33 protein-coding genes are annotated in these 47,933 nt (G+C 64.9%); 13 read left to right on the top strand and 20 right to left on the bottom strand.

Annotated features, from left to right (window positions below; all coding sequences use genetic code 11):
- Positions 1 to 210: 210 nt before the first annotated feature.
- From CBQ26_RS15170 to CBQ26_RS22895, 4 genes are all read left to right on the top strand, one after another.
- Positions 211 to 2,331 carry a WD40 repeat domain-containing protein gene (locus CBQ26_RS15170; protein ID WP_088249484.1) on the top strand — a complete coding sequence of 707 codons (2,121 nt, stop codon included), beginning with the start codon at positions 211 to 213 and terminating at the stop codon, positions 2,329 to 2,331.
- 56 nt (positions 2,332 to 2,387) lie between these two features.
- Positions 2,388 to 5,909: an alpha/beta fold hydrolase gene (locus CBQ26_RS15165; RefSeq protein WP_088249483.1), complete on the top strand. Its 3,522-nt coding sequence runs from the start codon at positions 2,388 to 2,390 to the stop codon at positions 5,907 to 5,909.
- A 203-nt stretch (positions 5,910 to 6,112) separates the two neighbouring features.
- Complete coding sequence (locus CBQ26_RS15160; RefSeq protein WP_088249482.1) at positions 6,113 to 7,297, top strand: hypothetical protein; 1,185 nt, start codon at positions 6,113 to 6,115, stop codon at positions 7,295 to 7,297.
- Complete coding sequence (locus tag CBQ26_RS22895; RefSeq protein ID WP_088249481.1) at positions 7,294 to 7,527, top strand: M15 family metallopeptidase; 234 nt, start codon at positions 7,294 to 7,296, stop codon at positions 7,525 to 7,527. The genes CBQ26_RS15160 and CBQ26_RS22895 overlap by 4 nt, the downstream gene beginning before the upstream one ends.
- A gap of 93 nt (positions 7,528 to 7,620) precedes the next feature.
- Here CBQ26_RS22895 and CBQ26_RS15150 read toward each other — a convergent pair whose 3' ends face one another.
- The gene (locus CBQ26_RS15150) at positions 7,621 to 8,337 is read right to left on the bottom strand and encodes a hypothetical protein (protein ID WP_143342167.1); all 717 of its coding nucleotides are present in this window, start codon (positions 8,335 to 8,337) and stop codon (positions 7,621 to 7,623) included.
- A gap of 487 nt (positions 8,338 to 8,824) precedes the next feature.
- Between CBQ26_RS15150 and CBQ26_RS15145 the strand changes: the two genes are divergently transcribed.
- Positions 8,825 to 10,378 carry a hypothetical protein gene (locus CBQ26_RS15145; protein WP_143342166.1) on the top strand — a complete coding sequence of 518 codons (1,554 nt, stop codon included), beginning with the start codon at positions 8,825 to 8,827 and terminating at the stop codon, positions 10,376 to 10,378.
- Between the two features lie 311 nt (positions 10,379 to 10,689).
- On the opposite strand, the gene CBQ26_RS15140 is transcribed toward CBQ26_RS15145, so the two are convergent.
- The 10 genes from CBQ26_RS15140 to CBQ26_RS15095 all read right to left on the bottom strand — a co-directional run bounded on the left by CBQ26_RS15140 (position 10,690) and on the right by CBQ26_RS15095 (position 25,459).
- Complete coding sequence (locus CBQ26_RS15140; protein WP_088249478.1) at positions 10,690 to 10,998, bottom strand: hypothetical protein; 309 nt, start codon at positions 10,996 to 10,998, stop codon at positions 10,690 to 10,692.
- Positions 10,998 to 14,213 carry an eCIS core domain-containing protein gene (locus CBQ26_RS15135; protein WP_088249477.1) on the bottom strand — a complete coding sequence of 1,072 codons (3,216 nt, stop codon included), beginning with the start codon at positions 14,211 to 14,213 and terminating at the stop codon, positions 10,998 to 11,000. The genes CBQ26_RS15140 and CBQ26_RS15135 overlap by 1 nt, the downstream gene beginning before the upstream one ends.
- Before the next feature lie 54 nt (positions 14,214 to 14,267).
- Complete coding sequence (locus CBQ26_RS15130; RefSeq protein ID WP_088249476.1) at positions 14,268 to 14,429, bottom strand: type I restriction enzyme endonuclease domain-containing protein; 162 nt, start codon at positions 14,427 to 14,429, stop codon at positions 14,268 to 14,270.
- A 73-nt stretch (positions 14,430 to 14,502) separates the two neighbouring features.
- A complete protein-coding gene (locus tag CBQ26_RS15125; RefSeq protein WP_088249475.1) occupies positions 14,503 to 16,545 on the bottom strand; it encodes a 3'-5' exonuclease in 2,043 nt (680 codons plus the stop codon).
- 10 nt (positions 16,546 to 16,555) lie between these two features.
- Positions 16,556 to 19,378 carry a UvrD-helicase domain-containing protein gene (locus tag CBQ26_RS15120; protein ID WP_088249474.1) on the bottom strand — a complete coding sequence of 941 codons (2,823 nt, stop codon included), beginning with the start codon at positions 19,376 to 19,378 and terminating at the stop codon, positions 16,556 to 16,558.
- On the bottom strand, positions 19,375 to 21,966 hold the full coding sequence (locus tag CBQ26_RS22890) for a PD-(D/E)XK nuclease family protein (RefSeq protein ID WP_143342165.1): 2,592 nt from the start codon (positions 21,964 to 21,966) through the stop codon (positions 19,375 to 19,377). The genes CBQ26_RS15120 and CBQ26_RS22890 overlap by 4 nt, the downstream gene beginning before the upstream one ends.
- Before the next feature lie 25 nt (positions 21,967 to 21,991).
- A complete protein-coding gene (locus CBQ26_RS15110; protein ID WP_342351783.1) occupies positions 21,992 to 22,567 on the bottom strand; it encodes a Rad52/Rad22 family DNA repair protein in 576 nt (191 codons plus the stop codon).
- Positions 22,568 to 22,644: 77 nt separating this feature from the next.
- Positions 22,645 to 23,076, bottom strand: a complete 432-nt coding sequence (locus CBQ26_RS15105) for a type II toxin-antitoxin system VapC family toxin (protein WP_088249471.1) — start codon at positions 23,074 to 23,076, stop codon at positions 22,645 to 22,647.
- The gene (locus CBQ26_RS15100; protein ID WP_088249470.1) at positions 23,077 to 23,307 is read right to left on the bottom strand and encodes a type II toxin-antitoxin system Phd/YefM family antitoxin; all 231 of its coding nucleotides are present in this window, start codon (positions 23,305 to 23,307) and stop codon (positions 23,077 to 23,079) included. It lies immediately after the preceding gene.
- Between the two features lie 715 nt (positions 23,308 to 24,022).
- Positions 24,023 to 25,459, bottom strand: coding sequence for a replication initiator protein A (locus CBQ26_RS15095; protein ID WP_088249469.1), 1,437 nt, complete (start codon positions 25,457 to 25,459; stop codon positions 24,023 to 24,025).
- 207 nt (positions 25,460 to 25,666) lie between these two features.
- On the opposite strand from CBQ26_RS15095, the gene CBQ26_RS15090 reads away from it, so the two are divergent.
- Together CBQ26_RS15090 and CBQ26_RS15085 are read left to right on the top strand one after the other, a co-directional pair.
- Positions 25,667 to 26,434 (top strand): ParA family protein, encoded by a 768-nt coding sequence (locus tag CBQ26_RS15090; RefSeq protein ID WP_088249468.1) that lies wholly within the window; start codon positions 25,667 to 25,669, stop codon positions 26,432 to 26,434.
- Positions 26,431 to 27,330 carry a ParB/RepB/Spo0J family partition protein gene (locus CBQ26_RS15085; protein ID WP_088249467.1) on the top strand — a complete coding sequence of 300 codons (900 nt, stop codon included), beginning with the start codon at positions 26,431 to 26,433 and terminating at the stop codon, positions 27,328 to 27,330. The genes CBQ26_RS15090 and CBQ26_RS15085 overlap by 4 nt, the downstream gene beginning before the upstream one ends.
- Before the next feature lie 159 nt (positions 27,331 to 27,489).
- Here CBQ26_RS15085 and CBQ26_RS15080 read toward each other — a convergent pair whose 3' ends face one another.
- Complete coding sequence (locus CBQ26_RS15080; protein ID WP_172418121.1) at positions 27,490 to 28,419, bottom strand: transposase; 930 nt, start codon at positions 28,417 to 28,419, stop codon at positions 27,490 to 27,492.
- Between the two features lie 151 nt (positions 28,420 to 28,570).
- Between CBQ26_RS15080 and CBQ26_RS23180 the strand changes: the two genes are divergently transcribed.
- Entirely contained in the window at positions 28,571 to 28,861 is a 291-nt protein-coding gene (locus CBQ26_RS23180) for an integrase core domain-containing protein (RefSeq protein WP_088249465.1), read from the top strand.
- Positions 28,862 to 29,387: 526 nt separating this feature from the next.
- Here CBQ26_RS23180 and CBQ26_RS21475 read toward each other — a convergent pair.
- Complete coding sequence (locus CBQ26_RS21475) at positions 29,388 to 30,563, bottom strand: hypothetical protein (protein WP_143342163.1); 1,176 nt, start codon at positions 30,561 to 30,563, stop codon at positions 29,388 to 29,390.
- 13 nt (positions 30,564 to 30,576) lie between these two features.
- Entirely contained in the window at positions 30,577 to 32,403 is a 1,827-nt protein-coding gene (locus CBQ26_RS15070) for a DNA cytosine methyltransferase (RefSeq protein ID WP_088249464.1), read from the bottom strand.
- Between the two features lie 214 nt (positions 32,404 to 32,617).
- Between CBQ26_RS15070 and CBQ26_RS22240 the strand changes: the two genes are divergently transcribed.
- Together CBQ26_RS22240 and CBQ26_RS22585 are read left to right on the top strand one after the other, a co-directional pair.
- Positions 32,618 to 32,749 carry a transposase gene (locus CBQ26_RS22240; protein ID WP_244898056.1) on the top strand — a complete coding sequence of 44 codons (132 nt, stop codon included), beginning with the start codon at positions 32,618 to 32,620 and terminating at the stop codon, positions 32,747 to 32,749.
- Between the two features lie 268 nt (positions 32,750 to 33,017).
- Positions 33,018 to 33,548: a hypothetical protein gene (locus tag CBQ26_RS22585; RefSeq protein WP_244898055.1), complete on the top strand. Its 531-nt coding sequence runs from the start codon at positions 33,018 to 33,020 to the stop codon at positions 33,546 to 33,548.
- A gap of 629 nt (positions 33,549 to 34,177) precedes the next feature.
- Here CBQ26_RS22585 and CBQ26_RS15055 read toward each other — a convergent pair.
- The 5 genes from CBQ26_RS15055 to CBQ26_RS15035 form a co-directional block, all read right to left on the bottom strand.
- Complete coding sequence (locus CBQ26_RS15055) at positions 34,178 to 36,139, bottom strand: hypothetical protein (protein WP_088249463.1); 1,962 nt, start codon at positions 36,137 to 36,139, stop codon at positions 34,178 to 34,180.
- Positions 36,136 to 37,188: a hypothetical protein gene (locus CBQ26_RS15050; RefSeq protein WP_088249462.1), complete on the bottom strand. Its 1,053-nt coding sequence runs from the start codon at positions 37,186 to 37,188 to the stop codon at positions 36,136 to 36,138. The genes CBQ26_RS15055 and CBQ26_RS15050 overlap by 4 nt, the downstream gene beginning before the upstream one ends.
- Before the next feature lie 270 nt (positions 37,189 to 37,458).
- Positions 37,459 to 39,033, bottom strand: coding sequence for a transposase (locus CBQ26_RS15045; protein WP_088249461.1), 1,575 nt, complete (start codon positions 39,031 to 39,033; stop codon positions 37,459 to 37,461).
- A gap of 60 nt (positions 39,034 to 39,093) precedes the next feature.
- A complete protein-coding gene (locus CBQ26_RS15040; RefSeq protein WP_088249460.1) occupies positions 39,094 to 39,528 on the bottom strand; it encodes a hypothetical protein in 435 nt (144 codons plus the stop codon).
- Complete coding sequence (locus CBQ26_RS15035; RefSeq protein WP_088249459.1) at positions 39,528 to 40,844, bottom strand: zinc ribbon domain-containing protein; 1,317 nt, start codon at positions 40,842 to 40,844, stop codon at positions 39,528 to 39,530. The genes CBQ26_RS15040 and CBQ26_RS15035 overlap by 1 nt, the downstream gene beginning before the upstream one ends.
- Before the next feature lie 326 nt (positions 40,845 to 41,170).
- On the opposite strand from CBQ26_RS15035, the gene CBQ26_RS15030 reads away from it, so the two are divergent.
- Positions 41,171 to 42,019: a tyrosine-type recombinase/integrase gene (locus CBQ26_RS15030; protein WP_088249458.1), complete on the top strand. Its 849-nt coding sequence runs from the start codon at positions 41,171 to 41,173 to the stop codon at positions 42,017 to 42,019.
- A 408-nt stretch (positions 42,020 to 42,427) separates the two neighbouring features.
- Here the strand turns inward: CBQ26_RS15030 and CBQ26_RS21470 are convergent, their stop codons facing one another.
- Entirely contained in the window at positions 42,428 to 42,961 is a 534-nt protein-coding gene (locus CBQ26_RS21470) for a HEAT repeat domain-containing protein (RefSeq protein WP_143342162.1), read from the bottom strand.
- Positions 42,962 to 43,818: 857 nt separating this feature from the next.
- On the opposite strand from CBQ26_RS21470, the gene CBQ26_RS22005 reads away from it, so the two are divergent.
- Both CBQ26_RS22005 and CBQ26_RS21465 read left to right on the top strand, forming a co-directional pair.
- Positions 43,819 to 44,499, top strand: coding sequence for a hypothetical protein (locus CBQ26_RS22005; RefSeq protein WP_172418119.1), 681 nt, complete (start codon positions 43,819 to 43,821; stop codon positions 44,497 to 44,499).
- A 40-nt stretch (positions 44,500 to 44,539) separates the two neighbouring features.
- A partial coding sequence (locus CBQ26_RS21465; RefSeq protein WP_172418118.1) for an nSTAND1 domain-containing NTPase occupies positions 44,540 to 47,933 on the top strand: 3,394 nt, incomplete at its 3' end.

Below are 47,933 nucleotides of genomic sequence, written 5' to 3'. Positions count from 1 at the left end.
AACATCGGTGGGCGTCGTGGCCAACTGGGACTGCTGCTGCTGAGCTCCGCGAACAAGCTCTACGATACGCTCGAGACGCAGAGTGCTCTATTTAACGCAATGCAACCTCTATATGGCTCTCCCCCGCTGGAGCAGCTAATTTATAAAGAAGACATTATTTCAGCTTCTTTTAGCCTGAACTCAAAGTATATTCTCACATTTAGTGATCGTATGGCCCGCATTGCTACCCTGCGGCGCTTTCCCAGCCTCGAGCCGATCGGACAGCCCATCCAAGATGTCCGCGAATACGAGTTCAGCCCGGACTCCCTACACCTGGCCACTCGCTCCTCCGCTGGCGAATTTACGTTGCGGCGCCTTTCCAGCCTCGAGCCGATCGGACAGCCCATCCAGGGGGTCAGCGGGTTCGAGTTCAGCCCGGACTCCCCACACCTGGCCACTTGGTCCTCCACTGGCGAATTTACGTTGCGGCGCCTTTCCACCCTCGAGCCGATCGGAAAGCCCATCCAGGGGGTCGGCGGGTTCGAGTTCAGCCCGGACTCCCTACACCTGGCCACTTGGTCCTCCACTGGCGAATTTACGTTGCGGCGCCTTCCCAGCCTCGAGCCGATCGGACAGCCCATCCAAGGGATCAACCCAGACTCCCTACACCTAGCCACTCGGTCCGTCATTGACGTATTTACGTTGCAACGCCTTCCCAGCCTCGAGACGATCGGACGGCCCATCCAGGGGGTCGGCGGGTTCGAGTTCAGCCCGGACTCCCTACACCTGGCCACTCGCTCCTCCGCTGGCGAATTTACGTTGCGGCGTCTTCCCAGCCTCGAACCGATCGGACAGCTCATCCAGGGGGTCGACAGGTTCGGGTTCAGCCCGGACTCCCTACACCTGGCCACTCGGTCCGTCATTGACGAATTCACGTTGCGGCGCCTTCCCAGCCTCGAGCCGATCGGACAGCCCATCCAAGATGTCCGCGAATACGAGTTCAGCCCGGACTCCCTACACCTGGCCACTCGCTCCTCCGCTGGCGAATTTACGTTGCGGCGCCTTCCCAGCCTCGAGCCGATCGGAAAGCCCATCCAGGGGGTCGACAGGTTCGGGTTCAGCCCGGACTCCCTACACCTGGCCACTTGGTCCTCCACTGGCGAATTTACGTTGCGGCGCCTTTCCACCCTCGAGCCGATCGGACAGCCCATCCAGGGGGTCGGCGGGTTCGAGTTCAGCCCAGACTCCCCACACCTGACCACTTGGTCCTCCACTGGCGAATTTACGTTGCAACGCCTTCCCAGCCTCGAGACGATCGGACGGCCCATCCAGGGGGTCGGCGGGTTCGAGTTCAGCCCGGACTCCCTACACCTGGCCACTTGGTCCTCCACTGGCGAATTTACGTTGCGGCGTCTTCCCAGCCTCGAGCCGATCGGACAGCCCATCCAGGGGGTCGGCGGGTTCGAGTTCAGCCCGGACTCTCTACACCTGGCCACTCGGTCCTTCGCTGACGAATTTACGTTGCGGCGTCTTCCCAACCTCGAGACGATCGGACAGCCCATCCAGGGGGTCAGCGGGTTCGAGTTCAGCCCGGACTCTCTACACCTGGCCACTCGGTCCTTCGCTGACGAATTTACGTTGCGGCGTCTTCCCAGCCTCGAGCCGATCGGACAGCCCATCCAGGGGGTCAGCGGATTCGAGTTCAGCCCGGACTCCCCACACCTGGCCACTTGGTCCTTCGCTGGCGAATTTACGTTGCGGCGTCTTCCCAGCCTCGAGCCGATCGGACAGCCCATCCAGGGGGTCAGCGGGTTCGAGTTCAGCCCGGACTCTCTACACCTGGCCACTCAGTCCTTCGCTGGCGAATTTACGTTGCGGCGTCTTCCCAGCCTCGAGCCGATCGGACAGCCCATCCAAGATGTCCGCGCATACGAGTTCAGCCCGGACTCCCTACACCTGGCCACTCAGTCCTTCGCTGGCGAATTTACGTTGCGGCGTCTTCCCAGCCTCGAGCCGATCGGACAGCCCATCCAGGGGGTCAGCGGGTTCGAGTTCAGCCCGGACTCCCCACACCTGGCCACTCGGTCCTCCGCTGGCGAATTTACGTTGCGGCGTCTTCCCACCCTCGAGCCAATCGGACAGCCCATCAAAAAACTCAGTGCGTTCGTGTTTAGCCCAGACTCAACACGGCTAGCTATCACTACAGACGGTTCCCAATTGTCTGTTTGGGACACATCCGTTGAGGCTTGGCGCGCCCGCGCCAACCTGATTGCCAACCGTTCGTTCACAAGCCAGGAGTGCGAAGAGTTCTCCCTGCGGCAATATCCACAAGCTGCACAGTGTCCCCCGTAGCCCGGTAATTTCCTCCCTCCGGCCGCTCTGCTCGCACCAATTTCGGAGGTCATCCAATGACGACTGCCAAGGTTTACGCCCTGCTCGTTGGTATCGACGCATACGCCTACCCCACAGTTCCCCCTCTCAGGGGCTGCAGGAACGATATCCAGGCCATACACGAGTACCTGCAGGAGCGTGCGCAGGACTCCTCAGCATTTGATCTCCACGCCCTTGTTCTAGAAGATGGTCAGGCCACTTACCAAGCTACCGTCGACGGTTTTCGTGAGCACCTCGGCCAGGCCGGCTCTGACGATGCCGTTCTCTTCTACTACAGCGGCCATGGGGCCCAGCGGCCTACCGCCCCCGAGCACCTCGCCCTCGAGCCCGACGGCCGCGACGAGACCCTGGTCCTGTATGACAGCCGCGACCCCGGCAAGCGTGACCTCGCTGACAAGGAACTCGCGGAACTCATCAGACAGGTCGCCGACAAGGCTGGCCATGTCTGCGTCGTGCTGGACTGCTGCCATTCCGGCAGCGGCACGCGCAATCTCTACGAGGACGGGCTCACCGTCCGGCAGGCCCCCTTCGACGACCGCCCCCCACTGGCGCCGACCTTTCCCCAGCAGCACGCAGCGGACAGCCGACAGCCGGTCACCTCACGGGCTTCCGGCAGTGGTTGGGCTGAACTCCAGTACGGGAAGCACGTGCTTCTCGCCGCGTGCCTCTCGAGTGAGACGGCCAAGGAGGTTGACGTCGACGGGAAGCACCGGGGGGCGTTCTCGGCAGCCCTGCTGGGTGCCCTGGAGAGCGTCGGGCAGTTCGCGACGTACCGCGACCTGATCAAGCGGGCCAGCACGAACGTTCTCAGCCTGGTGAAACGGCAGACGCCACAGCTCGAGGTGGTCGGCGGAGCCAGCTTTGAGGAGGGTTTCCTCGGCGGGAAGCTACCGGCAAAGGGCTCGTATTTCACGTTGTTCCATCACCCTGACCACGGCTGGGTGATCGACGGCGGCGCGGTACACCACGTGCGGATGAACTCCGACGTCGATACGACGACCCTGGCCGTGTTCGCACTGGACCGCGAACCCGGTACATGGACCGATCTTTCAGCGTCGCTCGGCACCGCCACGGTCACACGGGTGATGCCGCACCTCTCGGCCGTCTCGGTCGCGTTTCCGCCAGAAACAGCTCCAGACCCGGCGCTCACGTACAGGGCGGTCGTCACGAGCCAGCCGGTTTCCGCGCTCGGCGTGTGGATCAGAGATTCCGATGGGGGAGCGGGCGCGGAATTCCTGCGAGCGGCAATCGAGAACGCCCGTGGGGCGGGGGAAGCGTCCCTCTTCGTCCGGGAGGTGAAGAGCGAGGCGGAGGCGAGCTTCCGTGTGAGCGCGGAGAACGGGACCTTCACTCTGGCGCGGTTGAGTGCGGAGCCGCACGTGAACAGACTGGTTTCTGAGATCGAGGGGCTCACAGAGGCGAGTGCGCGGGAGGTTGTGGCGCGGCTGGAGCACATGGCGCGCTGGCAGCTCACCATGAACCTCGAGAACCCCACCAGTCGGCTCGCTGGAAGTGTGACGATGGAAGCCTTCCTTGTCACTGGCCCGCCACTCACGCCGAATCCCACCGACGTGCGTCCCGATCCTGTAGCGCCTGTAAACGAGTTGCACCTCAGATACCGGGATGACGATCCCGGTAAGGCACCGGAATTCAAGATCCGCCTCAAGAACAAGAGTGGTGAAAAGCTCTACTGTGCCTTGTTGTACCTCGACGAAAGTTACGAGATAACCAACGAGCTTCTCCAGGGCAAGTGGCTCGATAAAGGCGAGGAGGTGTGGGCACTTGACGACCAGCCGATCCAGAGTTTAGTGCAGGATGACTGGTACACCCAGGGCATCACCGAGGTGCACGACCGGGTGAAGTTGATCGTGTCCACCGACGAGTTCGATTCCACGCTGATGACGCAGCCAGAACTTGACGTGCGGGCAGCGCGGCTCCACAAGGGGAGAGACGAAGACCCGCGTCGTCAAGGATCGTGGGACAGAAGCCTTGCGTGGTTGATGCGCAGTGCAGGTTCTCGAAAATTAGGCCGCAGCCACTTCGCCGACTGGCTCGTCGCCGACCTCAGGATCACGGTCGTGCGGCCACTCGCGGGTCAACCCTTACCGCAGGCCGGCGCTTCGGTTGCCCTGACCCCGAATGTCACGCTCGACGGGCACCCTTCCCTACGAGGTCAGGCCAGCCTGACCTCCATCCCTCAGGCCGCCCGTGACCTGAACAGCCCCGCACTCCCGCCGGCGCTGGCGCTCGTCCAGGAGCCGGACATCTGGCAGCCCTGGTCGTTCTCGACTTCCAGGAACGGCGAGGCCGCTCTCGCTGCTCTCGAGCTGCACAGCATAGAAAACCCGGAAGCCGTCACCCGGGAGCAGCCTCTCACCCTCCGCGTCACAGGTATGAGCCTTGAGAAGGGGCAGCACGTGTTGGCGACCGGCTGGGACAGCGAGACGCAGATGTACCTTCCCCTGGGGGTCGGCAGGAACGAGGCGGCCGAGAAAGGTGGTGGCGTGACGGTCAACCTGGAGCGGTTGCCTTCCCCGATCAACGAGCGCAGTCTGGTGAGCGCCGTCCGTATCCTGTTCACCAAATTCGTCGCCACGAAATTCGGCCTCGAGTACCCCTACCCCCTGCTCCGTGCCGTGAAGCTGCAGGACGGTCGCTTGTCCTTCAGTGAGCCGCACGGGGTCACCGACCTCGTCACGAAGGCGGACCGCATCCTACTGTTCGTGCACGGGATCATCGGGGACAGCGAAAGCCTGGCTCGTTCCCTGACGTCACCGCTGCTGAATCTTGCCCGGCCCTACGATCTCGTGCTGGCCTTCGACTACGAGAGCCTGAATGACGGGATCGCCAAGAACGCGGCGGATCTGAAAGCTGCCATGGAGAAAGTTGGGCTCACGGCGGGTCACGGGAAGACGCTGCACGTGGTGGCGCACTCAATGGGCGGATTGGTGACGCGCTATTTCATCGAGCAACTCGGTGGTCAGCAGGTGGTCGGGAAGCTCGTGATGCTCGGGACGCCCAACGGAGGCTCGCCCTGGACCAGCGTGCAGGCCTGGGCTTCGACCGCGGTCGCGGCCGGCCTGAACTTGCTCGGCACGACCGCCTGGCCGGTTACGGCCATCACAGGTCTCCTGGGATTGATCGAGAAGGTGGATCAGAATCTGGACGAGATGCAGCCGGGTTCAGGAATCCTGACCTCTCTGTCGGCGACGGCGGATCCAGGAGTTCCTTACGTCCTGATCGTCGGGGACGCGCTGTTGGATGCACAGAAGCGACCACTTCTGGAGAAACTGGCGCGGAAACTGGGGACGGAGACGATCTTCGTGGGTCAGCAGAATGACATCGCCGTGAGCGTGGCGAGCGCCATGAACCTGCCCGCTGAGCGGCACCCTGCGCCGGTCAAGGTCGAACCGATCAACTGCGATCACATGAGCTATTTCCGCACGACCGTCGGACTTGAAGCGCTCAGGAACGCCCTGGAACCGCCAGTGCCGCAGCCTGCCCAGGCGGAGGCTGGGTACCCGAGCAATAGCTATTGATACCGGCGTAAGTTGACATTGCTCATCACTCCTCCTTCCTGAAAGGACGCTGGTCAGGACGACCTGCATGTCAGCACAGGTGATGCGGATTTACGCCGTTAAAGATCAGGAGGTCGACCCGTCACAGGCCTTTCACTTGTTCCCCGTTCTTCAGCCGGCTGGGCAGTTCTCGGCTGAAACGGTGCACGTTCAGGAGCAGCGTCATGCAAAAAGTGGCCCAGGTGTCCAGCGTGCTGTTCTTGGTTCTCCTGCTAATCGCGGTCGTGCTTCTCTTCTCTCCAGAGCAGAGAAGTAAGAACGAGGAGTGGATCGCTACGCTCCTCAGTCCGCAAGTCTTTGCCGCCCTGATTGCCGCTACGATCGGTTCGACCTTCACAGCTTGGCATGCCCGGAGCTTGGAAGTCGTCAAACAGGCATACAGCAGAGACAATCAGGCCAACCAACAAATCATCAGTGAAAACCTGAAGAGATTTGAATTCAAGATGCAGCAGGAATTCGCTCAATTCCGGGCATCCTCAGAGAATGAAGCGAAATACGAGATGCTCCGCCGTTCCGTCCTGGACACGGCCCAAGCTCTTGTACCAAGAATCGTGGAAATTCTTCAGGGATTGAATCCGGACGGCCATGTGGCGCCCTGGTCACCAGAAAAGATGACCGTTGACGACCCGGAATCGAACAAGCGGGACACCACCATGTTCCGGATGTTCCGGTTTTTCGGGGCCTACCGGCGCTATCGGCGAATCACCGATTGGGAACACCCCATCGCCCACGACCCATTGATCTTCTTTTTCGAGGAGAAAATCGAGCCGGTGTTTGCCAGCGGTGGGTATTCGCCGAGCACCAGGGAGGGCACGGTTATCTGGCGCGAAACCATCACGCAGCTTGGCCTGTTAATGATCGATTCAACCCTGGATAAATCCCGCCCGGACCTACTTGACTGGCTATCATTCTGCCAGCTGCTGAAGGATCAAGATCCGCGCGGCGAGTTCCTGCGCGCCCAATGCCGGCGGGTGAGTCGCTTCCTGGCCGCGCCATACGAACGCCAGAATCACTCTGCCGTCCGGCTGGCCCTCCTCGGGGTGTACCTGTACGACCTATGCGCCACGTGCGAGCCAGCGCGCAAAGCCCGTCTGAAGGGTCGGCGCGAGCAGTGTCTGGCACACATCCTCGACCACACGGCCCCCGATGACTCGCTCTTTCTCTATGACAATGGGAAGAACCATGGGAATAAAGGTCCGACCGACCTTCAACGGCTGCGCCAGACATATGAATCCAAAAAAATGATCAGCGACGAGGCGCCTCCCGTCCGGTTTTTCACGAAGGACGGCCAACTGACGCGAGATAACTTTGAGCGTTCCTCACCCAACGGACACCCAATGGGAAAATGACAACCCACCGCAGATCCGACCGCTGGTCCTTGAAGACCGGTGTGCGCCCGGCCACCACGCATCCCCTTCATCCAGCGTGCCGCCGGTTCATAAACGCGTTCCCACTGAAGTTGGTGCAGGTGTTCGAACGGCACGGCTGGATCTGGGGCGGCCGCTGGTACCACCACGACACCATGCACTTCAAATACCGCCCCGAACTCACCGGCGCGGACGCCTGCCAGAACAGGTAGGGCAGGTGAAGGGGGCGGAAGCGCTTGTCATATACAACTGAATGAACGCCTTCGAATTGCAAAACGAGCACCTGTTTTCAACAGCCGGCTGAACTACGGCGTCCAGTACCCTCTGAGCGACGAGTTCCGGACCGTCAGACTGGTCCGGTCATAATCACGGGCACTCGACGCGTCCACACTCACTGCCAGCGTGTTCCACCCCCGCTGAAGGCGAAGATCGAGGTCGTACTCGCTGGAACTGGTGTACCAGAACTCTGGCTCTTCCCTCGAACTCTCGCACGCGGCCCGGTACTTCAGCGCCACCGGCCGGTCGGCATAGATCAGGACAGACGTGACGCTCTCACTGTACTCAGCGATCGAACTGCTGCCTGAAGTGCGTTCCTCCAGCCAGTGGACGAGTCCCACCGACTGGACCACACCCCCCTCACGGTACGTCGCAACGAGATCCGCCTGCGCCACGCGGGCACGCGGGTCGCTCAGGCTGTACGTGGCCGTGCCACATCCGGCTGCGAACAAGGGAAGGTCAGGTACAGTCGTGAGCAGGGGGTCATCCAGACGGTCCGGCAGCGCGAGCCGGACCGACGAGTTCCTGACCGTCACCGCCGCGCCGACCGGCGTCCCGGACCCCTGATCGTCTTCGTCCCAACCCACGCGCGCCCGGACCGTCGTCCCCGCCACCTTCCACGGCGTCCGCTCCTCCCCCTCCCACGCGGCCTCGTCCAGCCTGAACGTCAGGACGAACGGCGAGGCGGTCGGCGGCCCCCCGCCTCCCGCCTCTGCCAGTCCCAGCACAGAGGCGGCCACCATCACAAGCCACCTCCTCCCCCGCCAGGTTCCCCGTGTGCCTGCTGTTGCCCACCCCGTGGCTCTGTGCATCGCTTCCCTCCCGTGCGCGCCGCCTGCGAACCGTCCTGCCGGCCAGAACAGTGAGGCTGAGGCTCCTTCACCGTACGCCCTCACGGGGAACCGGCGTCACGCTGGGACGGGGCGTCACACTGATGGTCGCATCGTTCGCTTTGTCGCCTCCCTGGCCTTCGGGATCCGTGGCACGCCAGGACACAATTCACGCTATGCTGCATGCACCCCGGAGGTCACCGAAGCATCTGACCAATGGGAACACCCCCCGCGCGGCCGGCAAGCCGTTGTTCGCAGAGGGTGTACGCAAGTCACAACTCGAAGTGTTGTGCGGATTGGGAGATCCGCAGGCATCGGCCTGTGCTCAGGATACGCGTCTGAGCACGCCCGGTCAACGGACCGGGCAGGGACGTCATACCCCAGGATGCGTTGGAGCACCTTCATGAGCACCGAAGACCTGGTCATCGTCAGCCAGCCCACCGGCAGCCGCACCCTCGCCCTGCGCGAGTCCTACCTCGCCATCTGCGACGGCGACAGCACCAAAGCACTCCTCCTGAACGCCAACGAACGCTGGTACCGCTACAAGCTCAAGGAACGCGAACAGTCCCGCCACCGCAACCGCGTCTCCCGCGACGCAGGTGAACCCGAGCACGCCGACGAGGGCCTGTGGGTCTTCATGAGCGGCGAGCAGTGGGCCGCCGAGATCCTCGGCGTCGCCGAGGTCAAGAGCGTCCGCCGCAAGCTCGACAGCCTGGTCGAGCAGGGCTTCCTCAAGGTCCGCGACAACCCACACAAGCGCTGGGACAAGAAGAAGCAGTGGCTGTTCATGCGCGGGAAGGTGCAGGCGGCCGTGGACGCCTGGGCGGCCGCCCGGGCCAGCCTCCCCGACATCGAGCCCGGCCCGTCCGACGATCTTCCCCCCGAAGGTCCGGGACCGGGTCGCCCGGAAAACAGCGGCCCAGCCGATCAGGACACGGCGGCCACTTCCATTCGGACAATTGTCCGGATGCAGGAGGACAGAGTGGAGTCTCCATCCGGACAATTGTCCGAATGCACGCGGACAAAAGGGAGCAGCAATACCACAGGGTTCCTTCACAGGGATCTTTCCCTGGAATCTTTCTCAGGTGGTGAACACAACGTTCCTAGTGACGCGCGCGCGCACACGCCTGCAGAACCCACCGCGCCCGTGGCCGAACCGACCACCGCGCCGGTCACCACCACGGTCGCTGCGCGAGAAGCCCTCGGGGGCCTGAGCACACCCGTCGCCGAGGTGGCAGTGGTGTCGCCTGACGGCGAGGCCGCTGACGCGGCCATCACGGACACGGAACTGGACTTCCTGTTCGGGAATCAGGCTCCGGCCACGCAGGAACCGGAAACGGTCACTGAAGTGCAAGAGGTTCCGGGCGGCCCGGCGGCCTCGCGCGGCGCACAGGAAGCCCAGGAAGGCCCCTCCGACCCTGATCTGGCCCCGCACGACCCGGAGAGCACCCGCCGGGTGCTCACGCCCGCCCTGGGAGGCCCGAAGAAGTTGACGGCCCTGATGAGCGAGACCCCCCCTGGCCTGAAGGCCGGTTCCCGGCAGGACTGGGTGACCCGCATCCGCCCGGAGCGCGCCGGGCAGATCATCGCTACCGCCCGCCTCGAAGCGGGTGCGGATAACCCCTGGACGTACATCATCCGGCACCTCGACCAGGAGATCGGCGCGCAGATCCGGCACGGAACTGCCGGGCAGGGCTCCGTGGCCGTCGTTCCGAACGGGGCGTCTCTCGATCCGGCTGCGCCGCTGGAGGTCGTAGCCGACGTGGCTCCGACCGACGGATACAGCGTGGGCGCACGCTGGCAGGCTCGCAGTGGCGGCGAGGTGATCACTATCGCCCGGACCAGCCAGACCCCCACCCGCAACGGTAGCGTGACCCTGTACCACCTGAGCAACGGCCAGGAGCTCAAGGCCTTCGAGCTCATGAGCCGCTACGACCAGCTGAAGGCGAGTGCGTGACGGTCGGGTTTTGAGCAAGAGACTCTCTCCAGGTCCACGCTGCTCAGACCGTGCATTGTCTGATGGACAACTTCCCTGGAGCTTCCGGGGGCAGGGAGATAGGCGTCAAGGTGAGTCTTATAAATCTGAGACTGGAATGGTGCTCTGTTCCTTGACGAGGCGTCAGCGCGTTTGAGGACTGGATTGGCGAATTCCGAAATCAGGGTTGCTTGGCTCCTGGCGACTGATAGCGGCCGATGAGCAGGAGTTCCTGATGTCCTTGCCTGAATTCGCCAACACAGTTTAGTTCCAGCCAACTACCAGCGTGCCGGTCAGATGATCTGGGCCATGCGTTTGTTCAGCATGACCTGTGGATCAATCAACTGGGCATGCGGGCCTGTCAGGAGGGCGTGATACTCCTCCCAGTCTGTCTTGCGGAGGAAAATCTCAAGCACTTCATGCGTCAGACGGAGTAGTTGTGTCCGGGCAGGTGAGGGAACGCTCAGCTGATCAGCTGCCGACGGGAACGCGGCGTCCACCCGGAGGGTCAGGTCGCTGGGTTGCTCTTCAAGTTCCTGGTAGAGGTCGGCCAGGATGATGGCCGCAACGGTCGTTGCGTAGTGGGCATAGGATTCAGTCATCAGCGTCTCCCGGGATTCACAGCTTTGAGCGGAATGACCCAGCTCGGATCGAAGGTCGAGGTCGTGCCGAGGAATTGCAGTGCGCCGCCTTTCCCGGCCGTCGGGTACGCCGCGGTCGTCAGTTCATGGCCGAGGAGTAACTGGTTGTTCCCGGAGATCCGGGGAACGATCCGCTGCTCCAGAGCGCTGATCGGGATTTTCAGCACGATATCGGGCAGCCCTTCTGACTTCGTGTACCAGCGCCCTTCGATCTGGGCGAGGTAAGCAATCTCGTTCGCGTCCTGGGGCATGACATTGGTCATGTAGCCAGGCCGTTCGATCTTCCCGGCGGCCGTGTAGTACTTCAGGTCGTCGCTGTGCATCGCGCGGTACACGTATTGAGCGTCTTTCAGGATGTCGTCCAGTAGTGCCTTGTACTCCAAACCGAGCGCCTGATCCTTGGCCAGTTGTCCGGGCGTGGCGTTCTTCAGTGTCGTGGGCTGCCTTCCTTGATAGAAGCTGTCCAGTACGGCCCCTCTCGCGTTCATCTCAGCTTGATAGGCCTTTTTCTGGGCGTCCGTCGGATTCACGGGAAGTCGTGGCAGCGGCTTGTTGAGGAACTCCGCCTGTGCTGGGGTCATGCGGCGTGTCGGGATCGGTTCCTTGAGTTTGATGCGCAGGAGACGGAGCGCGAACTGCGGTTTGATGCTGACACCGTCGATTTCTCGCAGACCCGCTCGCACGGCCGCCGCGGAGTAGGTGTTGATCAGGGAGAGGAGTTCTCCCGGGTTGCCCGTCTTCTTCAGGAACAGTTTGAGTTCGAGAGGATCTGGCACCTTCTTCATCAGGGTGATCAGCGTGCTCACCTTGACCCGGTCGACGCTTTGAAGCGTGATGCGGAAACTGGTGAGTGGGTAGTCATTCAGGGCGCTGAGGAGCTCGGTGGGACTGTCGGTCTTCACGAGGAAGCCTTTCAGTTCAGCCGGGTTCGGTACTTTCTTCAGGAGGTTGCCGAGGATCTGGGCATTGTTGTTCTTGACGCCCCGGGCGACCAGGGTATCCATCAGCGCCTGATACGTGGCCTTGTTGCCGATCTGGGCGACCAGTTGCTCTTGGGTATACAGGCCACGCAGCGCGGTCGTTCTCCCCGCGCTGGCACGCACTCCAGCGGCGCTGGCGACGGCCAGCACGGCCTGCGCGATCATCGTCAGGAACGCTTTGGCGGCCACCTTGATCTGCGTGGCATTGCCCTTGGACGTCCAGGCAGTCCGCAACCACGTCCCCCCAGCCTTCAAGGCCGCCATGCCGGAGGCGACCGCCCCGGCACCCGCAATGACGGTGATGATGCCCTGGAGGCCCACCGCCAGGAATTTCGTGATGGTCGTGGGTTCGGGCGCAGCTGCCAGTGCCCCCACCAGCAGTTCCGCCCCGATCAGCGCGGTGGTCGTCGCCAGAATCACGGGCCAGTGCTGTTTGACGGTCTCCCACGCCTCGCCGAGCACTTCCTTCACGTACTGAGGTGATTCCAGGACGGAGCGCATGATGTTCGCGCCTGGACTTTGCCCCATGGCGGTGTTCACTCGCGCCAGTGCGCCCCCAGTGATGGATCCGGACTGAACGGTGCCTGCCAGCGTCTGCGCGTACGCCGCGCCGGGAATCCAGAGCAGACTCCCCGCCTTGAGGGCCTGACCCGACTGGAAGGCGCCCGTCCCCCGCTGGCGGTTTACCTGCTCAAGGACGTTCACGTAGTACCGCAGGTCCTGCCCTGGACGGATCAGTGGTCGGTAGTACCGCTCTGCCACACCGATGGCCGTGCTCTGCTCCGCCACCCGGATGAGCCGGGAACCCGGGTCCGGCAGGTCGGTCGTGACGCGAACGGTCTGCAACCAGCCGTTCAGACCGGACGGCAGGGAAACGCGACTCCAGCCGTCCGAGGTCTGGCTGATCACGCCGACTTTCGTGCCGACAGGCACCGGACTGGGGGTCACCTTCCTGGCCTGTGGATTGGGTTGCTCGCGGAGGTTTGCGCCGTCGGAGTGCTTGATGATGCCGACCCGGCCGACGCTGACGAGTGGCGGTGCCTGGAGAGCAGGTGTGCCGGCTGCCCGCCGTTGAAACGTCGTGGTCGGTGTGAATGCGGGACGTGTGCGGCGCCGACTGGTCGCGGGTCGGTCCACCGCAGGCATCCGGGCCGCCAGGCGCGCCCCCATGGTCTGCGCTTCGCTTTCCAGGCCGGCGTCCGGGTCGACGCCTGGGCCGACCTTGCCTCGACTCTGCTGCACGGTGTGCGTGACCTCGTGCGCCAGCAGTTCCAAACCGCCCCTCGTATTCGGATTGAACCGCCCCGCCTGGAAGAAGATGTCCATGCCCGTCGTGAACGCGATCGCGTTCACTCCCTTGGCCAGCTTGTCCGCTTCCGCATCGTCATGGATCCGCACGCGGCTCAGGTCGTGGTTCAGGCCCTGCTCCAAGTGACGCTGGACCGCTTCCGGGAGGGGATTGCCGCCCCCACGCTTGGCCTGGATTCGTTGTAGGACGGGCTGGGTGGCCTCGGCGTCCAGTTCAGCCAGTTGCCTCTGAAGGGTCTGCAGGGTGTCGAAGTTCAGGGCGGCCCGGTCCTGGGCCTGGAAGCGTTGCAGCGCCTCGTCGGCCGCGCGCTGCAACGGCAGGCGTTCCGCCGGGGAAACCAGGCCCAGCATCACACGGGATACCGGGGCACTCACGGCGTGCCGTTGCAGGGTGGCGAGGTGCGTCCCGTACGCGGCGTACCGGGCTGCTGGCTCGCCACGGTCCGTCCGGAAGCCCTGCGCGAGCGTCTGGGCCACCTGCCGTTGCAACGCCGTGAACTGCGCGTGGGCGCGGGCGTCCAGCGGCTGCCCCTGCACCTCCTCGGCGCGGGCGCGCATGACCGTCACCCAGTCACCGGGCGTTGCGGGCCGGGCTGGAACCTCCGGCTGCGGCTGGCGTTGCAGGGGGGCGACAGGGCCGAGTGCGTCGACCTGCCGCTGCAGGAGACCCCGCTGGCCCTCCAGGCGGGCCTGTTCCTGCCTGTCCAGGGCGGCGGCGCGCAGCGCGGGCGCCGCCACCTGCCGCTGGGCGGTCTGCGGGCGGGTGGTGTGCCGCTGCAGAGCGCGGGCCTGGGTGTCCAGGGACTCGGCGGCTGACGGCAGTTCCGCCTGGGCGGCGCGCCGGGGCAGGCCCGCTTTCCGCTGGAGCTGGTGGACACGCTCGGTCATGCCCGGCAGGCTACCCCACAACTGACCGTGAGGTGAGCTTATTTGCCCGGCCGCTCAGTCGGCGGCGTGCTGGGCGAACAGCTCGGCCTGCTCGATCACGGTGCGGCTGGCGGTCTCCTGCTTGTCTGGCGGGTACCCGTGCTTGCGCAGCACCCGTTTGACCATCCGGCGCAGGTTCGCGCGGGCCTGTTCCCGCAGGTGCCAGTCGACGGTCACTCGTTTGAGGGAATAGAGCTATCTGAACTGAAATCTTTGCGTGTTGCGTCAGCTTCCCCGAGTGCTATTCGTATCAGTTGAGATCCAGAAAGGGGCTGGGCTCGCCGACGTGGGTGACAAGGAGGTGTTCGCGCGCACGGGTCAGCGCGACGTAGAGCAGTTGCCGTTCCTGCTGTAAGGCGGCCTCCCGGTCAGCCGGGTCCTCTGTGTCCCGTAGAGCTGTCGGGGATGGCAGCACTCCGTCGGAGGCGTCGCTGATGGCGACGGCGCGGAATTCGAGGCCTTTGGCGCGGTGCATGGTGGTGAGGGTCAGGTGGTCGGGGCGGTGAGCGCCGTCGCCTTCCAGGGTCTGGACGGGCAGGTCGAGAGCGGCCTGGAGGGCTGCGGCGCGGTCGCCAGGGCGGGCGCGGGTGAAGACGGCAACTTCACCGGGGCGCAGGCCACTGGCGAGCCGGTCGCGGATCCAGTGGGTCAGGCCGGCCAGTTCTGCGGCGCGGGTGTCGTACCGCTGTGTCTGTGGGACGGGGCCGCTGAAGCGGTTGGCGGTGCGGCGGGATTCGGGGAGGTCCTCTTCGCTGCGGACATCGCCGAGGACGCGGTCGGCAACGTGGCGGATCTCCCGGGAAGTGCGGTAGTTGATGCGCAGGCGGCTGGAGCGGCCGCGCACGTCGATGCCGCTGGACAGCCAGGAGTGCCGGGCGCGGTAGATGCGCTGGCCGGGATCGGCGCACAGGAACAGGTCGTCCGGTCCCGTGGCAGTCAGGGCGCGCAGGAGGCGCAGTTCCGCTGGGCCGAGGTCCTGCGTTTCGTCGGCGACCACATGAGTGAACGGAAAGGGTCGGGCGGCGAGGGCGTCGGCGACGTCGTGGCAGAGCAGACTCCAGGTGGTCTGTCCGGAGGCGCGCAGGTCAGCCTGCATGGTTTCGAAAACGGTCCAGGCGGCTTTGCGTTGCCGCGCGCCGAGGGGCACGCCGCGGCCGGTGCGGGGGGCGGCGCGGTAGTCCTCCCAGGTTCGCAGGCCGCGCGGTTCGATGATGGCGTTCCATTCGGCCCGCAGGAAGCTCAGGGGGAGGTCGGTACCGACTGTATGGGCAGCGCGGGTGAGGGCGCCTGTGACCTCGTCATCCCGGAGTTGCTGGTGGGGAAGGTGGAAGTCGCGGGCGAGTTGCAGGGCGAGGCGGTGGAGGTTCAGGACGGTGACGCGTTCACGCGTGCGCGGGTCGGGGAGCAGCAGGGTGAGCTTCTCGGCCAGGCGGGTGGCGAGCGTGCGGCTGTAGGAGGTGAGCAGTAAGCGGGCATCCGGGCGCTGGGCAAGGTGGGCGGCGCGGTGGAGGGCCACGACGGTCTTGCCGGTACCGGCGCTGCCGGTCACGCGGACCGGGCCGCTCTGGGCGCGCTCGGCGAGGTGCCGCTGGGCCGGGTGGAGGAACACGGTCCACTCCTCCCAGCGGCCGTCGAGTGCCTGCTGGAGGTCGCGTTCGTCGGTGGTGAGACGGAAGTGCCGCTGGGCGTCCGGGTGGGCGTAGGGGTCGCCCCCGGTGGGGACTGGAACAGGCGGGAGGACGAGTTCACCGTCCATCAGGGCGAGCAGGCGGTCGCTGGCCTCGTCGGGCAGCACGCCGAAGAGCGTGTCGAAGTTCTCGGTCGTGGCGTGGCGGACGGCGTCGACGTACGCTTCGGGTACGCCAAGGGACATCAGGTAGCTCGGTTCATGCTCGCGGAAGAGAAAGGTCTGGGTGTGGGTGACCTGGCGGGTGACGACCTGGGTAATTTCTTCGATGTCGATGAGTTGCATGGCGCCGGTGACGGGATTGGCTTGCAGGCGGCGGCGGGAGGCCCAGTCGTACGCGGCGTCGTGGTGGTCGGCGTGCAGGAGGACGAAGGTGTCTCCGCTCTGGTGGAGGATGACGCGCAGGTCTCCGCTCGCGGAGACGCTGCGGATGCCGGGGTCCTGGACGGTGCGGTCGAGTTTGTGGAAACGCAGGCTGGCGCGGGGTTTGCCCTGCGAGGCCAGGTCGAAGTAGAGGTCCATGACGGTGGTCTTGATGACCTGCTGGGACTGCGCGTCGAGACGGTCGATGCTTTTCTGGAAGGTGCGGGCGGGAATCAGGCGCATGGCGGGGTCCTTACAGCAGGTCGTGGAGGCGGCGGGCGACGTCGGCGGGATCGTCGGTCAGGTGAACGGTGAGGGCGCGTGTCCCGGGGGGGGCGGTGTCGACGAGCAGGACGTCACCACCTGCGCGGCGCCAGAGCATCAGGGCGCTGTGCCCGGAGACGCGTCCCGCGACGGGCAGGTCGACGTGGACGTCGCTGGGGGCGGGTACGCCGCAGCTGGCGAGCGCGGCGGCCCAGGCGGTCCAGGTGGGGTCGAGCAGGTCGAGCAGCTCTGCCCAGTCGGCGTCCGACTGGGCGGTCGTCGGGGGCGCGGCGGCGGTCGTGGCGGTGGGCAGCGACTCGCCGAGGTGGACCGGGTCGGTCCAGTAGGCGCTGACGGGTGGCGCGGCCGGTGGGTCCACCGGGGGCGCGGGCTCACCGGTGGCGTCTGCGGCGGTTCGCTCGGTGAGGGGCACGCCGGCGGCTGAGAGCCCAGGAACGAGCAGGTCCAGGAGTGAGCCGCGTTTGGGCGGGGCGCCCGCGGTGAGGATCAGGTGGTCGCGGGCGCGGGTGAGGGCGACGTACAGCAGCCGGCGCGCTTCGGCGTCTTCGCGGGCGCGGCGGCGCGCAGCGATGAGGGTCCAGGGCACGCTCGCCTGCTGATCGCGGCGCAGGCCGACACCGAGGTCGGCGTCGAGGAGCAGGTCGGCCGTTTCGGGAGGGGGGGACCAGTCGAGGTTCGCGGTGATCACGACCGGCCATTCCAGGCCCTTGCTGGAGTGCATGGTGGTGAGCGTGACGGCGTCCCCGGCTTCCAGAAGTGGGCGGGGAACGTCCACGCCCGCGTCGAGCGTTTCACGCAGCACCTGGACGACGGTGAAGGTGTCCTCGTGCTGGCGCTCGAGGTCCTGGACGAAGTCCGTGAAGCCTCGCCAGTCGGCACTTCTGCGCTCGGCGTCCCAGAGGTTCGCGAGGACGGCCGTGTACCCGGTGAGGTAATCGGCGCGGCGCAGCAGCGCGCTGGGAGGTTCGTGCCGGGCGAGGCGGCGCAGGTCGGCCATCAGGGTCCTGGACCGTTCGAGTCGGGGGTCGCTGGAGGCGGCGAGGGCTGTGAACAGGTCACTGTCACTGGCGGCGCGCACGAGGTCCCAGATGGCGGTGTCGTCCGCGCCGCCCAGCGGGGAGCGCAGAACGGCCACCAGGGCGGCCGGGTCGTGGTGGGAGGCAGCGGCGAGCAGGGCCAGGCCGTCGCGGGCCTCCTGGGTGGCGAGCAGGGAGCCGGTGCCGGCCTCGTGGACGGGGATACCGGCGGCGGCCAGGGCTTTCCCGATGGGTCGCAGGGCTGCCCAGCCGCGCGTGAGGACCGCCACGTCACCGGGACGCAGCGGTCTGCCCAGCCCGGACTCCGGGAGGGCGAGCAGGGCCTGCACCTGCGCGGTGATGTGCGCGGCTTCGGCGGCCTGGGCGCGCGCTTTGGGTTTGGTGTCGCTCAGGTGCCAGGCATGCGCGGTGACGCCGCCCGGGGAGGGACGCTCGGCCTGCAGGGGCGTGTGCAGCGCGCCGAGCAGCGGCCCGAAGATGCGGTTGGTGACGTCCACCAGACCGGCGTGCGTACGGAAGCTGCGGTCGAGGGCGACCGAGGCGCCGCCGGCCTCCGTGATGCGTTTCCCGGCCGCGCGGAACAACGCCGGATCGGCGCGCCGGAATCCGTAGATGCTCTGCTTCTCGTCGCCGACGAGCGTGCGCCGGGCGGGCCCGGCCAGCCGCTCGAGCAGTTCGGCCTGCACGGGGTTGGTGTCCTGCGCCTCGTCGATGAGGTACGCCTGCCAGCGGGCGTGGTAGTGCGCGAGGACCGCCGGGTCGTCCAGGGCGCGCAGGGCTTGCACTTCGAGGTCTGCGAAGTCCAGCAGGCCCGCGCGGCGTTTGAGCTCGCCCAGCTGCTCCTGAACGTGTGTGAACGCCGCCTCGAGGTCAGGGAGCGCCGCGGCGAGCCACTCGTCGGTGCTGCCCGGGGCGAGCATCAGCAGCCCGGCGTCGAGGGCACTGCTGAGCTGTGCGCGCAGGGTCTTGACGGCCTCCTTGACGAGAGGGAGCGCGCCGCCCGGCCAGGCCTTGGCGCTGCCGCCCGTCAGGGGCAGGGCGATCAGCGCCTCAGCCGCGCCGCTGGGGTCCGGGCCGGCGAGGTCGTCGAGCAGGGTCAGGGCGCGCTGGCGGACGTCCTCGATGCGGTCCCCGGCTTCCCCGGCGTGCGCGTGGAGAGTGGCGACCGCGCCCTGCCAGGCGGGGTCACCGGTCAGGGCCACGTAGGCGTCCGTACGGGCCCGCTGCGCCCAGTCTTCCCAGGGGCCGCGGCCCACGTCGAAGGCCCGCCGGGTGAGCAGGGGATCGTCGAGCAGGGCAGGTAGCAGCGCCGCCACCCGCGTGAACGGCAGGTGCCGGAAGGTGCGGGTAGGCAGCTGGGCGAGTGCGGCGCGCAGGTGCCGGGACCGCCACACGCGCGCCTGCCCGGCGTCAAGCACCGCCGCGTCCGGCCGGACGCCCGCCGCGCTGGGATGGTCGCGCACGATCCGGGCGCACAGCGCGTGGATCGTGCCGATCTGCGCCGCTTCGAGTTCCGCGAGCGTGTCGAGGTCCCCGGGCCGTGAGGCGAGAACGCCCCGGCGGATGCGGGCGCGCAGTTCAGCGGCGGCCTTCTCCGTGAAGGTGGTCGCCACGACCTGCAGCGGCGAGAGGGTGTCGAGGTGATGCAGGTAGCGGGAGACCAGCATGTGGGTCTTGCCGCTGCCCGCCCCGGCCATCACGGTGACACTCCCGGGGGCGTGCGCGGCGGCGCGCTGGGCGTCCGTGAGGCTCATGCGCGCCCCTTGGCGAGCAGGCGCTCCCCGCCGCGGCACACGCCCGTCCACGGGCAGGTGCGGCAGGTGCTCAGCGCCGCGTCCGGGCGGGGCGGGAACGCGCCGGTGGCCAGGGCGTGACGGACCCGCCCCGTGAACGCATCGAGTTCCGCCGGGACGAGCTTGAGCCGAGCGGTGACCGCGCCGGTCTTCAGGGACACGTACGCCGCGCCGCCGAGCGGCGCGCCCGGGTACAGGGCCGGCAGGGCCGCCTCGGCGTACAGGGCGAGCTGCACGTCCAGGTTCAGGCGCCCCGCGCTGTCCTGCACGCCGGTGGGGGCGCTCACGCCGCTCTTGTAGTCCACGAGGTGCAGCCGCTCGCCGAGCCGGTCGACGCGGTCCACGACGCCCCGCACCTGCAGACCCCGCCACGGCGCGGCGAAGGGACGCTCGGCCGCGATGGGCGCCGCGTCCGGCGCAAGGAAGCCAGCACCCTGCACCGCGCCGCGCAGCCCACCGAGGACGTCCTGACGCTCGTGCGTCCACTCGGGCGTCTGCGCCCAGCCCTGATCCGACTCGGCGCGGCGCAGCCCCTCGTCGAGCGCGCCGAGCATCACCTCCCGCACGTCCCGCCCGGGAATCTGGGCGGCCGCGAGGGCGGCGTGAGCGAGCGCCGCGTGCCGCAGGCGCCCCAAGCCGAGCGGTTCGCCTTCCGGCGCGTCCGGCTTGAGACGCAGCGCGTACTCCAGCCACCAGCGGAACGTGCAGCGGCCCAGGACCCCCAACTGAGACGCGCTGAACGTCCACTCGTCCGGGTTCAGGGCCAGGCCGGTCAGGCCGTCGAACTCGTCATAGTCGGGCGCACTGATGCGCCGGACCTCCACCGCGTGCGCCGCCTGCACGCCCGGGAGCGTGGCGTCCACGTAGCCGCCCTGCCACAGCGCGGCGCGGCGCGCCTCTTCCGGACTGCAGGCCACGTCCGGCGCCGCGACCCGGTCCAGGGGAAGCGGCGCGAGAAACGGACTCGGATGCCCTTCCCCGCCCGGGCCCACCCGTGAGTAACTGACCGTCAGGTGCCCCGCCGACGCGAGAACCGCCCAGAACGTCATGGCGTCCCGCCGCGACAGGGAAGCGGCCGTCTCGACCGGGGCGTGCCCGGCCGCCGCCAGGTGTCTCCGCTCCATGAAGTCCAGGGCCGGGTCGTCCTGCAGCCGCGCGGGCAGCGCGCCGTCCACCGCCCCGAGCAGGAACACGTGCGGCACCTGCGCGCCCACCAGGCCCGGCAGGGTCAGGAGTTCCACGCCCTGCGTGCCTGGATCGGACGGCACCGTCACCAGGCTCAGCAGGTCCCGCAGGTCAGAAACGAACGCCTCACGTGAGAGGGTCTCCCCGGCCGGTTCCGCCAGCACCGTCAGTTCCGCCAGCAGGAAATTCACGGCCAGCAGATCCTGAGTCCTCCGGGCGCGGTCCGCCACGCCCCGCGACTCGATCAACGCCACCATCCGCCCGACCCACGCGCCGCGCGTGGCCTGCTCCGGCCAGTCGAACCCGCCGGCATCCATGCCCAGCGCCGCCCACGCCGCCGGGTCACCTGGCCGGGCGGCCTGCACCTGCCGCCACAGCGGCCCGTCCATGCCCGCGTCGAGGGCGTGGGCGAGCACGCGGGCCAGCGACGTGAAGCTCACGCCGTCCTCCACGGCCGCCAGTACCCGTTCCAGCCAGCGGCCCGGGCGGGTCCGGGACAGCGGGAGCGACGTGGACAGCCGCAGCGGCAGCCCGTACTCCTGCGCGACCGCCCGCACGCGCGGCGCCCATACGTCATCGTCCGGCACGACCAGCGCGACGTCACCGGCAGGCACACCGCCACGCACCAGACCCTTGACGCGCCGCAGCGCAGCCCGCACCTCCTGATCCTCATCCGCCGCGACGAAGAGCTCCCCGCGGCCCGCGCCCGGCTGACCCAGGAACGCACCCGCGAGACCCGGGGCCTCTCCCCCACTGGGATCCACCGTCCAGCCGCGCGCCGCGAGCGCCTCAGCGGCCCGGCGGTTCTCCTCGAAGTAGGCATGCTCAGCCCACGGCAGGGCCAGCACACTTCCCTCCGCGGCCGCCGCGTCCAGAAAGGCCAGTTCCCCCGGGGAGAGCCGCACGTACCCGAATACCGTCAGCACCTGCGGCGTGATCAGCTCCGCCGCGCGCCCCACCACCTCAACGGCATCCAGCAGCCCCTGACCGCGCAGCGCGGTGCGGTACGCGGCCGTCACGCGCGCCAGACGCGCCACGGCCGCCGAGCCCACCTGCTCGAGGCGCCCCAGGTCCGCCTGCACACGCAGCAGTTCCCGCACCGCGCCCGACAGGGCGCGGGCCGTCAACGCCGCCTCCCGTGGCGCGAGTTCCGCCTGCACGGCCCGCGTCAGCGTGCGGTGCGCCAGCGCCGGCGACGCGACCCCCTCCCCGGCGTCCAGCACCGCACGCAGCGCCAGCGCGTCCAACCGCAGCGGCCGCACGCCCAGCCGAGCTGCGGCGCGGCGGTTCAGGGTCAGCGCTGTCCCGCGCACCTCCGGCAACGTACTCGCTCCTAGCATGACGGTCCTCACGTCGCCCAGCATGCCTCACATCAGGCTGCAACGAACGCTACTCTGCCCGTCCCGCCGCCTCCAGCGCTCCGCGCAGGTGCCGGTACACCTCCCGCAACTGCTGCACGTCCCGCGGCAGCTCCCCCCGGAGGGTCTCGAGCGCCCCGAGCACGTGCGGCGCACCACTCGACCGCTCATCGTCCGGCAGCGCCCACTCCGGCAGGCGCAACTCCTCCAGCGGCGCGCGCCGCTCCTCGCTCCACGCCACCCACACCCGGGGTAGGTCGTACAGGTAGCGCCCCACTCCGAAATGCACCGCGCAGCGCTTGAGGGCGTCACTCGCCGCGGCCTTGAAGGTTGCCGCCTCCCCCTCTCCCGCCTCACCGACGTCACTGCGGGACAGGCCCAGAACACTCAGGCGGCCCCGCGCGACAGGGACGGCCGCCGGCAGGAATTCCACGTCGAAGGACCACCCGTCCGGGCAGACATCGTCGAGCCGGTCCATGACCGTGCGGGCGTCCACGTACGCCACCATCAGCGCCGACGAACGATCCCGGGAGAAGCTCTGCGCGCGCCATTGCACGCGCTGCGAGGGAAACGGCGCCGCCAGGCGCTCCTTGACATCGCTGTACATCACGCCCCGCAGCCTAGACCAAGGACTGACCTGGGCCGCACTGGCCGGGAGGGCACCGCCAGCCCGTTCATCTGCGCTCAATCGTTCGTAGTGGCGTGCCAGGGATCAAACAAGGTGACGCCGGTATCCTGGAAGTCCTGGCCGGCGCGGGTGACCAGCGCCAGGCCGTGCACCAGGGCTGTGGCGGCCATCAGGCCAGCCCGTTCAGGTTTCGTCTCCGGCACGTTCAACGCCGCGCACTGCCGCGCGATGGCGACCGTCACCGGCAGGATGCGCCCTGCGAAGGCGGGCAGCACCTGTCCTTCGAGCCAGGTCCGCAGTGCGCGGCCCTGCGCTGCGTCCTGCCCCTCCTTCAGCAGGAGGCCGAGTTCGAGTTCCTGTACCGTGACGACCGAGAGGTAGAGCTCGGTCGTGAGGACGCGCCGGGCCCACGCGGCGACGTTCGGATCGGCCCGGCCGGCCTTGACCTTGCGGAGTTCGGAGACGACGTTGGTGTCGAGCAGGTACATTCAGTCGAACTCCGCTGCCTGGGCGGTGGGGAACGTCACGGCAGGGTCGGCTTCGAGGTGGAGGAGGTCCACGATGGACATCTGACCGCCGAGCAGGGCTTCGTAGGCCTCGATGCTGAGGAGGACGTGACGGGGGCGGCCGCGTTCGGTGATGAAGACGGGTTCCTCGAGGGCTGCCTGGCGGGCCCTGCTGACCTGCTGGTTGAAGTCACGCGCCGTGATCGTCGTCATCGTCCCCTCCTGTGGAGCAACAGTACTACAGACGTGAGTAGGAAGCCGAGCTACTGCACGAATGAGCCAGACTCCTATCCACTGGCAGAGACACTGTAGTCCAGGCCTGGCCAACGGGGACGGAAGGCAGATATCTCCTCCTGCTGGAGCGCCGTGGGGATAACCTTCCTGACCTTTCATGGGCGGGACCCTATCTTCCGTCGGGCCCTCTCCTGGGGAGCGCACAGACCGTCCAGGTCGGCTGACCGGAAATCTGTTCCGATGTCTGATGTGATGGCTTTGAATGGTGATTTTAAAAAGAATGATGAATAAAAAACATCATCAGGAGAGTAGGGCGGAAGCCGTCCTAGCGAGCAAATTTTCAAAAATCTACTCAGAAACTACGGGAAAAAGCTGCCTGTTTCACTCGGAAACTACGGGCATCCGCTGCCGCTTTCCCTCAGAACATACGGGTGATGCCTCTGAAGCTCGCCTGTTTTTCCCTCAGAAGATACGGGAATCAGGAGAGGCGTTTTCCTCAGAACATACGGGTATGAAAGGCAGAGTGTGTTGAAGTTTCCCTCAGAACATACGGGCCGAGCAGTGCCTTTTTCTCGTCGATCCCTCAGAAACTACGGTAGAAGTAGTTCGCCTGCGCCCTTGCTGTCCTGGCCGCTGTTTTTCCCGGCCATCCCTCAGAACATACGGGACTGGCCGTTGGATAGTTCCTCAGAAACTACGGGAGCATGCCCGAGAGGTGAGTGCGCACGTCCTCCGCAACGGCGCGGACGGCCGGAATGCCGCCTGAGACGGCACGCGTGGCCTCACGCACGACGGCCCGGCCATCAAGCGTTCCCTCCGCGACCGCCTCCGTGAGCAGAGCCCTTTCCTGGACGCTGAGGTGCCTCATGGTGCCGAGCAAGGTCAGTTGGCGCAGCACCCAGTCGACCAGGGCCTGACCGCTCAGGGCGGCTACCCGCGTTTCCTCCCGGGCTTCCATGGCCTCGATCTCATCGGTGAGCGGTGCATTGGGGACGGTCTGCTTGGTGCCGGTCGCCGGAGCAGTCGGTGCCTCTGTTTTCGGGCGGGCCGGGACGTACCCGGGCAGGTCGGCGAAATCCTCCGGGCGCTGCACCATCGCGACCAGCAGGCCCCCGGGGTTGCCGACCGGCCGGGTTGCTGTCTTGACGTAATGATCGAAGCGGCGGGCGGCTTCCTCGATGCGCTCCGGGAAGACCGTGGACAGCCGGACGGCGACCCCGGACTTCACGCCCCTGAGACGTAGGAGTTCCGCGAGTTGTGGATGATCCCCCACTGGGGGCGGCCCGAACACGTACCGCACCAGCTTGTCGCGCCCCCGACCAGTCAGCTCGATTTCGGAGACATATTTCTTTGCCAGCAGCTCGTCATTGGCCGGCTTGAGCGTACGGGCGACGTTGTCGGCGCGGTCACTGAAGATCCCCAGGCGGTTTGCCCAGGCCATCAGCGGGGCACTGAGTTCCCGCACGAGGCCGTCAGGGGTCGAGTCGTCGAAATGCAGCGCGTCGAGCTGACGGTACACGGCCCGGACCAGTGGTTGACTGAGTGAGCGGTAGAAATTCAGATCCAGAGGTTTGATGTACCCGGCGCGCAGACTGTCCATGATGGGCGGTGCGAGCTGCACTGTGATGACGGAGGTACCCCGGACTCCAGTTTTCGAACGGGCGTACGAGAGGTAGTTGACCTGCGCGAATGACTGGGTCGTCCAGGTGTGCGGTCCCCGTACGAACCAGCCCTCGTCGATGGTGTAGTTGGCCTTGTTCAGGCGCACCAGGCTTTCCTCGAGGGAGCGGTAGTACTGAGCGGTGTCCGGGAACCCTGAAGCTTTGAGGAGGCCGTAGGCGGAGACCGTGAAGGGCCCGTCCGGCAATCCCGCCTCGAAGCAGAGGTTGACCAGCCCGACCATGAAGTCGTTATCCAGGCCATGGGGGACGACCTGATCTTCCGGGACGGAGCAGGTGATGACGACGGGGCGGCCGTCGGGCGTGAGAATGGATTTCTGCCAGCGGCGCAGGGTGGCCGGCACGGTTTTCTGCCCGCTGATCAGTGCCAGTCGGCCAAGGTTGAGCTCGTCGTAGCCGCTTCCGACATCCAGGACCAGTGGCGCGGCTCGCCTCGGTTTTCGCTCAGCCATGCCTGCATTGTAAAGAACAGCCAGTGGACGGGGAGAACGCCTCAGAAACTACGGGAAAGAGGCGGAGCTGATGCGCGAAGAACCGAGTGGGCGCGGGCCCCGGAGTTGACGGTTCTTTACGTTTAGGACGGTGCCCGGTGTCAGGTGCGCTGGCATGTTGCTCCCGGTTCGTTCCGGAACGAACCGGGAACACGCTATGGTCTGGGAGTGATCACCGCGACGTTTTTCAATCACGCAGGAGGAGCGGGCAAGACGTCGCTCACCCTCAACGCCGGCTACGAACTTGCACGCTCGGGGCTGAAGGTGCTGCTGATCGACCTCGACCCACAGGCCAACCTCACCACCTGGCTGGGCGTCGAGGATGCCGAGCTCCATGAGACGGTGTATCCGGTCGCGACCGAGGCCAGGGCGCTCCCGGTGCCGCGTGAGGTATTCGGACTGCATCTCATTCCGTCGCGGGTGGATCTGGCACTGGCGGAGGCGATCATGCCGGGCCGGATCGGAGCCGAGTTGTTCCTGCGGCGCGCGCTGACGGCCGTGGAGGGACAGTACGACGTGGTGCTGATCGACAGTCCGCCGAGCGTCGGGAAACTCGCCGCGCTCGGGGCGCTGGCATCGGACGTTCTGTTCGTCCCCATCCCGACCCGCGTCAAGGGTGTGAACGCCCTGCCTGGCCTGTCGGAGGTCATGCGGATGTACCACGGTCTGCGCCCGGAGCTGCGGGTCGGTCTCTACCTGCCGACTCTGTACGACGCCCGCCGTGGACACGACCGCGACATGCTCGAGCAGATCCGGTCTCACCTGTCACCGGTGTCCGAGCCCCTGCCGCAGAGGGAAGCGATCTACCTCGACAGCGCTCTGGCAGGGCAGCCGGTGGGTGTATACGCGCCGGGCAGTCCGGTAGCCGAGGATCTGCGGCAGGCGACCGCGAGCATCGCGCGGGCACTCGGGGTTGCTTACGAGGTGACGGCGTGAGTCGCCCGAAACGGGACCTTGGGAAGCTCTCCGGGCTTCTCACCGTGGCGTCTGACGCCGGGCTGGCACGTGCGGGCGCGCAACTGCTCAGGGTGGATCAGCTGACAGCCGGCACGGCGCAGCCCAGGCGGACCTTCGGGACGGATTCCCTGGAAAGCCTGGCTGCCAGCATCCGCGCTGAGGGCATCCTGCAGCCCCTGCTGGTCCGGGCGGTCGGCGGTCGGTACGAGATCGTGGCAGGGGAGAGGCGCTGGCGGGCTGCTCAGCTCGCTGGCCTGCAGGAGGTGCCGGTCCTGATCCGGGATCTCGATGACCGGCAGGCGCTGGTGGCGGGCCTGATGGAGAACCTGCAGCGTCAGGACCTGAACGTGATCGATGAGGTCGACGCGAAGCTGACGCTCGTGTCACTGGCTCTGGGTGTGACACCTGAGCAGGCGCGTGGCCGCCTGATGCAGCTGCTCAAGGAAGCGGAGGGACCCGATCATGCCCTGATGGACGGAGTCTTCACGCCGCTGGGCGAATCCTGGCGGAGTTACGCGAAGAACAAGCTCCGGATCCTGAACTGGCCCCCTGCCGTGCTCGACGCCCTGCGGGCCGGTGTGCCTCGCACGCTCGCGGCAGTTGTCGTCTCAGCGCCGCCTGAGCACCACGCTGCCCTGATCGCTCTGGCGAAAGGGGGGGCGACACGTGAAGAGCTGCTTGCCGAACTGAGGAGACTCTCCCCTCCTGCTGCAGCTGGCCGTGAGGAACGCGCATTTCAGGTAGGGCGTGCGCTCAGTGACCGGCGTTTCCTCGCGCAACTGGAGCCGCTCGACCGCCGAGCTATCGAGAAGTGGCTGGAACGGATGCCCGACGCGCTGAAAAACAGACTGGACTCGGAACTCGCTAAGCGGTAATAAAGTGCCTCTGAAAACTCTGTCAGTTAGCTTGGAGGGACCCAAGGAGTGCGCTGAAGAATGACCAGAACAGCATATGAGACGGATCTTACGGATTCCGAGTGGTCCATCCTCAGTCCGTTGTTTCCCAACAGTTTCCACTTCCCTGCTGATGTCGTGTCACGCGGCCTTAAGCAGGAGTACGTCCTGATCCATCCCGGTCAGGACGTACTTTTCGGCATGCTGAGCTGCCTGCCGTTGTGCGGCCCGCCACGTCATGCCCGGTACTTCCCGACGCACCCGTAACACCGCGTGAAAGGCCTCCACCACGCACCACACCCAGTTCTCCTGCGCCTGGATCGTTCGGCAATGACAGCGTCCCAACCCCAGGTTCTGCTTGAAGAACCGGTGAATCACCTCGATTCCCCAGCGGGCCTTCCAGGCCCGCAGCAGTGAGCGAACCGTGACGTCATCACCAAACGTGCTGAACAGGAAAAACCGTGTCCACTCTCCGTGCACCTTGCGCCACACGATCAGGACATCGAACCCACCGACCTCACGGGCAACCGGCAATCGACGGACACGCCACCCGAACTCCGCGTACAGGTGACAGCGTTCCGGAGGGAACTGCCGGCTCAGCGCACCGAGGGTGAGGGACTCACCCTCGAACTGCACGGTCATATTGGCTTTGGCCCGGATCAAGACCGGAATCTGATGCTCGCGACTGAAGGTGACGGCGGCGTCCCGCCCGAACTCCCCATACAGCAGCAGACCCGCCATGGGGACGTCCGCCGCGAGGCAATCCTGAACGACGTGGATCATTTCCTGCGTGGCGGTGCGGTACGGGTAACAGGTCGTCTCAAGGGGCTGGGAAACCTTGAAGCGCTCCAGCAACAGAACTGGATCTTCACCGAACCTGACCAGGGCCGCGGAGGTGAACTGATGGCCGAGGCGGGTCTGGGCCTGACCGCTGTAGTGGTCGTTCACGCCTTCCATCGTCCGTCCGGCGTGGGGCACCATGACGAAATCGATGGCCAGGAACGCGCCGGAAGGCGCGTTCCTGGCTCGACGCTGGAGGTCTTCGGTCGATGCGAAGGAGTCCCGCGCCATCTCTTTGGAGATGGCACTTTTCCGCAGGGTGCTGTAGGGAACGAGGCCACTGAGGCTGGTGACCCGGTTCAGCTGAGCGGTGATGATGCTGTGCGGTAGGCTGGGGATGCGAGGCATAGTCACTTCGCATCAAGGCCCATGAGACCGGGGAATTTCAAGCCCCTGCCTCCTGGGCCTTCGTGCTGGTCGCTGTTCTCTCGCCTGTGGAAACTCTTGTTCACGACTCCGGGAGGAATGCTTGAACCTGAAAGTGTTCTACTCGGTAGTGCATGCTCAGGTGATTCTGGAGTCCTGGCGCACGTTTTATAACAATGGGCGGCCTCATTTGTCGTTGGGCTACCGGACGCCGGGTGAGTGGGCCAGGGAGGCCGGTGGCCGGCCTGCCGTCCCCATGTGCGGGCAGGACACCGCACATGCGGCCGTCATCCCGGCCACCAGGTGAAAAAGGGAAGACGACAGTGTACGCTCGTCCTTGTATCGAGTCTCTACTCGAAAGTGTCCAAGCTTTGGGGTCAGGCCAGATGATGCGCGCATCACCCCAGTCACGCAGTGCAACCTGCATGAGGTGCTGGTAGACCGCGCGCCAGGGGACGCTTGAAGACGTCAAGGCGCGCAGGAATCGTCGTTCATGACTCTGCGCGTATCGAACTCGGGATACCACGAAAGGAGCACCACGCGGCTGGGTGAGGAACGCAACTCAGGAGGAGACCGGCAACCATCCAGGCGAACGTTCGGGCATGTCGCTGATCCGACCATGGGGCAGTTCGGAGGAGGGCGAAGATGCGGTGGAATAGGATGGAGGCGTCCCCGTCGGTGTGCTGTTCTTGTGTCATGACAGCTCAAGAATGCCCCGTCGTTGGCATTCTCATCAGTAGTGTTAGGCTCCCAAGTGATCCGCTGTTCCTGCTCTCAGATTACCCCCCTCACTCCGTGTAGGACGCAATGATCGGAGAAGTTAACGGATACCACTATTCGCAAAGCGCCTCCGCGCGCTGGGCGTCGAGGATTTCGCCCCAGAGGTGGCGCTGCTGATCTCGCACGTCCTGATCCGTAGCCATGAGATCTGTGTAGTTCCTCACTACCTCATCGGGATCAGTCAGAAGTCGCAGATAGTACCAGAGCGTTCTGATGAGGCCGTTTGCGATGATCTCGCATCCGGTCGCTTGTCGCACTTTCTCGATAGCTGCCTCTACGGCATTTTCTTCTCCAACTTTGATGCAGTTCTCAGCTGTCGAAAGAATGTAATACCGGTCGACTTGGAAGCCCTGGAGTTTCTGCGGCAGTGCGGTCACCATCTCCGGCGTAATTGGATGACCATCCTTAACCTCCACACCCTCAAATGGAACATCACCGTCATTGACCTGAATATCTCCAATGAAGCCCTTCTTATCGTTTGCGGTGTGGCGATTAAGAGGCGCCACTGTTTTCCGCTGATAGCGAGAAACCTCGTTACCCATGGCGAGATATATCGCTTGAAGTGCAAGTACAGGCAGGCGGGATTTCCCTTGTCCGCGCGCCCCGGAGAAGTGCGACGTAAGCATTACCATTACCTGGGCGACCGTCGTTCCCTTCGGTGGATCGTAGCTATAATTTGCGACCTTCCTTGAGGTAAAGTCGCGGTAGAAGAGGTAGGTGAGGAGTTCCTCTGGATCTGCTCCTTCTACTTGCACGGCGTGCAGGAGTCCCAGCAAAGATTCCCTGTTTCCCTTGCCCTGCGGGCGGGAAGGGAAATCAAGTCCTAGCGGAAGGGGGCGCTCAAAGTTGCGTCCACTCTCCATTCCACTTGTTGCACAGTGTGTTAGTCCCAGGCGCTTCAGCTGCGGAGTCACGTGCTGTTGGTCAGTACTCCGATTTGAATAGCTGTTCTCCAACGCGGACTGATGGTTGCGAATGTCCACCTTGGGATGAACTATTTTGGTTGTTAGTGCAGTAACAAGGATACTGAACAGATACTTGTTACTGTTCAGGTTATTTATCAATGTGTCGACGGCTTCGCGCGCTGTCCGTCCCTGTTCCGCTGACGTTTTGCCCATGGGTTGCTCCATGATCGCCAGGTTGAGGGCGGCCCCGCTGGGTGTAGTGCCATCGGCTATGTGCTGTTGGGCCTTGCGGGCGGCGCGCTCGATTATTTCGGTGTAAGACATTCCTCAGTTTACTTCACATGACGACGGCCTCCTTTTCAGTCCAAGTCACCGCAACCTGACGTGAGCGGCTCAAGGTAAACGGATAGTTCATGGTGAAGTGATCCTCTGGAATCCTGGGGTTTGTCTGGTGAACTCGCACGTCTAGCCTGAGCGCCCGCATGTACTTGACGTAGGTGAGAAAGGTTTCTGAGTCCTCCACCGGAAGTCCGGAGATCCGCTCCAGATCGCGGTAGTGCAGTACTTGGCGGCAGTTTGCTGGTTTGGAGCAATGTTTGCTCAGCAGCAGTAAGGGGTCTTGCTGATCGTAAACCGTTGTTGCCAAAGTAAAAATCGGGTGCGGTTCGGTGAAATGTCCGTAAATGTCAAACATGGTTTGAAAGCTGGTATTGCGTTTCAGGGCCTCCTCGACGGCGTCCCATGCCATATAGAGTCGCTCACCGGCCAAGCTTGATACGCACACAATTTTCGACAGTCCAGCACCTACCGGGCGGTCAAAGGTAAGCTCATACCTGATCGTCTCCGTCCCGCTACCAACCCGCACTGTGCAGGTGTCGCCGTCCCGCGTGAACTCCACTGGGGTGCCGCTGTTTCCGAAGGTCAATTTTGACGGGGATTCATAGCTGAAATGCGTCCTCAGCACGTAATCGTTGGAATGATCGACCTCTACTGGCCCGTCGAAGAGTGGGGTAGCAGTCTCAAGGCGGAGCGCGCGCGTCCGTCTGGCACGTACTCCCTTAGCGGCGTCATAGCTGAACTTAAACTCCCCATCAATCGTTTCCATTCCCTGCGCGATACCAAAGACACTTTGCAGCACGGCGCGGGCGAGCCTTTCTGCGAAGACAGGTGGCACGCTGTTGCCGATCTGCTGGAGCTTCTGCGCCATGGTCCCCTCGATGAAGTAATCATCTGGGAATGACTGTAGGCGCTTCATCTCGTCAAGCGTGAAGCGCCGGTTCTTCCAGTGAAAGGGGCCGGAGTACTTGCCAAGCTTGGCCACAACGGTACGGACGGGTTCCTCGGGGTCAGCCTTGTAGAGAAAATCAGAGAAGCGCGACCGCCAGGCGAAAATAGGATTTGGGTATCCCATCTCAATGGTGAAGTGGTGGTAGTTCTGCCCTGGCGGCACCTGTTCCAAGAGATGGCCATATTTGCCATCGTAAGAGTGGAATGGCTCATTAGGGTCTTGGATGTCGGCCATGGCCGCCAGCGCTCCGATGTGCGGGATGCCAGCGCCTGAATCAGGGCCATGGGTCGGGCGCGGGAAGTCGAAGCGGAATCCATCACGCGTGCCGACCATAATCAGGCGTTCTCGCTTCTGGGCGACTCCAAAATCAGCCGCATTGAGAATCTTGTAGTTCAGCTCATAGCCGATCGCCCGGAAGGCGGCTTTGATCTCTCGCCAGTCAGTACCCTTGTTCGAGCTGATGATCCCACGCACGTTTTCGAACAGAAAACCGCGCGGGCGATAGTGTGCAACAATCCGGCAATACTCCTGGAAGAGTCCGCCCCTCGGATCATTTGTACCCTCAGCGCCACCCGCACGCCGACCAATTGCCGAGAAAGTCTGGCATGGGGGGCCGCCGATTATAAAGTCCACAGGCCCGACGACCTGTGAGGTATCGAAATCGTGAATGTCGATGTTGAAAACCTGGGCATCTTGGGGAAAGTAAGTTCCCTCATTTCGGCGCAGGGTCTCGCAACACTCGGGCTGGATTTCGACCGCAGCAATAATATTGAATCCGGCAAGGGCAAAACCGATGTCCAGGCCGCCTCCACCAGAGAAAAGAGAGAGGGTGCGAGGATTTGCGATTAGTTCTGCTGGCGTCTCGGGGGCTGTCATGCCCGATCATCCTAACTACTCCGCCCATGCATATTCCCGAGCAAGCACACAAAAGCCGGATGGTAACTGCTCAGCAGGGCGAGCTCAGGGGTTGAAGTTGGGCATGAGCACGTCACCAGTAAGCACGCTGACCAGGCCCTACCGGTAATGCTCCAAGGATGACTTCCAGAACCTGACCCTCTCGATGCGAGGGACGAGCAAACTGGAGATCCCCATGGGAAAACAGCGAAAAACCTGGAGCACCGACGTCAAAGAAGCCATCGTCCTCAGCGTGCTGCGGGGCGAACTCGGAGTCGCGGAGGCAGCCCGTCAGCACGGGGCCAACGAGAGTCTGATTCACACCTAGAAAACCCAGTTTCTGGAGGCAGGCCGTGCCCGTGTCTTGGGCAGAACGGCACCCTTATGGGGCCTGCCCGCCTCTCTGGCGACCGACCAGACCAGGCTATGACCACCCTGGAACGGGAGAATGATCGGCTCAAACGTATCGTGGCCGAAAAGGAACTGGAGCTCGATATCGCGCGAAAAGTGCGACGGCTCTGACGCTGGACGACCTGATCGTCCTCTGGCAGAGTCGGCCACAACTCAGCCTGCGACGTTTTGCCCAGTATGCCAGCGTGCCGTACTGGCGACTGCGGGACCATCAGCATGGCGCGCTAACGCGCCATGCGAAGCGGCAGCACCGTGATGCACTGTACGAAAAGGTGCGCCAGGTGGCCCTGCAGCATCCAACTTCTGGATACCGACTGCTGTATCAGGAACTCAAAGCTCAGGGCGAAGAGATTGGATTGCACAATATCCGCGTAGCACCCGGTGAATTGCACCTCCACCCACCGCTGCCCCGGAAACCTTCGGTGAAGGTTTCCGCACCACAGGATTGGCCTGAAGGTCGACGGGTGCAGATTGATGCGACCCGGCTGTTGCTGCCTGACGGGGTCTTTTGGATCTACTTCGTGCTGGACGTCACCTCGCGGGTGGTGCGAGCCAGTCGGGTGGTGCGGAGCCTGTCGATGCACCTCGCCAAATTGACGCTCGACGAGGCGGTCGCCGTGCTGCGCGCTCATGAACACCACGAGAGCATCCTGGTTCAGAGCGACGGGGGCAGCGATTTCACCAGCGACCTCTTCCAGCAGGGCTGGAGTTCCTGAAGGAGCTGGGGCTGCCGCCACTCCCGTAACATCCCTTCTCCAGTCGCTATCTCGCAGTTCTTTGTGCAGCAGCTTGCTGCACAAAGGCAGGGTCTTGCCAAGTGCAGCTCGTTGCAATCTCGCGGACTGACAGCGGTTTCCAACTTCATTGAAGGGCTAATGGTACGCTCTTCAAATCCACTTTTAGCCGCTGGTGTTGACAGCTTCTCGATCTGATTCGCAGTTCTGCGAGTCCGCTTAGAAATCAAAGACAGTAATCAAAATCAGTTGCCAAAGCAAGAATGTCCTCATAAGACTTAACCGTGGCGATATCGGTTGAATAGTTATTTCAGGCGTGGATTTAAAATCGTCGGCTCATATTACAAGAAGAGCTCATAATAACGATATGGCGAATTTAATGCATCAGATGCTCAATCGCCATTGTCCCCGGCGATCCCTGCGGGAGCGCCGGGGGCTGTGCTGATGGCGCCAGGGCAGCCTCCGGCTGCCGGCGCCCAGGCATCAGCAGTTCGTCACCGTCAGGGACCCGTTCATGACCTCGTCCTCACATCAACGACGTGGCCGGGGAGGCCAGGGTTTGCATCGCCATTGAGCAAAATCGAAGATCAGCCCTTTTAGCGCTATAAAGATTAGATGGAAGGGGCCGATATGGCCTCAAGGGCCTGCTGTTCTTCCTGCAGGGTCACGTGGAGGTGCCAGGGACGGGCGGGTTCACGGACGCTGCGCCACGCTGCGGGCGCGTCCTTGCGCGTGGCGCGCAGCCACTGGGTCAGGACGGTGGCGCTGACGTGCCGGGGCGCATGGTCGCGCAGGTACGGACCGAAGTGTGGATGGTCCAGCAGTTCACGGAGCTGCTGAGCCGAGGCGCTCTCCTGTCCTGTCAGCAGGGCCGTGGGCCAGGCAGAGGACGCGGCCTGCCGGACGCTGCCGAGAACCTGGGTTTCACCGGCGACGGTTCGGGCTTCACCGAGGATCATCAGCGTGAGGTGGTCGAGTGTGCGTTCCACGACGTGACGGAAGTCGTCTCGTGGCAGGGCAGTGCGGGAGATGAGGATCACGTCCGAGCAGCTGTGCGTCAACTTGTGCAGCGTACCGATCCATAGGCGTGGCTGTGCGTTCCTGGCGAGCAGGTGCTCCAGGGCTCTCAGGGGCTCGTCGGGTAGCTGGTTCAGGTCATGAACGTCCAGAGCGGACCTTAGCGTGCGCGTCCGCAGCAACTCCAGGACAGCCGCCGTCGTGTCGGCAGCCTGCAGGTTCCGTTCCAATTCGGCGTGAGGAGCATTGACCGGCAGGGGGCGGCCCTGGGTCCAGGCCGCGTCCGCCTGACGACGCTGCGCCTGGCTGACGAAACGGTTGTGCCCGAGGGCACTGTCGTACAGGGGATGGCCGCCACCGGGTCGGGACAGGTGGCACACGCAGCGGAGGGCGGCTGTCAGGTCATGCGGGATGTCCTCCGTCAGCGGCCGCAGGGCCGTGAGGAAGCCGGTCGACAGGGCGGCGCCGACGTCGCCTGCCGAGTAGGTGTCGAAGACGATCGCCAGGTCGCGGCCTGCCTCGAAGGCCTGCCGCTGCAGCGTCTGGAGGGTATGCAGCAGGGTCTGCGTGGCCGGGTCGTCCTCGTCGACGGCATGCAGCCGCTGCGTTAGGTGGAGCAGTTCGCTGCGGGCGTCCGGGGCGAGTCGCCGGAGGGCCTGACCCGGACGTACCTCAATGCGGCCACCGAACCCACGGGCCGGCTGGAAGACCGGTGCGGGTGCGGGCGTCCCCCGCCGGGCCGGGGCAGGGGAGAGGACTTCGAGGAGGTCGAGCACCTCGCGGCGGTTCATGCGGGCGGTCAGTGGCACCTGCACCTCGGGAGCCAGGGTGGATAGGTCGAGGTACTGCGGTGGTTGCCGCACCTTCTGCCACGCCTGGAACCGGGGGCCGGTGCCGGACGTCAGGAGCAGCTGAGACTGCGGTTCCGGACCGTGCTGTTGTGTCAGGGCGGCCGCCAGCAGCAGTCCGCTCAGGGAAAAACGGTCGAGGTCGTCGATCAGTATCAGCGGGAAAGCCGCCTGTAACTCTGACCGTTGCGGGCCGCCTTCTTTCACCCTGCGGTGACGACCGATGAAGGCGAGCAGCCGTTCAAGGTCCGTGTTCGCTGCCGGTCCGGACAGGGCGTTGTCATCAGCGGACCGCAGCAGGTTCGTCAGGTCGGATGGCACCTGGTCGGTTGGCTCTCGTTCGTCGAGTTGCCTGCGCCGCTCTGCGGTGTACCTGCGTCCGAATCCCGCCAGGACCTCGTCACTCCGCCATCGGTCCGGATTCAGGGTGCGGGCCAGTTGGACGGGCGTCATGACCCGCACCCAGCGCAGGGACCGGTACGCTTCCAGCTGCCGGCGGGCCCGCGCGCGGCTCTCGTCATCGGGTACGAGCAGCAGCATGTGGTCGGCGCCGACGACGCGCTGGCCCTGCAGGTGCATGGCGGCGTGATGGAGCGTGGTGGTGCGTCCGGAAGCGGGGGGGCCGGTGATCAGGAGATTCGTCCGGTGCGGCTCGCCGGCCAGGGCGGCGCGTTGCTCGGCGGTCAGCTGTTCCGTTCGGACGCTCACGGGATCCGTCCGATGCCGGTCAGTGCGACGCGGCGCAGGCGCTTCCAGGCGAACTCGTCGCGGGCTCTGAAGGCCCGCGATTCACGCAGGTCCTTGAGGCGTCGTCGGGACGGACCCAGGGAGGCGGGCGGCAGGTCAGCGGCAGGGTCGGCTTCCCGCTGCGTCCGGCGGTCTTCGCTGGCGACGGCACCCCGCAGCACCGCGTCCTGCAGGGCACTTCGTTTCAGTGGTTCTGTCACGCGCAGCAGGGCGCGCCGCGCACGTTCGATCACTGGTCGGTCTGCTGCCGGCGCGCTGGCCAGGCGCTCCTGGGTCGTGATGTCGAGCAGGTCCAGCCAGGTGGTCACGCTCTCATGGTCCACGCCCTGCCCGAACGCCTGCCGGAGCAGGTCGATCATCTCCAGGCCGAACGCGAGCCCCGGATGCTCGAGCATCCGGCCGCGCAGCGCCAGGCGTTCGGCGGCGTGCACGCGGTCCAGCAGCGGCCAAGTCCGGGGCTCGGCGTTCCCGAGGAGGAGTTTGCGGTGCCCCCGCCACACCGGGGTCTGTCGGACACTGACCTGCAGTTCGTTCGTGAAGTCCTTCTGCAGCGCCTGAATGGCCCGCTGAATCACCCGGCCCCGGCCGTAGGCGTCCATCAGGAACCGGGGCCCGGTCGGTTCGGCGTCCGTCGGTAGCCAGGCTTCCCGTTCCACCCACACGGCCTGCACGGTCCGCTGCTCCGGCTGTGTCAGCCACTGACGCAGGTCCTCGGGTGTGAAGTCGCGTGCTCCGGCGCTGAGCAGTTCGACGGGGCGGCCCGTCGCCCGCTCGGTGATCAGCAGGCGCCGCTGGCGGCGCCAGCGGAACTCCAGCACGCCGATCTCGGTCGGCATCGGGCCCGCAGGCGTATCCGGGATCTGCGCTTCCATCGCGCGCAGGCGACCGGCGTCGACGCCGGTCGCCACCTGCAGGCCCGTGCGGGTGTGATCGCCGAGCAGGGAGGCGTGCAGGTAGGCTTCGAGTTCGAAGGTGACGGTGCCGTCGGTCAGGTCCGGTGGCCGCGTCACCGCGCTGCAGGCCGGGCAGTGATCCTCGACGGCCGTCCATTCCGCCTGGACTCGCGCGCCGGCCAGCGGGACATCCCAGGCCCGCCGTTTCGGGCCGGCGTGGCGGGTGAGGCCGACGACGGCGCCGGACGTGGCCGCGCACGCGCTGCACGTCGCGTCCGCGGTCGCCGGCCACTCCAGGTGTCGCGTGACGGTCCGCGTGCGGAGCGGCGGGACGTTCAGGGCGTACAGCAGGCGCTCCCGGTACTGGGTGAACAGGCTCTCCTCGTTTCACATCGTCCAGTCCGCACCGCCGAACGGATTGCGCCGGTGGTTCGGGCTGCGCTGCTCCAGCGCCCGGATGGCGCGGTTCAGGGCCTCCACACGGCCGGTGGAGGCGAAGCGCTCCTCGGACGGTCGCGCCTGCGGCGCCTGCACGCCCGCCGGATCCGGCAGGTCCTCGCGAACCAGTCGCGCTTCCGGGCGGTTGCGGTTGGTCACCTCGATGATCCACGTTTCGCGGTCCAGCAGGTAGATCAGATCCCGGAACGGATTGAGCCGGCGCTCCTGGCGAATCCGGCGCTGCGCGCTTTCCCGCCAGGCTGCGACGTCACGGACCCAGGTGCGGAACTCACGGATGATGCTCGGTTGATCCTTTCGGGCGTCCCACAGGAAGTCGAGGTCCGCCGCGAGGTCGATCAGGCGCAGCGTGTCCGGATGCAGCAGCGACGAGGCGACACCGGCGGGCCGTGGGGGCGGGGCCGCCGGACTGGGAAGCGGGGGCCGCCGGCTGATCATGCCGAACGGCACCTTGTGCTGCGACGTCCTGACGTCCGGGATGGGCTGCGCAGGCGTGCCGGATGTCGGGGGTGGAGCGGGTGCCGGCGCCCGCCGGGCGTTCAGGGCCGCGCGGTACAGTCTGACGATCTCGGGTCTGACCTCCGCGGCCGCCCGCCGCGCATTCAGGTCGGCGAACCGCTGATCCTCGCCGAGCGACAGATTCAACTGATGCTGTTCGCCCACGCTCACGAGTTCAGCCGCGATCTTCGCCGCGACGTGAAACCGGTCGGCCACGTGAATCGCCTGACCGCCGAACACCCGCCGGATTACGTGACGGAAATCCCCCCACATGTCCGACGCGATGACCGGCCGCCAGTCCGGATGTCCGGCGGCGGCCATCAGGGTCCTGAACTGCCGGAAGAACGCCTCCAGCGCTTCCGGCTCACGGCTCGGCAGGATGTCGATCACCTGGCCGTGACGCTCCCGCTGCGGACCATCCGGTTGCGCCGGCGCAGCCGGGTGGATGTCCATGATGACCGTGATCGCCTGACCCCGCCAGAACACCTCGTCCAGCCCGATGAACTGCGGGTGCCGCGTGCCGATCCGGTAACGCGAGGCGACCCGCAGGTCAGGCAAGGACTCGTCAATCATTTTGCTGAGCAGGTCCTCGCTCAGGCCACACGACCGGGACAGGTCTCGCACCGGGGCGCCCCGGGCCCACTGGTCGATCAGGTACGCCTGCAGGCGTGCGGTGTACTGCCGTTCCCGCCCTTTCTCACGGCGGTGCGGCGCGACGATGCCTTCGAACGGACTCGGGTGTCGTCGCGGGCGGCCGCCGGGACCGGGACACGTGCAATCCCAGGCCCACCGCTTGGCATGCAGCCTGAGCAACTGAGGCGTGTCGCCCCGCGGCAGGTCGTAGACCTCACGGGCTTGTGCCTCTCCCTTGGTGGCTGCCTGTTTCCCGCACGAGGGGCAGACCGGCGGTTCAGGCCGCACGTACAGGCAATCGATCGGTTCACCGGGCTCCCGCCGGATGACCCGGCAGTCCGGCCAGCCGGGCACAGTGTCGAGTGCGAATGCCACGCGGTGAGCCTACCGTCCGGAACCGGGTGATGTCAGCCGAGCCTACTGCAGACTGGCCATTTACTCGTCCAGGTCGATGTCGGGTTGCGGGAGCCGGCTCGCCAGCGCCCGGGACTCGAGCGACGTGCTGAACAGTCCGTTGAGGTCCGCGAGGAGCGAGCGGTGCGTGGCGACGAGCGCTGCCGTGCCGCCGGCCCGAACGTACGCCAGTGGCGTTCGGCCGTCGAACGGCGAGCGCGCATTTTCGCGCGTGAACCACTGTTCCGGGTGGCGGTTGTAGAGGACGTGGACGGCCTGGGCGATCTCCACGCTCAACCGGATCCTCTGCTGCTGCTCAGGGGAGAGGGGCAGCGGGCGACCGGTCTGGAGCGCGAGCCGCACCGCCCGGGCGTCCAGTCCCAGCAGCTGCACCTGCTGCGAGGTGGTGAGGCCGAGGGTCGCCAGCAGGCGCAGGAGGGCAATCAGAGAAACGGCGGAGAACAGCATCGTCATCATCAGCCCTTGCGGATCATGCGGGCGCCGACGACGTCGGCGTCCATGTCGCCGTGCACGGGGCATGTGGTCACCACGAACGGGCTGATCCGGCGGCACGGCCGATGGCAGTGGGGGCACCGGCTGCTCGTACCCGCCGGATCCACCATGCGCACCCGCGTACCGGTCACGTCCTTGAGCATCTGCACCCAGCCGGTGAGGCTGCTGGCTCCGCTCAGTTGCATCGCCTCCCCCGCCCAGGGGACCCGGCCGTGGTCGCGCATGCCGTCGTAGTCGAGTTCCTCCAGATGGGCGCGGCGGTAGGAGAGGATCTGCTGCAGAGTGAGCTCCAGGTCGGCGCGGTGCCGTTCGAACACCGCGCGGCGGGCCAGGGCGTGTATCAGCAGCTGGTGCGAGTCGTCGGGGTCGGGGGCCGGGAGGTCCCAGGTGGTCGTCTGGCGGGGGACGTGCCAGTCACTGCTGTCGTCCGCCAGCGTAGCGAGGTTGCGCACGCCCAGATCGACGCCGATCGTGTCGTCGATCGATGCGAGTGGACGGTGACCGTACGGGACCCGGACCGTCCACACGAGCTGGTGGACCTGTCCGCCGGCCGGCTCGGTCACGACCCTCAACTGCACGTAATCGGCACGGTGCGGGCGCGTCTGGTCGATCTGTCTCGTGGCCGATCGGAGCAGGCGCTCGCCGATCTTGGACGCGTCGGCGTAGAGAGCGGTCAACGCCGACGGCTCGCCGCGGATCACGCGCTCACAGGTGTCGGTGACGTACTGCCGGGCCTGACGGGTCTGTTCGTCGGCGGCGATGAGCAGGGCGTCCATCAGGTCGGCGGGGAGCATCCACACGTCGGCGACGATGGGCGTCCGCAGGCCGTCGAGGAGGATATGGAACTCGTCGAGCGGTTGCACGCTCGCGTCCATGGGGACGGCGTTGAGGGGACGGAGCGGCAGCAGTTCGGCCGCTCGACCGGTGCGCCGATTTTCGAGTCGTTTGGCGTTGCTGTGGCAGATGGCCCGGACCGTGGCTGGCGAGAGGAGGCCCCAGATCTGGGGCAGATCGGCGACGGTCAACGCGCGCACCTCATCCAGGGCCGCTGCGGGCAGCTGGAGCTCACAGCGGTCGTGCACATCGGGCAGGGGCTGTCCGGCAGCGACCTGATCCAGCGCCGCGCGGAGCGTCAGAACGACGCCGGCAGCGCGGAGTCGGAGCCAACGCCGGAGCGTGAGGTGCAGGTGGTTGGCCTGCTGGACGATGTCGGACAGGCGGCGGGCCTGCTCGGTGGTGGGACGGAGGGTGGTGGGAACGGAGATGAGATGGTTGGGCACGCCATTCTTTCCCCCGGCCTGCGGCCGGGGGTTTCACGGGGTTGAGATCGGGGGCGATGGAGGCCGTCCCCTCCCACTCCACCCTCTGTCAGGTCATCGGGGAAAACATTCACGTGCTGCTGGGAGGGTCGTTACAAGCATGCCTCCAGTTTTGGAGCAGACCAGCGATGCGACTGCTAACGAATGTTAGCAACAGGTAATCTGATCTCGGTATGAAAATCGAATCACACCCCCCTGGCCTAACAATCGAGCGGTTCCAAGGCGACCCCCTCCACTCCGCTCGGGGTTGGACCGACCTCACCCCCGAGGAGCGACGCCGACGCGCCATGCTCGCCGCCCAGCACCTCGACCAGGAAACCCTGTGGTCCCTCACCGAAGCTCATACCGTTCTCTATGGCGCGGCTGGCGCCGGCCTCTCCGCCCGCACGGCCCGTGCCTACCGGGAAGGAGTCGCCCGGCTGCTCCGACACGCGGAACGCTCCGCGTTCAGCCTCATCCGCCCCGAACGCGACGGCGGGGCCTTATATATAAGGTCACTCGAACATGCTGGTCTGGCTCCATCCAGCGTCCGCGTTCACCTCGCCGCCGCCAGGGCCCTGTTCCGCGCCCTGCGCTGGGCCGGCGTGACCACCGTCGATCCGTTCGCCGACGCCCGCCCCCAACGCGAGAAGACCGCCGCCTGGGATAAACGTCAACCGTACACCGACGCCGAGGTCAAGGCCCTCCTCAAAATGGCCGCCCCACGCGACCAGGCATTGATCCTCCTCTGTGCCCACGCTGGCCTGCGCATCGAAGAGGCGCTGACCCTCCAGTGGGCGGACGTGGACCTCCAGGGCGGCCTGCTCACCGTCCGCCACGGCAAAGGCGGAAAGCTCCGTCGGATCGCCCTCACCCGGAGCCTGATTCAGGCCCTCCAGACCCTCCCCCGCACCGACCCCGTCATCGGCGGCACCCAGAGCGCCGCCCGGCAACGCCTGAAAGTCATCGCGACCCGGGCCGAGAGTCGCTACCGAGGTTGGCATGCGTTTCGGCACTACGCCGGCACCCGCCTCGTCCGCCAGACCGGCAGCCTCGAACACGCCGCCCGACACCTCGGCCACGCCTCCCTGGAAACCACCAGGGTGTATGCCAAATGGGCCGACACGGCTCTGCCAGACGCCCTCGCCAACTGGTGAATGACGGCGGGAAGGGGATGGACCTGCCCCGAGGCAAAACTGAGACGTTATGAAGTAGAGACTCGGCTCAGGCGAGCGGGCATACTTCGTACCGTCCAGCTTTCCGGGAGCAGACCACTTGTCAGATGCAACCGGTAGCCTGAACACCGGACCTACGACTGGTCTCCTGTTCAACCACGGGCCGCCCCCCCGGCCTTGTCCGCTTGACAGGAAAAACAATTGCTAATCACAGACCATACATATTTCATACGCTAGGCGCAACTTGAAGGCAAGGTGTCCGGTACAGAGAGCAGAGCTATATGGTCTTTGCTTGTGCAGACAATCTATATGGTTCATGTTATACAACAGGTAAGTGCTGTATGACATGAACCATATAAATCTAATTAATTGTTACAGAAACAATAAAAACTACTCTCTGAATAATGATTCGTTCGGATGCCTGGATAAAATTTTATTCATAGTTATCCTCGCTGCGTCAGAAACTTTAAATCCTTCATAATCCTCTCCATCATCATTATTGTATATCCATTGCAAATCTTCCAGATTACTAGGAGTGCCATGGTTAGCCAACTGTTTTACGGCTAGATACCGGTTGTCTGCATCGGAGTCAAATTTAGCAATCGTAATCAATGCACCGATTGCCTTTAAAGTTGACATGCTGCCTAGCCTGCCAATAATCGCCCCCTGCCATCTTTCATCTGCAGATTCAAATTCTTTGATTAGGAATTCCTCTCTATCGAAACCTTTGAAATGCATAATACCATCCATAGCCCTAGATTTTATATATTCATCTGAGTAATCTATAAATATTTTCATCAGAGATTCTATAACTTCTGACTGGTAATCGTCATAATTCAATGACTCAATTTCATCTTGCGTAAGATTGGGGTTTTTGGAAGCTTCTATGATGCGAACGACTACTTCATGAATAAATTCTTTCACGTTGCCTCACTTTTTAAACGGAGTCACCGAAGAGTTAGGTCGCATCCTGACCGCCTGACAGATTTTATGAGATGAAGTGAAAACCGACGTGCCAGCCACTCTCAAACGCGTCTAACGAGGACGGCTAGCCACGTTTTCTGGGTTTCGGCAGCTCAAGGTCCGCGCCGCCACGCAATCTCAAGGATAGGTTGTCGGACCCGGGTCGTGCCCTGCGGCATTTCCGGCGTTCACAACAGGAGAGTGGCTCCTGCCGAGAGCTGTTGTCATCAACCATCAGCTCGGGCCTCACCTTCCTCTTACGGATTGTGTATGCTCATGTTGCACACACAGGTCACTTGCACTGGCACCGTGTCACATTCGCCGACCCACACTTCGGCTGAGAGCCGAGCCTTTTCCCGTCGGACACAATCAAGTCTCTCGGACGCTACAGAACCATACGGGACGGGGCTCGTCCCTTAGCGTTCCTCCAGTGGAGGGCACCGATGACGCCACCCGAGACGGACCGTTCTCTCGATCTCCTCATGTCTCTCCTGCCTGCAGAAGCAGGTCGGGGCTTCCTTTACATCGACGAGGAGGGCCAGCGCATCTGGGTTGGGCCTCCTGTCGGTTCAGGGAGCGACCATGCGGTTGAGGACACTCATTCCCCTCCGGACGATGCTCAGCCGGAGACACGCGCTCCGAACCCCGAGCCGGCTTGCACCAGCACGACCGGCCCCTACCGCCGTGTCTACACCCTTCCCGACCGTGCCGGCGCCGCCAACTGTATGCGTGCGACCGTTCGCCTCCCCAGAGGGATCCCCACTGGATTTCCGGCCCGAGAGGTCCCTCGTGCGGTCCAACCAGAAGGGGATGCGGAGGTGGGGGGATTCGACAACGACGAGTTGCCTTTCGTGTACGTGGGCGGGTGGGGGCCGGGCCTGCGCGGCGCGGTGGACGCTGGCTTCCAGTACAGCAAGGTCTACGGCAACTGGCAGCCGTTCGTCGCCGTCGAGCTCTCCAGGGAGCAGCGTGCCAAGGGCGTCGCGCACCACCACACCTTCGCGGGCGACCCGCGCTTCGACGGTGGGGCGACGGCCCATCTGTTCTTCTTCACGCTGGACAACCTGATCGGCTTCCGGCCCGGTCGGAGCGGAGACGACGGCACGGTGGAGTGGCTGAGTCCGGTAGTAGTGGCGATGGCGTCGCGGTTCGGCTGGAACAGGGCCGGGAGAGGGCTGACCTTCAAGCGGATGACGTCCATCGGGCAGAGGACCGCGGCGACTTCGTCCTCCCGGCGGTCGTTCATCACGGGTGTGGCGTGGTCGGAAACGACGCTGGGCATGTACGACCCGCAGACCAGGGCGGTAAGTGAAATGCGGGAGTGGACCCCGGCATTTACCAAGGTCTGCAACTGCGCAGGGAATGGCGCAACAGGGGGCGGAGCGGGGGAAGGCTCAAATCGACGTCGACCGGGCTATGTCGTCGGATCGGTGCGTCGGGCGGACGGGATGGATGTGGATTCCGTCGTCGCCCAGGCCGCGCCCGACAACCACGCCTAGAAGCGAGGTAAGTCGTGTCCAGCAACGAGAGAGGCGTGCAGTGAACCGCATCCCACCAGTCATCTTCCTCGCCTTTGCCAACGAGCAGGGCAACGGACGTCGTTACCTCCGCAACATCCCTGAAGAACTGCGGCAGGTGCGCGAGACGCTCGAGTCGCTCAAGGAGAAGGGCGTTGAAGTTCAGTACGACTCTAATGCCACCCTCGAGACTGTCCTGGGCGCCTTCCGTGCGTATCGCGATCGGGTTGCCGTATTCCACTACGGCGGGCATGCCGACAGTGACTCGCTCCTGCTCGAGCAGGCCGAAGGGCCAGCGTTTGAGGTGGACGCGGCGGGACTTCATCCGTTCCTGGCCCATCAGGGCTCCCTGCGATTGGTCTTCCTGAACGGCTGCTCCACCCAGGAACAAGCCAAGGCTCTCCTCGAAGCGCTCCAGAACGGTCGTCCGACCGCGCTCGCCGAGACCCAGCTCCCCGCCGTCATCGCCACGTCACGGGCCATCCAGGACGCCGTGGCGCGGGATTTCGCGGTGCATTTCTACCAGAGCCTCGTCTCGGGTGCGTCAGTACAGCAGGCATTCGACGAGGCTCAGGGAGAGGTCGGAACGGCTCAGGTAAACAACCCACGCAAGCTGTACCGGCCAGAAACCAAGAAACCGACAGACCAGTGCCCGTGGCCGTGGACGCTTGAGGGGGATCAGGCTGCCCGGGAGTGGAAGCTGGAAGACTCCCTCAACGCTCCGACCTTCGGGCTGCCGCCACTCCCACCTGGTCCCATTCCGGATGATCGGCCGCCAGGACCGTTCCGCGGTCTCCAACCGTTCCGACGCGAGCATGCGCAGGTCTTCTTCGGCCGGGGGCGGGAAATCCGCCAGCTCTACGAGCATGTCACCGATCCGAACTATCCGCCGGTCGTGCTGCTCTATGGGCAGTCCGGCGTGGGTAAGTCGAGCGTGCTCGACGCTGGCCTCCTCCCCAGGCTGGAACGCGACTATCGGGTCGCTTACGTACGATATGACCCCGCATTGGGAGCGCTCGGTACGCTGAATCAGGCCCTCGACAAGGTAGCGGAAGCAGTGGATGAGCCGGGAGGTCAGAAGCCTGTCGTCGTGGTCCTGGATCAACTCGATGAGGCCATCACGCGGGCCAGCAGTGAGCAGGCTGCCCGGGACGACATCAAAGGGCTTGCCGAGGGCCTGCCCGGCCGCCTCGGGCCACTGGGGGGAAATGGGCCGAGGGTGATCCTGGGCTTCCGCAAAGAATACCTTCCCGAGATCGAAACCGCCCTCGCTGCCAGCAGCATAGAGCGCACGAAGGTGTTCCTCCAGCCTCTTGACGCAGAGGGCATCGTCGAGGCGATCGTCGGACCGACGCAATCAAAACGTCTGGTGGCGCGGTATGGGCTGAGCATAGAGAAAGGATTGCCGGATCGGATCGCACACGATCTTGAGGACCGGCGGAACTCGCCAGTCGGGCCAACGCTGCAACTTCTGCTGACCACGATGTACGAAGAGGCGTCCAGGAAGAGCACCACAACACGGCATTTCGATGGGGCGCTGTACCAGTCACTCGAACAAGACTACGCGCACCTGGAAGCGTTCCTGAAACGCCAGTTGGCCACCCTGGAGGGTGATATCCCGGAGGGAGAAGGACGAGACGGTCCGCCGATATCCGAAGCGATGCAGGAGGCAGCACGGCTGGGGCTGGCTGTGGACGTGCTCGAGTTCCACACGACCAGATTGGGCACCGCCCAGCAGCGTTCACCGGAGGAACTCAGAGAGCAGTACGCTCATCAGTCAGCTGTGTTGCCAGACCTGATTCGGTCCGCGAAGGACCTCTACCTGATCGTGGACGCGCCGGGGGAGGACGAGAAATCACGAGCGTCGACGCGGTTAGCGCACGATACGCTCGGACCGCTGGTACAGGAGCAGTATCGATCGTCGGGACGGCCGGGGCAGCGGGCGAGACGGGTTCTGGAAAACCGCGCCGCCGATTGGAAAGATGATCAGACTGGTGCGCTCCTTGACGATCAGGACCTGCTCCTGGTCGAGGCTGGCATAGCTGGCATGAGGGCACTGAGAAATCCGGAACAGAAATCAACTGAGGAGCCGAACGAGGAATCATTGCTCGCACGCAGCATCCAGGCGAGTCAGGCAAGAAAAGATCGAAGGGATGCAGAGCAACGCGAGCTGAATGAGGCGAAGAACCGTGCTGAGGAAGAGCGAGAGAAAGCACTACAGAGTCAGATCCGGTCAAACCGTGGACTGCGGGCCCGACTCTGGCTTGCCCTGTCGTTTGCCACCGTTGCAGCAATTCTGGGCATCTTCGCTGTGTTCGCTGCACGGCAAGCGGCCGAGCAATCGCGAATCGCAACTGCTCGACAGTGGGTAGCACAGGGGCAGAACATCGGTGGGCGTCGTGGCCAACTGGGACTGCTGCTGCTGAGCTCCGCGAACAAGCTCTACGATACGCTCGAGACGCAGAGTGCTCTATTTAACGCAATGCAACCTCTATATGGCTCTCCCCCGCTGGAGCAGCTAATTTATAAAGAAGACATTATTTCAGCTTCTTTTAGCCTGAACTCAAAGTATATTCTCACATTTAGTGATCGTATGGCCCGCATTGCTACCCTGCGGCGCTTTCCCAGCCTCGAGCCGATCGGACAGCCCATCCAAGATGTCCGCGAATACGAGTTCAGCCCGGACTCCCTACACCTGGCCACTCGCTCCTCCGCTGGCGAATTTACGTTGCGGCGCCTTTCCAGCCTCGAGCCGATCGGACAGCCCATCCAGGGGGTCAGCGGGTTCGAGTTCAGCCCGGACTCCCCACACCTGGCCACTTGGTCCTCCACTGGCGAATTTACGTTGCGGCGCCTTTCCACCCTCGAGCCGATCGGACAGCCCATCCAGGGGGTCGGCGGGTTCGAGTTCAGCCCGGACTCCCTACACCTGGCCACTTGGTCCTCCACTGGCGAATTTACGTTGCGGCGCCTTCCCAGCCTCGAGCCGATCGGACAGCCCATCCAAGGGATCAACCCAGACTCCCTACACCTAGCCACTCGGTCCGTCATTGACGTATTTACGTTGCAACGCCTTCCCAGCCTCGAGACGATCGGACGGCCCATCCAGGGGGTCGGCGGGTTCGAGTTCAGCCCGGACTCCCTACACCTGGCCACTCGCTCCTCCGCTGGCGAATTTACGTTGCGGCGCCTTCCCAGCCTCGAGCCGATCGGAAAGCCCATCCAGGGGGTCGACAGGTTCGGGTTCAGCCCGGACTCCCTACACCTGGCCACTCGGTCCGTCATTGACGAATTCACGTTGCGGCGCCTTCCCAGCCTCGAGCCGATCGGACAGCCCATCCAAGATGTCCGCGAATACGAGTTCAGCCCGGACTCCCTACACCTGGCCACTCGCTCCTCCGCTGGCGAATTTACGT

The organism is Deinococcus indicus, assembly GCF_002198095.1.
GTDB lineage: Bacteria > Deinococcota > Deinococci > Deinococcales > Deinococcaceae > Deinococcus > Deinococcus caeni.
This window is presented reverse-complemented; position numbering and strand designations above follow the sequence as displayed.

Excerpts from the sequence above, each read along its gene's own strand:
- CBQ26_RS15170 (WP_088249484.1), top strand. The coding sequence starts at position 211 with ATGGCCCGCATTGCTACCCTGCGGCGCTTTCCCAGCCTCGAGCCGATC.
- CBQ26_RS15165 (WP_088249483.1), top strand. The coding sequence starts at position 2,388 with ATGACGACTGCCAAGGTTTACGCCCTGCTCGTTGGTATCGACGCATAC.
- CBQ26_RS15160 (WP_088249482.1), top strand. The coding sequence starts at position 6,113 with ATGCAAAAAGTGGCCCAGGTGTCCAGCGTGCTGTTCTTGGTTCTCCTG.
- CBQ26_RS22895 (WP_088249481.1), top strand. The coding sequence starts at position 7,294 with ATGACAACCCACCGCAGATCCGACCGCTGGTCCTTGAAGACCGGTGTG.
- CBQ26_RS15145 (WP_143342166.1), top strand. The coding sequence starts at position 8,825 with ATGAGCACCGAAGACCTGGTCATCGTCAGCCAGCCCACCGGCAGCCGC.
- CBQ26_RS15140 (WP_088249478.1), bottom strand. The coding sequence starts at position 10,998 with ATGACTGAATCCTATGCCCACTACGCAACGACCGTTGCGGCCATCATC.
- CBQ26_RS15135 (WP_088249477.1), bottom strand. The coding sequence starts at position 14,213 with ATGACCGAGCGTGTCCACCAGCTCCAGCGGAAAGCGGGCCTGCCCCGG.
- CBQ26_RS15125 (WP_088249475.1), bottom strand. The coding sequence starts at position 16,545 with ATGCGCCTGATTCCCGCCCGCACCTTCCAGAAAAGCATCGACCGTCTC.
- CBQ26_RS15120 (WP_088249474.1), bottom strand. The coding sequence starts at position 19,378 with ATGAGCCTCACGGACGCCCAGCGCGCCGCCGCGCACGCCCCCGGGAGT.
- CBQ26_RS22890 (WP_143342165.1), bottom strand. The coding sequence starts at position 21,966 with ATGCTGGGCGACGTGAGGACCGTCATGCTAGGAGCGAGTACGTTGCCG.
- CBQ26_RS15110 (WP_342351783.1), bottom strand. The coding sequence starts at position 22,567 with ATGTACAGCGATGTCAAGGAGCGCCTGGCGGCGCCGTTTCCCTCGCAG.
- CBQ26_RS15105 (WP_088249471.1), bottom strand. The coding sequence starts at position 23,076 with ATGTACCTGCTCGACACCAACGTCGTCTCCGAACTCCGCAAGGTCAAG.
- CBQ26_RS15100 (WP_088249470.1), bottom strand. The coding sequence starts at position 23,307 with ATGACGACGATCACGGCGCGTGACTTCAACCAGCAGGTCAGCAGGGCC.
- CBQ26_RS15095 (WP_088249469.1), bottom strand. The coding sequence starts at position 25,459 with ATGGCTGAGCGAAAACCGAGGCGAGCCGCGCCACTGGTCCTGGATGTC.
- CBQ26_RS15080 (WP_172418121.1), bottom strand. The coding sequence starts at position 28,419 with ATGGCGCGGGACTCCTTCGCATCGACCGAAGACCTCCAGCGTCGAGCC.
- CBQ26_RS21475 (WP_143342163.1), bottom strand. The coding sequence starts at position 30,563 with ATGTCTTACACCGAAATAATCGAGCGCGCCGCCCGCAAGGCCCAACAG.
- CBQ26_RS15070 (WP_088249464.1), bottom strand. The coding sequence starts at position 32,403 with ATGACAGCCCCCGAGACGCCAGCAGAACTAATCGCAAATCCTCGCACC.
- CBQ26_RS22240 (WP_244898056.1), top strand. The coding sequence starts at position 32,618 with ATGGGAAAACAGCGAAAAACCTGGAGCACCGACGTCAAAGAAGCCATC.
- CBQ26_RS15040 (WP_088249460.1), bottom strand. The coding sequence starts at position 39,528 with ATGATGACGATGCTGTTCTCCGCCGTTTCTCTGATTGCCCTCCTGCGC.
- CBQ26_RS15030 (WP_088249458.1), top strand. The coding sequence starts at position 41,171 with ATGCTCGCCGCCCAGCACCTCGACCAGGAAACCCTGTGGTCCCTCACC.